43 protein-coding genes (2 of these 43 running past the window's edge) are annotated in these 57,671 nt (G+C 62.3%); 15 read left to right on the top strand and 28 right to left on the bottom strand.

What is annotated here, in order from left to right; all coding sequences use genetic code 11:
• Positions 1–755: the 3' portion of a LysR substrate-binding domain-containing protein gene (locus tag HU770_RS10850; RefSeq protein WP_186663656.1), read on the top strand. 181 nt of this gene lie to the left of the window's left edge; the window shows 755 of its 936 coding nt (coding positions 182–936); its start codon lies off the left edge, out of view; its stop codon occupies positions 753–755.
• A gap of 17 nt (positions 756–772) precedes the next feature.
• Here the strand turns inward: HU770_RS10850 and HU770_RS10845 are convergent, their stop codons facing one another.
• The 11 genes from HU770_RS10845 to HU770_RS10795 form a co-directional block, all read right to left on the bottom strand.
• Positions 773–2,188 carry an undecaprenyl-phosphate glucose phosphotransferase gene (locus HU770_RS10845; protein WP_033697665.1) on the bottom strand — a complete coding sequence of 472 codons (1,416 nt, stop codon included), beginning with the start codon at positions 2,186–2,188 and terminating at the stop codon, positions 773–775.
• 211 nt (positions 2,189–2,399) lie between these two features.
• A complete protein-coding gene (locus tag HU770_RS10840) occupies positions 2,400–3,164 on the bottom strand; it encodes a WecB/TagA/CpsF family glycosyltransferase (RefSeq protein WP_186659020.1) in 765 nt (254 codons plus the stop codon).
• On the bottom strand, positions 3,164–4,351 hold the full coding sequence (locus tag HU770_RS10835; protein ID WP_186663655.1) for a glycosyltransferase family 2 protein: 1,188 nt from the start codon (positions 4,349–4,351) through the stop codon (positions 3,164–3,166). Before HU770_RS10835 ends, HU770_RS10840 begins: the two co-directional genes overlap by 1 nt.
• On the bottom strand, positions 4,348–5,550 hold the full coding sequence (locus HU770_RS10830) for a glycosyltransferase family 4 protein (protein ID WP_186663654.1): 1,203 nt from the start codon (positions 5,548–5,550) through the stop codon (positions 4,348–4,350). The genes HU770_RS10835 and HU770_RS10830 overlap by 4 nt, the downstream gene beginning before the upstream one ends.
• 49 nt (positions 5,551–5,599) lie before the next feature.
• Entirely contained in the window at positions 5,600–6,601 is a 1,002-nt protein-coding gene (locus tag HU770_RS10825) for a VirK/YbjX family protein (RefSeq protein WP_186663653.1), read from the bottom strand.
• Between the two features lie 7 nt (positions 6,602–6,608).
• Positions 6,609–7,586 (bottom strand): glycosyltransferase, encoded by a 978-nt coding sequence (locus HU770_RS10820; RefSeq protein ID WP_033697660.1) that lies wholly within the window; start codon positions 7,584–7,586, stop codon positions 6,609–6,611.
• 5 nt (positions 7,587–7,591) lie between these two features.
• Positions 7,592–8,122, bottom strand: coding sequence for a serine acetyltransferase (locus tag HU770_RS10815; protein ID WP_186663652.1), 531 nt, complete (start codon positions 8,120–8,122; stop codon positions 7,592–7,594).
• Between the two features lie 8 nt (positions 8,123–8,130).
• Positions 8,131–9,087: a glycosyltransferase family 2 protein gene (locus HU770_RS10810; RefSeq protein WP_033697658.1), complete on the bottom strand. Its 957-nt coding sequence runs from the start codon at positions 9,085–9,087 to the stop codon at positions 8,131–8,133.
• Positions 9,080–9,697: an acyltransferase gene (locus tag HU770_RS10805; protein ID WP_186659036.1), complete on the bottom strand. Its 618-nt coding sequence runs from the start codon at positions 9,695–9,697 to the stop codon at positions 9,080–9,082. The genes HU770_RS10810 and HU770_RS10805 overlap by 8 nt, the downstream gene beginning before the upstream one ends.
• Before the next feature lie 106 nt (positions 9,698–9,803).
• Positions 9,804–11,270 (bottom strand): GMC family oxidoreductase, encoded by a 1,467-nt coding sequence (locus HU770_RS10800; protein WP_186663651.1) that lies wholly within the window; start codon positions 11,268–11,270, stop codon positions 9,804–9,806.
• Positions 11,271–11,545: 275 nt separating this feature from the next.
• Positions 11,546–12,922 (bottom strand): oligosaccharide flippase family protein, encoded by a 1,377-nt coding sequence (locus HU770_RS10795; protein WP_186659042.1) that lies wholly within the window; start codon positions 12,920–12,922, stop codon positions 11,546–11,548.
• Between the two features lie 94 nt (positions 12,923–13,016).
• Between HU770_RS10795 and HU770_RS10790 the strand changes: the two genes are divergently transcribed.
• The 3 genes from HU770_RS10790 (at position 13,017) to galE (ending at position 18,220) form a co-directional block, all read left to right on the top strand.
• Positions 13,017–14,543: an O-antigen ligase family protein gene (locus HU770_RS10790; protein ID WP_186659045.1), complete on the top strand. Its 1,527-nt coding sequence runs from the start codon at positions 13,017–13,019 to the stop codon at positions 14,541–14,543.
• A 5-nt stretch (positions 14,544–14,548) separates the two neighbouring features.
• Complete coding sequence (locus tag HU770_RS10785) at positions 14,549–17,149, top strand: cellulase family glycosylhydrolase (RefSeq protein ID WP_186663650.1); 2,601 nt, start codon at positions 14,549–14,551, stop codon at positions 17,147–17,149.
• A 108-nt stretch (positions 17,150–17,257) separates the two neighbouring features.
• Positions 17,258–18,220, top strand: coding sequence for a UDP-glucose 4-epimerase GalE (galE, locus tag HU770_RS10780; protein WP_186659050.1), 963 nt, complete (start codon positions 17,258–17,260; stop codon positions 18,218–18,220).
• A 78-nt stretch (positions 18,221–18,298) separates the two neighbouring features.
• Here galE and HU770_RS10775 read toward each other — a convergent pair whose 3' ends face one another.
• The 7 genes from HU770_RS10775 to HU770_RS10745 form a co-directional block, all read right to left on the bottom strand.
• A complete protein-coding gene (locus tag HU770_RS10775; RefSeq protein ID WP_186663649.1) occupies positions 18,299–19,105 on the bottom strand; it encodes a CpsD/CapB family tyrosine-protein kinase in 807 nt (268 codons plus the stop codon).
• Positions 19,106–19,116: 11 nt separating this feature from the next.
• Positions 19,117–20,682, bottom strand: a complete 1,566-nt coding sequence (locus HU770_RS10770) for a Wzz/FepE/Etk N-terminal domain-containing protein (protein ID WP_186659053.1) — start codon at positions 20,680–20,682, stop codon at positions 19,117–19,119.
• Positions 20,683–20,702: 20 nt separating this feature from the next.
• Complete coding sequence (locus HU770_RS10765) at positions 20,703–21,818, bottom strand: surface lipoprotein assembly modifier (protein ID WP_186659056.1); 1,116 nt, start codon at positions 21,816–21,818, stop codon at positions 20,703–20,705.
• 23 nt (positions 21,819–21,841) lie between these two features.
• A complete protein-coding gene (locus HU770_RS10760) occupies positions 21,842–22,399 on the bottom strand; it encodes a polysaccharide biosynthesis/export family protein (protein WP_033697637.1) in 558 nt (185 codons plus the stop codon).
• A 347-nt stretch (positions 22,400–22,746) separates the two neighbouring features.
• Positions 22,747–22,923 carry a hypothetical protein gene (locus tag HU770_RS10755; RefSeq protein ID WP_186659058.1) on the bottom strand — a complete coding sequence of 59 codons (177 nt, stop codon included), beginning with the start codon at positions 22,921–22,923 and terminating at the stop codon, positions 22,747–22,749.
• A gap of 400 nt (positions 22,924–23,323) precedes the next feature.
• Complete coding sequence (locus HU770_RS10750) at positions 23,324–24,442, bottom strand: glycosyltransferase family 61 protein (RefSeq protein WP_186663648.1); 1,119 nt, start codon at positions 24,440–24,442, stop codon at positions 23,324–23,326.
• A gap of 41 nt (positions 24,443–24,483) precedes the next feature.
• Positions 24,484–25,638, bottom strand: a complete 1,155-nt coding sequence (locus tag HU770_RS10745; protein ID WP_186659065.1) for a hypothetical protein — start codon at positions 25,636–25,638, stop codon at positions 24,484–24,486.
• Positions 25,639–25,970: 332 nt separating this feature from the next.
• Here HU770_RS10745 and HU770_RS10740 point away from each other — a divergent pair, with 332 nt between their 5' ends.
• The 4 genes from HU770_RS10740 (at position 25,971) to HU770_RS10725 (ending at position 33,537) form a co-directional block, all read left to right on the top strand.
• Positions 25,971–29,810, top strand: coding sequence for a leucine-rich repeat domain-containing protein (locus tag HU770_RS10740; protein ID WP_186663647.1), 3,840 nt, complete (start codon positions 25,971–25,973; stop codon positions 29,808–29,810).
• A gap of 247 nt (positions 29,811–30,057) precedes the next feature.
• A complete protein-coding gene (locus HU770_RS10735; RefSeq protein WP_186663646.1) occupies positions 30,058–31,677 on the top strand; it encodes an NADP-dependent glyceraldehyde-3-phosphate dehydrogenase in 1,620 nt (539 codons plus the stop codon).
• A gap of 130 nt (positions 31,678–31,807) precedes the next feature.
• Complete coding sequence (locus tag HU770_RS10730; RefSeq protein WP_033697631.1) at positions 31,808–32,275, top strand: VOC family protein; 468 nt, start codon at positions 31,808–31,810, stop codon at positions 32,273–32,275.
• 80 nt (positions 32,276–32,355) lie between these two features.
• Positions 32,356–33,537, top strand: coding sequence for a hypothetical protein (locus HU770_RS10725; RefSeq protein WP_186663645.1), 1,182 nt, complete (start codon positions 32,356–32,358; stop codon positions 33,535–33,537).
• 48 nt (positions 33,538–33,585) lie between these two features.
• Here HU770_RS10725 and ilvA read toward each other — a convergent pair whose 3' ends face one another.
• Both ilvA and HU770_RS10715 read right to left on the bottom strand, forming a co-directional pair.
• Complete coding sequence (gene ilvA / locus HU770_RS10720; RefSeq protein WP_186663644.1) at positions 33,586–35,148, bottom strand: threonine ammonia-lyase, biosynthetic; 1,563 nt, start codon at positions 35,146–35,148, stop codon at positions 33,586–33,588.
• A 181-nt stretch (positions 35,149–35,329) separates the two neighbouring features.
• Positions 35,330–35,761 carry a PACE efflux transporter gene (locus HU770_RS10715; protein WP_033697625.1) on the bottom strand — a complete coding sequence of 144 codons (432 nt, stop codon included), beginning with the start codon at positions 35,759–35,761 and terminating at the stop codon, positions 35,330–35,332.
• Between the two features lie 228 nt (positions 35,762–35,989).
• Between HU770_RS10715 and nrfB the strand changes: the two genes are divergently transcribed.
• From nrfB to HU770_RS10700, 3 genes are read left to right on the top strand one after another with little or no spacing between them, the layout of a single operon-like run.
• Positions 35,990–38,164 (top strand): cyclic di-3',5'-guanylate-activated glycosyltransferase NrfB, encoded by a 2,175-nt coding sequence (gene nrfB / locus HU770_RS10710; RefSeq protein WP_186663643.1) that lies wholly within the window; start codon positions 35,990–35,992, stop codon positions 38,162–38,164.
• Positions 38,161–41,163, top strand: coding sequence for a phage receptor (locus HU770_RS10705; RefSeq protein ID WP_186663642.1), 3,003 nt, complete (start codon positions 38,161–38,163; stop codon positions 41,161–41,163). Before nrfB ends, HU770_RS10705 begins: the two co-directional genes overlap by 4 nt.
• Positions 41,163–42,002, top strand: a complete 840-nt coding sequence (locus HU770_RS10700) for a DUF4434 family protein (protein WP_186659084.1) — start codon at positions 41,163–41,165, stop codon at positions 42,000–42,002. Before HU770_RS10705 ends, HU770_RS10700 begins: the two co-directional genes overlap by 1 nt.
• A gap of 164 nt (positions 42,003–42,166) precedes the next feature.
• Here the strand turns inward: HU770_RS10700 and HU770_RS10695 are convergent, their stop codons facing one another.
• Both HU770_RS10695 and HU770_RS10690 read right to left on the bottom strand, forming a co-directional pair.
• The gene (locus tag HU770_RS10695; RefSeq protein ID WP_186659089.1) at positions 42,167–43,468 is read right to left on the bottom strand and encodes an ATP-binding protein; all 1,302 of its coding nucleotides are present in this window, start codon (positions 43,466–43,468) and stop codon (positions 42,167–42,169) included.
• Positions 43,469–43,474: 6 nt separating this feature from the next.
• Positions 43,475–44,176: a response regulator transcription factor gene (locus HU770_RS10690; protein ID WP_033697621.1), complete on the bottom strand. Its 702-nt coding sequence runs from the start codon at positions 44,174–44,176 to the stop codon at positions 43,475–43,477.
• 212 nt (positions 44,177–44,388) lie between these two features.
• Between HU770_RS10690 and HU770_RS10685 the strand changes: the two genes are divergently transcribed.
• Together HU770_RS10685 and HU770_RS10680 are read left to right on the top strand one after the other, a co-directional pair.
• Positions 44,389–45,576, top strand: a complete 1,188-nt coding sequence (locus tag HU770_RS10685) for an efflux RND transporter periplasmic adaptor subunit (protein WP_186663641.1) — start codon at positions 44,389–44,391, stop codon at positions 45,574–45,576.
• A gap of 11 nt (positions 45,577–45,587) precedes the next feature.
• Positions 45,588–48,716, top strand: coding sequence for an efflux RND transporter permease subunit (locus HU770_RS10680; protein ID WP_186663640.1), 3,129 nt, complete (start codon positions 45,588–45,590; stop codon positions 48,714–48,716).
• Between the two features lie 68 nt (positions 48,717–48,784).
• Here the strand turns inward: HU770_RS10680 and HU770_RS10675 are convergent, their stop codons facing one another.
• Complete coding sequence (locus tag HU770_RS10675) at positions 48,785–49,063, bottom strand: HU family DNA-binding protein (RefSeq protein WP_186659104.1); 279 nt, start codon at positions 49,061–49,063, stop codon at positions 48,785–48,787.
• Between the two features lie 182 nt (positions 49,064–49,245).
• Between HU770_RS10675 and mobA the strand changes: the two genes are divergently transcribed.
• Complete coding sequence (gene mobA / locus HU770_RS10670; RefSeq protein WP_186663639.1) at positions 49,246–49,824, top strand: molybdenum cofactor guanylyltransferase MobA; 579 nt, start codon at positions 49,246–49,248, stop codon at positions 49,822–49,824.
• A 21-nt stretch (positions 49,825–49,845) separates the two neighbouring features.
• On the opposite strand, the gene HU770_RS10665 is transcribed toward mobA, so the two are convergent.
• From HU770_RS10665 to peaA, 5 genes are all read right to left on the bottom strand, one after another.
• Positions 49,846–51,519 (bottom strand): fatty acid CoA ligase family protein, encoded by a 1,674-nt coding sequence (locus tag HU770_RS10665; protein ID WP_186663638.1) that lies wholly within the window; start codon positions 51,517–51,519, stop codon positions 49,846–49,848.
• Between the two features lie 101 nt (positions 51,520–51,620).
• On the bottom strand, positions 51,621–52,742 hold the full coding sequence (gene peaD / locus HU770_RS10660) for a quinohemoprotein amine dehydrogenase subunit beta (protein ID WP_186663637.1): 1,122 nt from the start codon (positions 52,740–52,742) through the stop codon (positions 51,621–51,623).
• Between the two features lie 32 nt (positions 52,743–52,774).
• On the bottom strand, positions 52,775–53,098 hold the full coding sequence (gene qhpC, locus HU770_RS10655) for a quinohemoprotein amine dehydrogenase subunit gamma (RefSeq protein ID WP_008091708.1): 324 nt from the start codon (positions 53,096–53,098) through the stop codon (positions 52,775–52,777).
• A gap of 1 nt (position 53,099) precedes the next feature.
• Positions 53,100–54,530, bottom strand: a complete 1,431-nt coding sequence (gene peaB / locus HU770_RS10650; RefSeq protein WP_186663636.1) for a quinohemoprotein amine dehydrogenase maturation protein — start codon at positions 54,528–54,530, stop codon at positions 53,100–53,102.
• A gap of 47 nt (positions 54,531–54,577) precedes the next feature.
• Positions 54,578–56,143: a quinohemoprotein amine dehydrogenase subunit alpha gene (gene peaA / locus HU770_RS10645; protein WP_186659119.1), complete on the bottom strand. Its 1,566-nt coding sequence runs from the start codon at positions 56,141–56,143 to the stop codon at positions 54,578–54,580.
• 411 nt (positions 56,144–56,554) lie between these two features.
• Here peaA and HU770_RS10640 point away from each other — a divergent pair, with 411 nt between their 5' ends.
• On the top strand, positions 56,555–57,671 hold the 5' portion of the coding sequence (locus HU770_RS10640) for an aldehyde dehydrogenase family protein (RefSeq protein ID WP_186663635.1). 377 nt of this gene lie beyond the right edge of the window; the window shows 1,117 of its 1,494 coding nt (coding positions 1–1,117); its start codon is at positions 56,555–56,557; its stop codon lies off the right edge, out of view.

Genomic DNA, 57,671 nt, shown 5'->3' with positions numbered 1-57,671 from the left:
GGGTCGAGCTGAGCGCCGAAGGGCAACGCCTGGCCCAGACAGTGGCCGAGGCCTATGGCAGCATCGAGGCCGAGCTGCTGCGCCTGGACGCCGGTGAGATCCGCGGCACCTTGCGCCTGCGTTCTATTCCGTCATTTCTGGCCAAATGGCTGACGCCACGTTTGCCGCGCTTTCAGCAGCGCTACCCGGACATCGAGTTGCGGCTGGTGGCCGAAGACAGCGCACAGGCACTGCACCCGGGGGACTTCGACCTGGCCATCGACCTGAACGATGGCAGTTACCCGGGCATGCTGTCGACGCCGCTGCTGGACGAGCAGATCTTCCCGGTCTGCTCGCCCACGCTGCTGCGTGGCCGACCACCGCTGCACGGGCCGGCTGACCTTGCGCATTACCCCTTGCTGCATGACATCACCGCCTGGCGAGGGGCCTCGGAGTACGCTGAATGGGAGTTCTACCTGGAAGGTATCGGCGCGGGCGGCCTCGATGTACGGCGGGGGCATACCTTCAACCGCAACCACCTGACCATCGAGGCGGCGATTGCCGGGGTTGGCGTGGCAATCGCCCGGCGAACCCTGCTCAACGATGAACTGGAGCGGGGGGCGCTGATCGTGCCATTCGGGGTAGCGATCGCCAACCACAAACGCTATGTGGTGCATTACCCGCCCGGCGGGCTGACCCAGCCCGGCGCCCGCGCGGTGCATGATTGGCTGGTGGAAGAGGCTCGCGGGTTCAGGGAACTGCACCCGCTGGCGTGAGGGTCGACAGCGTCGGGCTAGTAGGCCTGCTTGCCGGTAAAGGCATTGAGCGTGCGGACCAAAATGACAAAGTCGAGCCACAACGACCAATTGTTGATGTACTCGATGTCCGAGTCGACCCGCTGGATCATCTGCTCAATGTCTTTGGTTTCACCCCGGAAGCCCCTGACCTGCGCCAGGCCGGTCATGCCGGGTTTGATATTGTGCCGCGCAAAGTAGTCGACAATGTCTTGCGAATACAGCGTATCGTGCTGAAGTGCATGGGGGCGCGGCCCCACCAACGACATTTCGCCGGTCAATACATTGAACAACTGCGGCAACTCGTCCAGGCTGGTCTTGCGAATAAAGGCCCCCACCCGGGTGAGCCTTGGGTCATTCTTCTGAGCCTGTTTGACAACGCCATTTTCCGGTTGATGAACATGCATGCTACGGAACTTCCAGATGCGGAAGGACTCCCCCGTCCAGCCCATCCGTTCTTGCCTGAAGAAGACCGGGCCGCGACTGTCGATCTTGATCGCGATAGCCACCGCCAGCAGCACCGGTGAGGCACACAGTAAAATCAATGCGGCCAGCACCCGGTCTTCGAGGTTTTTCAGAAACAGACTCATGCCGGTCAAGGGTGTTTCCGACAAGGTCAATACCGGAATACCGGCAATTTCCCGCACACTGTGGTTAATCAAGCGCAACGAGAAGATATCCGGCACCCAGTTGACCGCAATGCACTTGTCGAGCAACTTCAAATACACATCGTTAATCACTTCGGAGCCACCCAGCGGGGTGACCAGGTACACCGTGCGAATGGCGTGCTTGGCGACAATCTCGTCAAGGTCGGTGACATGCCCGAGTACCGGCAGGCGCTGCTTTGCGTCGGCACTGCCCTGCTCAGCCGAATCATTGATCAGCACGCAACCCAGCACCCGTTCACCGAACCAGGGGTTGTTGCTGATCTTCTGGTGCAGGAAGTTGGCAAGGTCACCCGCTCCGATAATAAGCGCGTTGTCCAGGCGGGCGTGGGCGGTAAAGCGTTTTTGCAATTCACGCACCACCACATGTAGAAACAGCTGGGCAAAATAACCAAAGACAAACAACTGCACCACCAACAACCGCGAGTAGGTCTCGCTTTGTTTGGTAAGAAATGCCATGACCACCAGAAAACAAAAGGTTGCCGACCACGCCTTGAACAACCTGAACGCCTTGATCGACAAGCCGACGTTGGTTCGATAAATTGCATAATGGTCGTAAATAACAGCCAACGCACCAATTAACAACAGCAGCATGATCACATAATCAGAGGTAATGTGACCGAATTGATCATAGATCAAGTACCAGGCAACACCGGTTACTGCAATTCCATCTAGACCTGCCTGAATGGCGTTACTTACGCTGCTTCTTCGCTGAAGTAAGGAACGACTGCTTCTGGGTTCGAGAACCATTTCAGACCTCATTAATTTGAGCGTAGCAAGTGCCGTGCAGCTTACTCAATCAATCCATAACAGCCTTTGAAGTAGAATCCTGTATTCTGAATAGTCTTCGCCGCCCCCAAGGCCGCTTGTTATCACTGTAGCAGTCGCTCGCCCACCCGGCGGGCGGAATCCGCCCAGCCATGGATTTTGGCCATTTCAGACGGCTCGCCTGGCCAAATCGTCAGATGCGCCTGGGCGTGTTACGGGCATCGAGCGTCTTCGCCTTGGTGCAGAACAGGGTTCGTATAAGGAACGCCGGATTACCCACCACGTACCGCATGAACAGGCGTTTAGGCTCCTTCACCAAACGGAAGATCCACTCCCCGCCCAACCGGCGAAGCCAGGCCGGGGCCCGGCTGACCTTGCCGCCAAGAAAGTCCAGAATCGCCCCACCGCAGACGATCAGGCACGGCCCGCCACTGGCTACCAGCCTTTGGGCAAGCGCTTCCTGCTTGGGCATCCCCATGCCCAGCACGATCAGTTCCGGCTGCGTTGCCCGGGCAAGTTCAAGGTAAGTGGCCACATCGGCAAAACCATCGTGGACCGACACCGGCACCAGGCCGAAGCGGGCCTCGCTGCACTGCACCGCTTGGCCCAGAAACGGCTCTCGGGTACCCCAGAACGCAACTCGCCGCCCCTTGAACGCCGCCATCAGCTTGGGGATGAGGTCTGTACCATTCATGTTCAGCCCAGGGTCCAGCCCCAGGCGGCGATAAAGGATGGCCATGCCGGCCCCGTCACGCAGCAGCACATCGGCAGAACACAGCGCCTTGCAGTAATCCGCATTACCCGCCACCAGGTTCATGCCATGGGCATTGACGAAACCCAGTACCGTCGGCGCCTCGGGCCGGCACAGTGCCTCAAGCAGGTGTTGCGCTTGCGCAGGGTCTCTGACTACTTGCAGTTTGCCGATAATCGTTTTCCAGCGGCTTTGCCATTCGCTCATCAGCTGTCATCCCGTTTCGAGCGCACCCATTCAACCTGGCGTTTGATCAAGAAACCCAGATACAAAGGGATCTTTCTCGCGGCGTAGAAAGGGGCGTAAAGCAACACCGAAAACGGGATCAGTTCCCGAGAGAAACGCCACCACGCCAGCAGCACCGCCACACCCAGCATTGCCAAGGCCGCCGTGGCGATCCACGCCGGTGCGGTGATACCGAACAGCAGCGCGGCCAGCCAGCACACGCCTACCACCACTATCAAGGCCAGTACCAGCAACGCCAACGGCGGGACCATCAGGTCCAGGGCCATGGCCAGCAGCGGCCAATTGCGCCGCGCGAGCGCGCCCACCAGCAAGTTAGGCACTTGGGCCACGATCACCCCCAGGTGGCCATGCTCCCAGCGGGTGCGCTGGCTGCTCAAGCCTTCCTGGCTGAGCGGGAACTGGCTGGTGACCTGCGCGAGAGGGCAAAACAGCGGTGGCTTGCCGGCCCGGCACAAATCCAGGCCCAGCTTCAAGTCTTCGACGAGATGCCCATTGGCCAAATCGACCGCTGCCAAGTCCCGCCAGGAGAATGCCATGCCCGCCCCCATCAGCTGACAAGGCCAGCCCAGGCGTGCCCACCCTCGCGGGCGCACCAGGTTCTTCACCCGCCAGGCAAATTCGGCAATCTGCACTTTCAGGCCCGCGCCGGCGGGCGCATGCATCAGGTAGAGCGCCTGCACAGGCCGCGCAGCTTCAAGGCAGCGGCGTGCCAGCAGGTCAATGGCGCCCTCACCCACCAGGCAGTCGGCGTCGACGATGATCACCACCTCTGGCGGGTCCTGCGCCAGATGCCGCACACCGAAGTCCAGTGCATAGCCCTTGCCACGCAGTTGATCGTTGTGCCGCTCCACCACTTCAGCGCCCGCCCTGCGCGCCAACTGCGCGGTGTCGTCACTGCAATTGTCCGCCACCACCAGCAAACGGTCATGGGCCAGCATTTGCGGGCCGACGCTCGCCAGCGTCGACGCGATGATCGACGCCTCGTTATGCGCAGGCACCAGCACCGCCACGCGCGGGCGCCTGGCACCGGCTGCGGGCTGGGATCGTACAGGCAGGCAAGCCAGCAGCACCTGCGCGAACAACACCAACGATGGCAGCAGGATGGCAACCGTCACCAGGCCCAATAGCCACGCCAATAGGCTGATCATGCGCAGGCCTTGAAGTAGCTGGCCAACTTGGCGGCCTCGGTATCGATATCGTGGCGTTGCAGCACCCGCTCATACGCCGCCTCGCCCATGCGCTGCAACACATCGGCGGGTTGCGCCAGGCAATCGGCCATTGCCGCAGCCAGCTCCTCCACCGTGCCCGCCGGGAACAACCAGCCATTCTCGCCCTGGCGAACCAGCTCGGGGATGCCCGCCACATAAGTCGTCAGCACCGGCCGGCGCAACGCCATGGCCTCCATGATGACCACCGGCAAGCCCTCGGCGAAGCTGGGCAACACCAAGGCACGGGCCGCCAGAATTTCGTCCCGCACCTGGGCGCCGCTGATCCAGCCGGTTATCCGCACCTGTGCCTGCAAGCCATGGCGGGCGACCAGGGCTTCGATCTGCCCGCGCATCTCGCCATCCCCTGCCAATACCAGCTCGAATGCAACGCCTTGGGCGGCCAACAGGCGGGCCGCCTCGATCAGCAACAGTTGGCCCTTCTGTTCGCACAGGCGCCCCACGCACACCAGGCGTGGCGCCGAAGGTGCTGCAACAGCGGCGACGGCATGAAACTCGCGCTCCAGGCCACAATGCACCACCTTCACTTTCCCCCAGTGCTCATGGGCCACCCAGCGGAACAACTGGCTGCGCCCGTAAGAGCTGACCGCCGCGACAAACGCTGCGCGGCGCACCTTTTCGCCCACGTGCAGAAACTGCGGTTTATCGAATTCTTCCGGGCCGTGCACGGTAAAGCTGTAGCCAGGCCCGCCGAGTGCATGGGCCAGCATCACCACCTCGGTGGAGTTGGTGCCAAAGTGCGCGTGCACGTGCTTGGCGCCAAAGGCCTGCAACCAGAGCAAGACCTTGCACGCCTCTGCCAGGTACACCAGGTGATAAGGCCAGGTCCGGTCTGCGCGCTGGCCCATGCGCAAGGCCAGCCACAGGGTGGCGAAGAAGCGCCGGGGCTCGGCGCGCAGTACCTGCAGCGTCGGTGCCAACAACCCACCGACACCGTCCTGCAGCACGTAGCGGGTCTTGTCCCGCTCGGCAATATCCTCGGCGTCCTGCAGTTCGGCGTCCCAGCCCCGCAGGGCAATGCGCTGGATCTCCATGCCCTGGCGCTCCAGCGCCAGCATTTCGCGTCGAATGAAGCTATGGCTGACCTTCGGGTACTGGTTGATGAAGTAAGCAATGCGCATAGGAATCCAATTCAATGCCTGCGTAATGAACCCTGCCAACGGCAACCCGTTACTTCAGGCTGTCGATCGCCGGCGGCGGCCCCCCTGCCGATGCACGTTCAAGCACATCCCCCTTCATCCCTTGTAGCCCATGGTTGCGCTCGCTGCCTGACAATGCAGCTTCAACGCGGGCGAAAACGTCATCCAGCAAGGCATGACGCCGACGGTACATCGCCCGCTTCTTGGGCGCGATGTCGTCTGCAGCCCGCTTGGCCGCGGCCAAAGGCAGACTGAAAAAGTCCTCGCGCTCCGACGCTGTGGCGCCGTTTTCCTGCCAGATGACGTCGTAATGGGCGGCCAGGTCTTGCGCCTTGTCGGCGCCAAAATAGGGATGACGATGGTGGCGGTACGCATCGCCGACGGCGTAGATGCGCACTACCCCCAGTGCCCTGGCCATGCACTTGAAGGCTTCCAGCAGAAAACTTCTGGGGCGCAGGCCTTCGAAGTCCTTGGTCAGGTCCCTGTAGATGTTCAACGACGTTTCGCTGTCGATGCCTTTGTGAATGCCCTGGACGGCGCCAATGAACAGGCACAACTCACCGTGCTGACGGCACAGGGTGAACGCCAGTGACGCCACGCGCAGATCGCCCTGGAACAGGTTGAGCACCAGTTCACCTTCACGCTTGAACCAGATGGGCCGGTCCAGCAGCAGCGCGCACCCCTTCGAATAGGCTGACAGGTCACACAAGGTCAGGCTGTCGTCCCGGCCCAGCAGCAACAATTTCGGAAACTGCCTGGCCACCTCTTCGAAGTGCGACGCCACCACCCCCAGGCGCTCCTGCGCCTGCCAATTCTTGCTGATGTAGGGCCACTGCACGACGCCGATGCAATCCACCCCAAGCCTTGCGAAGCGGTCATCACCCAGCGCAGCCGACATGCGCTGCATGAACGCCTTCAGTGCGGGCCACTGCCTGGCGATCTCTACCGTCAGCTTGGCTTTGTTGTTCAAGGCCCGCAGCGAGTAGCCGGGTTGCAGGGTGAGCACACTTTTCACTATCGATCTGGCAATCATAGGGCTCTCATTTGTACTCGATCAACGCGGCCTTGCCGGCAGCGAACCGGTTCAACAGGAACTTTACCTGCCCAAGCATTTCAGGGAATTTGCCAAGCACCAGGAACACCGCCTGCAACCAGTTCTCGCGCCTCGACTTGCCACCGCGACGCGCCAGGCGCGCGGCCTGCAGCGGGTAGATCAGCAACAGCAGCAGCGCCCAGCCACCCAGCAGGCCACTGGCAAGCACTGTCGCCAGCGGGATACCCAAGCCCCACAGCCAGGCGCGGCGAGACTCGCGCAACCAATGATGCTCTGGCGCGCCCCCATGCAAAAAAGCACCTTCGGCATAGGCATGGCCGGCCCGCAAACTGCGTCGCCACCACTGCCTGAAATGGGTCATGGCCGCATCGTGCAAGGTCATTTCAGCGGCCAGCCGCCAGATCTTCCAACCCTTGGCGCGCAAGCGCACGCACAACTCTGGCTCTTCGCCGGCAATCAGGTCCGGGCGGAACCCGCCCACTTGGGTGAACGCGTCGACACGCATCAATGCATCGCCACCACAGGCCTTGGCTTCACCGATGGGCGTGTCCCACTCCAGGTCGCACAGCCAGTTGTAAATCGAGCGCTGGGGGAACCGTTCGCGGCGACGCCCGCACACCACCGCCACCTCAGGGTGCGCCTGCAGAAATGCCTGGGCGCTGGCCAACCAGCCTGGGTCCACCTCGCAATCACCGTCGACAAACTGCACGTAGCGCATCGATGGCAACAGCCGTTGCAGGCAAGCGAAGCCCTCGTTACGCGCCCGGGCTGCGGTGAACGGGCGGGCCATGTCGAGCGCCAGCACGTGCACGCCCAAAGCCTGCGCCATGGCCACGGAGCCGTCGCTAGAACCTGAGTCGACGTACACCACCTGGTCCGCACCGTGCGCCAACGAGCGCAGGCAGCGCTCCAGGCGCAGCCCCTCATTGCGGCCGATCACCACCACGCCGATACCTGTCTCCATGAGCCTCACTCGACCGGGCACGCCTCAGCTTCAGTTGGTTTTCGACGCTTGACGGTCGCGGGTACACCGACCGCCAGTGAGTCGTCGGGCACATCGATCAGCACCACGGCATTGGAGCCAATGGTCACGTTGTTGCCGATGCGGATATTGCCCAGCACCTTGGCCCCTGCGCCGATATCGACGTTGTTGCCAAACACCGGCGCAATCGGCTCGTTGACGTTCTTCAGGCCCACCACCACACCGTTGCGAATACGGCAGTCATCGCCGAACCGGGCGTAGCCACTGATGACGATGCCGCCAAAATGGTCGATGACGAAGTTGCGGCCGATCACCACCTCGCAGGGCAATTCCACCCCGGTGATGATCTGCACGAACTTGAACAGGATCTTGTAGAGGATGGAGAACAGTTTGCGCAGCAGGGCCGGGCGCACACCATAGCGCCAGCGCCCAAAGCGATACACCAGCAGCACCCAGAACCCCTGGGCGCCCCAATCACCACCGTGTGCACGCAAGTCCGCGCGGATATTCTCGAACATGGCTTCACCTACCGTGTGGGTTGGGTTGCGAACCGGGTCTTGAACAACAGCGACCAGGTGGTCTGGCAATGCCGCCAGCAGGCCCGTATCGCAGCGCGGCCCCTTCCCTTCAACAGCGCCTTGAGCGCCAGCACCAGGTCCCCTATGCACACCAGCAGCATGTGCAGTGCCAGCCCGGCAACACCGTGGTGTTTGCGAAAGTACAGCAGCTCGCTCTCGATCTGGTAACTGGAGATCTGCCGGCTGGCCGCCTCCAGTTCGCTGACTGACTTGGAGCTTTCGCCGCCGATGTGCACCACCGTGGTATGGGGATAGAACACCACCTTCCAGCCCGCCTCCTTGACCCGCTTGCAGTGGTCAACTTCCTCGTAGTACAGAAAGTAGCGCGGGTCGAACAGGCCGACCTGGTCCAGCACTTCTCGACGGACCAGGTAGAAGCAACCGGGCAGCCAGTCGCACTCCCGTACCGAGCCATGGTCCCAGCTCATCTCGTCGACCATTTTCAAGCCAGGGAAAAACCGCCCCAGCCCGGTACGGCCGACAAACACGTTCAAGGGGGTTGGGAAGTAGCGGCAACTGGGTTGCAGGTCACCCTCGCGACCTTCCAGGCGCACACCCAGCACACCGCACTCAGGGTGGTTGTCCATGTACTCGATGGTTTTGGCCAGGGAGTCGGCCGCCACGAAAGCATCGGTGTTGAGCAGCAGCGCGTACTTGCCCTGCAGGTGCGCAAGCAACTGGTTGTTGGCACGGCCAAAACCGACGTTCTTCTTGTTGCTCAGCAACAGCGCCTCGGGGCACACCTTGGCCATGCGCTCTACAGAGTCATCGACCGAGGCATTGTCGACAACCAGGTAACTGGCGAGTTTTTCGCTATCGGCCTGGCGCAGCGCATCGAACATGGGCTGTAGCAAGGACGCGGTATTGAAATTGACCACCATGACATCGACGGGTTTTCTATCCATTGCTACCGTCCCCGAAGAAGTACTGCCGCCGTTGCGCAGCCAGGACCGGCTCGACCGCCGGGTCGAAGGCACCTTTGCGCTGTTTGACCATTTCGATCCAGGGGTAGCTTTCGCAGCGATCCTCGACCCTTTTGATCAGGGCCTCGGTGGTGCAGATGAACTTGGCCGGGTTGCCGCCGACCACGGTGCCGGGCAGCACGTCCTTGGTGACCACCGCACCGGCAGCCACGATCGAGTCGGGCCCGATGGTCACGCGGGGCATGACGATTGCGCCATGGCCGATGAAGCAGTTGTCCTTGATATCGATGTAGCCGACGGAATCGAGGTGTTTGCCGTAGCAGAGTTCGATCAGCGCGACCACGCCATCGTGCCCGATCAGGGTGCAATCCGAGAGCCCGACGTTATTGCCAATGCGCACCAGCGCAGGGTCAGTGACGTTGCACCCAGGGTTGATGTGAAAGTTGTTGCCTACCGAATGAAACTTGCCCCAGCGGGCCAGGTAGTTGCCCCACTCCCGTCCTGTAGGGTTACAGAACTTTTTGTATGTCGAGCCTCCACGCCCTGTGGAATTGACATAATACGTCAGTGCACTCCGTAGCCATCCATTCATTCTGCAAGCCTCGCAATCAAAGCGAATCTGGACTGTCCCTGAGGCGAATTCGGTCTCGTTCTTCTTGGTGCTGACCGCATCGCACTCAACCCATTTACAACGTGCGTTACACCGTGGCACCCGTAGCCGATTTCGATTTCTCATTGAGGTGGTCCGCCAGCCGCACGGCGAATTGCAACAACGGCATGGTCGGGTTCGAAGCACCGCCCTTGGCGAAGATACTGCTTCCCGCAACGTAGAGGTTCTGGGTGCCGAAGACTTTGCAGTCGGCATCGACCACACCGAACTCGGGTGACGCGGCCATGCGCGTGGTGCCCATATGGTGGGCATGCGGCGCCATCTTCAGCGGCACCGACGTGTCATACACGAAGTCGTTGAGCTTGACGTAGCCAAGGTCCATGTCGGCGAACTGCTTGGCCAGTTCAGTGCCAATGCACTTGATGGTGTGCCGGTCGGTGTCGCTCAACGCCCAATTGACGTTGACCTTGGCCACCCCCAGTTCATCTTTTTCATCCAGCAGCGATATGCGGCTTTGCCGGTTGGGGAACTGCTCGATCATCGTGCCGATCACGCCGTCGCCGGGGCAGCTGAACTTGGCGAAAAATTCGATTTTGCTGGCAACGCCCATGTCACAGGCGAGGTTCTCCAGAAAGTGTTTGACCTCGGCCGTGCGGCCATAGGTCTGTACATCCGAGAGCAATGCAGCAGTCACATTGCCCTTACCTGCCTGGTACTCCGCGACAAAGGCATCGGTGGTGTAGTACTGGCGCATCTCCTTGTCCTGGTCCGACTTCAGGATGAAGGTCCCCATGTCGATATTCAGGTGTTCCATGAAGCAACACCCAGTCAGCCCTTGCTTGTCGACGATACCGGCGGCCAGCAGGGTTTCACTGTTGAGCAATTGCCGGGCATTTTCGATGGCGCCGGCCGCCAGGATGAAGTGCCTGGCTTGCACGCGCTGCCGATGGCGGTCGTAGTCAGACACCACGGCGGCCATCACCTGGCCCGAGGCTTTGTCGAACTCAAGATCGACGCAGTTGCAATTGATGAACACATCCAGCCCCGCAGTCTCATTCAGCGCTGTTGCGTACTTCTGTGCAAAACGCGTCGGCGGGCTGAGCAGGAAGCGATCAGGCTCGAACTCGCCGCCACTAAGGCCGGTGTTCATCGCATGAAATGCCGCGCCTGACGGCAGGTCGACGATCTCCATGGCCGCCGCCAGATAACCCTCGATTTCCGAATACGGGATGGGCCAGCCGGGCAAGTCACCAGGCGGTGCAACGGCGAAATCCGAAGGGGTAAAAGGCCGGCAGCGCCCCGCCCAGTGATTGGACGTGCCGCCCAGATAACGCAGGCGTGTTTCCTCGGCGTACAACTCAAGGCCAGTCGACGTGCACTGGTACAGCCCTTGGGAATGCGGCGAATACTCGTGCCCGCCCCCTTCGGCCAGCATCACGTTCCACCCGGCAGCCGCCAACCGCAGCGCCAGGGTAATGCCTGCGGGGCCAGCCCCGATGATGCAAAAATCGTAGCCGTCACGCAGCGTTTTATGCTGCTGATAGTCCTTGATCATGCTTGCTCGTTCCGGAAGTACTGCGACGGCAACACCCAGCCGTTGATTACCACGTAGCCGGTTTTTTCGACGGGGTTGCGTGCAACGTCTGCGCCCCCGCCAAACACGGCGCCGCCAACGCCCAGCAAGACACAGCTCTGAAGAAAGCCCCTACGACCCAAAAGCGCAGTACACAACGTAAGCTTCCCCATGATCCCGACCTATCTCGATGAAGTGTTCAAAAGTCAGTCACTCGACCGCCCCGACGTTGAAACATCGCTCGCCAGACGGCGGCGTTACAGCCAGTTGAACAAACGGGTCGCCAGCAGGCCGCAGAGCGCGCCCACCGCCAGCATCGGCAAGACCACCAGCTCGCGCTTGATGCTGAAGATATCAAGCTTGCAGTTGACGTAGACAATCAGCAGCAGCGTCGGGAAGGTATGCAGGGCAACCCCCCAGATTGCATAGTTCACCCCACCAATGGCCAGCAGCAGTGGCAACAACGCCCATAACGAGACTAGCCGGATGATGTTGTCCATGGCCTGGTACTTGGTCAGGCCCAGGGCAATCCATATCTGGTGTGCCAAGGTATAGCGCAATGTGAAGAAGGACAGCGACAGAATGGCTAGGATCGTACCTGCCTCGGTGTAACGCGCGTCGTACATCCAGCCGATCAGCAACGGGCTGGCGGTCAGGAACACCCCGCAGGCAAACAGCATGGCCAGGTCGACCAGCAACCTGAAACGGTAGTACAGGGCCTTCAGGCGCTCTTTGTCACCTTCCCGGGCGGCTTCGCTGAAGGCCGGCAGCGCGACCGACCCCACCAGTTTCAGCAACCCGGTCTGCACAGACCCGAGGATCAGCACGGCAATGGAATACACACCCAATTGCCCCGCCGTCATGCTGGCGCCAAACCAGATGCGGTCGCCGTACATGGCCAACACCCCCACCATCGACGACAGCAGGATCCAGCGGCCAAACACGATCAGCTCGGTCAGTGCACTGCGGTCCCAGCGCAAATGGTTGTTCGGCCCTTGCAGGGCCGTGTGGCCCAGTACAGTACCCGCCAGGGCACTGACCAGGCCCGCGACCACCAGTGACCAGATCGACCGCGTGAAGTAGCCGATCACCAGCATGGCGATCAAACCGACCACTTGCGAGGCAAGGTCTACCAGCACCACGCGCTTTTGTTGGAAAGTTCGTACAGCGACATCTATCTTGGTGGATTGGAAGCCCCAGATGATTGCCGAAAGGCCAGTCACCGCCAATACCATCGGCAGCTCCGGCGCCGCATAGGTGGAGTCCGCCGGCCACAGGTTGGCAAGCTGCGCGAACCAGGACGCGGCCGCCAGCAGCAAGGTCAGGGCAAACAGCACGAAACCGCGGATGATCTGTACGGTCCAGGCGGTATTGAGAAATTCTGGGTCGTCACCCCGGTGGCTCTGGATGATGTTCTGGCGCAAGCCGACATCGGAGAGCAAGTGCAAAAGCACCGAAACCGTGGTGGCAATGACCATCACACCGAACATTTCCGGCAATAGCAAACGGGCCATGATCAGGTTGCCGCCCAAGCGCAGGACCTGTGACGCCACCAGCGATACCAGGTTCCATGACCCGGCCTTCAGTGCGCGGTTGCGCAGGCTCGCTGAGGCTGACACATCAATCGACGGCATGACTTCAATCTCTGACTGATTCGCTAAAAGTCACTATAGTTTCAATTAGCCATGATGCTAGCCGTTGCTTACCGAGGGATAGGTGCCTTAGCCAATGCCTGAACATTTTCGTGCACTTGTCGTCATTCTGTTTCTGGCAGGCGTCGTTTTCGTCATGGCGCGCCGCCCGGCGACAGATCTCATCCCCTATAGCGACTTCAAGCGCCGACGCAACCTATGGTTCGTCCTGACGCTGGTGGCCTTTGCCTCCCATAGTTTCTGGGTGTACGTGGCTGCGGCCGCGATCATCCTGTATATCGCCGGGCGGCGCGAACGCAATGCCATGGCGTTGTTTTTCATGTTGCTGTTCCTGATTCCACCTGCGTCGGTGCAGATACCCGGGTTCGGCGTGGTCAACTACCTGGTCGACCTCAACCATGTTCGCCTGCTGACACTGTGCGTGTTGCTGCCTGCGGCGCTGGCCTTGAGCAGGCAAAGCGACACCCTGCGCTTCGGCCGCACCTGGCCGGACAAGCTGCTGGCGGCAAGCCTGGTGTTGATGAGTGTGCTGTACCTGCGTGAAACCACCCTCACCGACACCTTGCGCCAGGCACTGTACCTGTACATCGATGTGTTCCTGCCGTACTACGTCGCCAGTCGTGGGCTCAAGGAAATCAGTGACTTCAAGGATGCCATGCTGGCGTTCGTACTGGCCTCCTTCGTCCTGGCATTGATCGGCGTCGCCGAGTTCGTCCGCCACTGGCTGCTGTACAACGCCCTGATCGATGCCATGGGCGTGCAGTGGAGCATGTCCGGTTACCTGAGCCGCGGTGGCTCGCTGCGCGCCAGCGCCACCACCGGCCAGGCGATTGCGCTGGGTTACGTAATGAGCGTGGCCATCGGCCTGTACCTGTTCGTCCAGGGTTACGTCCGCAGCCAGCTGCAGCGGGTACTCGGCGCACTGCTGCTGGCCGCCGGGCTTTTCGCACCCTTGTCCCGCGGCCCCTGGATCGGCGCCGTGATCATCGTGGTGGTGTTCATTGCCCTGGGCAAAGGCGCGGTCAAGCGCCTGACCGTGCTCGCCCTCGCCGGCGTACTGGCGCTGCCGCTGCTGACGGTGCTGCCCGGGGGCGACAAGGTGCTGGACCTGTTGCCCTTCATCGGCAATATCGAGAAAGAGAACATTACCTACCGGGAACGGTTGATCGACAACGCCTGGATCGTCATCCAGCGCAACCCGCTGTTCGGCTCGTTCGACTTCCGTAACACCCCGGAAATGCAATCGATGATTCAGGGTGAAGGCATCATCGACATCGTCAATACCTACGTCAGCCTGGCGCTGCGGGTCGGGCTGGTCGGGCTCGCGCTGTTCGTGGCGTTCTTCGTCACCGTGCTGCTGGGCATCCGCAAGGCCATGCGCGCATTCCCCGACAAGGATGACGAGCAACGGCAACTGGGCCGGGCCTTGCTGGCGACCCTGGTGGGCATTCTGGTGATCATTTTCACCGTCAGCAGCATCACCATCATCCCCACGGTGTACTGGTCGATCGCCGGGCTTGGGGTGGCCTACATACAAAGGGTGCGCAGGCTCCGTGCCAGCCAGGCCAGCGCCCTTGCCGATGCACGACTTCAACCCAGGTGATGCCAATGACCGCTTTTTCCATGCACCGCTTCGTGCGGGCTTCGCTGCTCGCTGGCCTGGCCGTGGTGTCGCAGGCTGGCTGGGCATCAGGCTGGCTCGTCAGCGTCGAAGAACAGAACGGCCTGCCCACCGTGACCCGCGGTGGCGGCCCCGTGATGAAAGCAAAGTTCGATTTCTGGGCGGCTGACTGGGGTTGGACCGGCTTTTATACCGCCTTCAAGGTCAATGCGCCCTACCGCTACACCCTGCAAGGCAAGAACAAGGAGCTGGACTTCGACCTGGCAGCGGATATCCGCAAGGAGCAGGCGCAAACCCTGACCTGGGCGTTCGACCTGACCGCACACAGCAGGCAGAGCGACGTGATGGGCGGCGGCATCGTGTTCCAGTTCGACCCTGCCGTGGTCGCCGGGGAAATGGGCGAGCCGGTGCTGCTACCCGGCAACCGCGGCTGGTCATGGGGCAAGGATGCGCAAGGCAGGCGCATCGAGATGCGCTTCGAGCCGGCGCTGGCGAAGGTGTACTTCGAACAGGGCAACACCTCCGAAATTCGCGCGTTTTTCTACAAAGACCCCATCAGCGCTGGCCAGCAGCAGATCAAGGCCACGTTGAACGTGACCGGCGATATCGAGCTTGGTCCCACCCCAACCGAACGCTTTGGCCTGGCCGACCCCACACAATGGCCCGACGACCAGCTCGACTGGCAAACCTCGCCGGTCGACCTGTCCTTTCTCAATGCGCCAGAGAAACCGGCAGGCAAGCGCGGTTTTGTGAAAGCCTCTGGCGAGCAACTGGTGTTCGAGGACAACACGCCCGTACGCTTCTGGGGCACCAACCTGTCCGCATACTCGCTGTTCAAGACGCCGGACGAGGAAATCACCAAACAGGCCAAGCGCCTGTCGGCACTGGGCTTCAACCTCGTGCGGCTGCACCACCATGACTCGCCGTGGGTCAGCCCGAACGTGTTTGGCGACGGCACCCTGATTCGCGATACCCAGCAGCTCAACGCCGAATCACTGCGCAAGATCGACCTGTGGGTCAAAAGCCTCAAGGACGAAGGCATCTACGTATGGCTCGACATGCACGTACAGCGCGCCCTCACTGCCAATGACAATATCTATGCCTTCGACGAACTGGCCAAGGGCGAGAGCCGGGTCGACCTCAAGGGCTATGCCTATGTGAACCTGAGCATTCAACAGGCGATGAAGCGTTTTGCCGAGCAGTACATGACCCATGTGAACCCTTACACCGGGCTTGCCTACAAGGACGACCCGGCAATTGCCGCGGTATTGATCACCAACGAGAACGACATCACCCAGCACTACGGCAACGCCCTGATGCCGGACAAGCGCGTGCCCAAGCACAGCCAGCTCTACATGGAGCAAGCCAAAGCCTTCGCCAAGCGCCATGACCTGTCTGCAGACCGCACCTGGCGTGCCTGGGAGCATGGCCCGTCGAAACTGTTCCTGAACGACCTGGAACGGCGCTTCGATGTCGACATGATCGCGCACCTGCACAGCCTGGGGGTCAAGGTACCCATTGCCACCACCAGCACCTGGGGTGGCAACGGCCTGAGCGCGCTGCCGGCGCTTACCGCTGGCGATGTGATCGACGCACACAGCTACGGCGCCATCGGCCAGCTCGAAAAGAACCCGCTGACCAGCGACGGGATGATCAACTGGATAGCCGCAGCCCAGGTGGTCGGTTTGCCCCTGACGGTCACCGAGTGGAACGCCGAACCCTTCCCCCTGCCCGACCGCCATTCACTGCCCCTGTATGTGGCAGGCACCGCCAGCCACCAGGGCTGGGACGCCATGATGCAATACGCCTACAGCCAACAGGCCTTCAACAGCGGCTGGCGCACGGCAGACAATTGGCACGCCTACAACGACCCAGCGATGCTGGCCACCCTGCCCGCCGCTGCCCTGCTCTATCGCCGCGCCGATGTACGGCAAGCCATTACCCGCTACGTTTTCGCGCCAACACCCGCCACCTTGTTCGATCAGGACATCACCCCGCGCAACGCGCTGGCCCTGCGTACCGCCATGGAAAAAGGCAGGCTGCAGATTGCCATGCCCCAGACGCCGGAGTTGCCGTGGCTGAAACCCAGCGTCATCCCTGCCGACGCACAGGTGCTGCACGACCCTGGGCAGTCGCTGCTGGACGCCGATGCCAGTGAGGCGGTGACCGATACCGGGGAGCTCAAACGCAACTGGCAACAAGGCCTCTACACCATCGACACGCCCCTCACCCAGGCCGCGACGGGCTGGCTTGGCGGGCGAACGGTCAACCTTGGGCAAATCGCGGTACAGGCAAAAACACCGTATGCCAGTGTCGTCGTGCAAAGCCTGGATGCGAAACCGCTCGGTCAGTCGCGCAGCCTGCTGATCTCGCTGGGCACCCGGGCCGTGCCCAAGTCCGATGACAAGACGCCGTTCAATGTCGAGCCCTTCGAAGGCACGTTGTCGATCAAGGCTGCAGCTGGCTTGAAACTCTTCGCGCGCGACGCCCAGGCACAGCTGAAGGAACTGCCAGCGGCCTACCAGGACGGGCGATACAGCATCACCTTCGATGGCCAGTACATGTCCAACTGGCTGTTCTTGAAATAGGGCATTTGGCCATCTACAGTCTCTGAAGACCTGTAGCTGATACTCCCGCCGGTTCGATTCAGGGACGACTCACTGCGTCGGTACAACAGCAGCGTCCAGGAGGCACGGATGAAGTTACTGGTTGTCGGTGGCGCGGGGTATATCGGCTCGCACATGGTCAAGCACTTGCTGGCCGCAGGCCATGAAGTGGTGGTGGCGGACCTGGTGTCGCCTGGCCCTGGGGTGCAATGGGCCGAACTGGACATTGCCAATGAGCCCGCGCTGGATGCCCTGTTCGCCGAGTGCCCGTTCGATGCGGTGTTCCACTTCGCTTCGTTCATTCAGGTGGGTGAGTCTGTCAGCGCCCCTGGCAAGTACTATCAGAACAACGTAGCGGCTACCCTGACATTGCTGCAGGCCATGGTGAATGCGGGTATCAAGCGCTTGGTGTTCTCCTCCAGCGCTGCCGTGTACGGCAACCCCCACTACGTGCCCATCGACGAAGCGCATGGCAAGGCACCGATCAACCCTTACGGGCTCAGCAAATGGATGGTCGAGCAGATCCTTGAGGATTTCGACCGCGCCTACGGGCTGAAGTCGGTTTGCCTGCGTTACTTCAACGCTGCGGGGGCTGACCCTGACGGCCAGTTGGGCGAACGCCATGAGCCGGAAACCCACCTGCTACCGCTGATTCTCCAGGCAGCCTCCGGCCGACGTGATGCGGTGACGGTGTTTGGTCGTGACTACGACACTGCAGATGGCACCTGCATCCGTGACTATGTCCATGTCGCCGACCTGGCATCGGCGCACGCGCTGGCGGTGGACTACCTGGTGGCAGGCGGCGCCAGCACGGCATTCAACCTAGGTAATGGGTTGGGCTTTTCAGTGCAACAGGTGATCGATACCGCCCGTGCAGTCACAGGCCGGCAGATCCCTACGCTCGATGCGCCACGCCGCGCCGGCGACCCGCCCAGGTTGGTGGCGGATGCCAGCAAGGCAATGCAGGTGCTGGGATGGCAGCCTGCGTATGCGTCGCTTGAACAGATTGTGGCGCATGCCTGGCAGTGGGAGTTGCAGTACCCCTGGCATTGAGAGCTGCCTGCTCAATTCCCTGGGGCCGCTTCGCGGCCCGTTCGCGACGCAAGGCCGCTCCTGCAGACCGCAGGGTACTCAGTAGTACGTGCGGGGTTTTTCATCCGCCTTGTTCAACACGGTGCCAATCAGATTGACCCCCGCCAGATGGTGCAGACATTCCTCGATCTCCTGCTTGCTGTTCATGCCGTTGGCCACCACCAGCAGCACGCAGTCGAACTTGGGCATCACCGTGATCGCATCGTCAGAGCTCAACAGCGGCGGCAGGTCGAAGATGCAGATCCGCGACTCATAGCGGTTGCGCAAATCACCGATCAGGTTGCTCACCCGGGGTGAGGACAGCACTTCGGTGGACAGCGGAATAGGCACCCGTGTCGGCAGTACCACAAAGCGGGGCAACGTCGGGTTGACCAACACTTCTTCCAGCCCGGCTTCGTCAGCCAACAATTCGTTGAGCGCCTTGTCCATCGGCAAGCCCAGGCTGCTGCCGACCTTGGGCCGACGCAAATCGAAGTCCACCAGCAGCGCCGTCTTGGTCGTGTGGTGGGCAATGCTCATGGCCAGGTTGATGGCCAGGACTGTCTTGCCTGCTTCAGGCGTTGGCGAGGTGATGGCCAAGGTACGCCAGCCGTTTTCCTCCATGGCCTTCAACACCTGCGTGCGCAACAGGTCAATGGGCCCACTCATGTTCGAGTTCTTGTTGTAAGCGACGATGCGATGACGCTCAAGGTGCTCCGCACGCAACGGCACCACCTTGGTCTGCACATAATCGAACTGCCCAGGCACCTCGGGTTGCTCCGCCCCGTGGGCGGTTTGCGGAGCCTGGGTGGCACCTGGAGCAACTTGATGAATATTATTGCCAACTACCGGCTTGATCCTGTCCATCACTGCTTTCCCTATTCAAACCGCGCCATAGCCTTGAACAGCAACACATCCAACGGCATGTAGAACACGTGCACCAGCACTACCAGCATAGCAATCAGCACAAGCCCCGCGATGATCAGCAGGTTGCGCCAGCGCCGGCGCTTGGCCAGTTCCGCCTGGGTAGTGATGAACGGCACCGTGACCAGCACGCGCTTGCCCAGCACGCTTTCCAGCGCACCGACGCCACGCACCCGTTGATTGAGGATTTCCAGCAGCATCACCAGCGCACCGCCACCTGCCGGTGCCAACACCAGGCCCAGGGCAGCGATCTTCTTGCGGTTGGGCTTGATTGGCTTCTCGGGCAGCAGAGGTGGTTCGAGCAGCACGAAGCGCTCTGCCTTGTTTTCCTGCTCCAAGCTTTCGGTAATTTTCGCGCCCATCTCCTTGGCGCGGATTTCCTCGTACTTCTTGCGGGCGTTGTCGTGGTCACGCATCAAGGTGACCAGGCCACGCTCGACTTGCGGGGCTTCGAGAATCTCTGCCTCGTAGCCTTCCATCTTCTTCACCAGCTCACGCTTTTGCTCGGCCAACGAAGTGATGCGCTCCTGGGCGGCGCCGATCCTTGCACGAACGCGGGCCACGTCAAGGCTCACCGAAGACGCAGCCTTGCTGTTGCCGCCACTGGCTTCGAGCGCCTGGATCTTGCGTTTTACCGCCACCACATCCGGGTGCGCTTCTTTATACCGGCTCAGCAGCCGGGTGTATTCGGCCTTGAGGCTGGGCAGGTCCTGCGGCAGGTCTGCACTGGCCGGCCGCGTACCGTCGGCCTTGGTAGTCAGCCCGGCATTGGCTGCGGACAACTCAAGCTCGAGGTAACGCAGCTCTTCCTGCGCCGTCTTGTAGTCGCGGTCGACCTCCCTGAACTCAAGCTCCGAGCGCGACAACATGCTCATGCGCAGCGATTGGTGCTCGGGCAAGGCATTGGCATGGGCTTGCTTGAAGTCTGCCAACTGGTTCTCCAGGCTGGCGAGTTCGGCACCAAGTTTGTTCGCTTCCTGGGTCAGGAACTCAGTGGTCTCGTTCGCCCGCTCGGTGCGCTGCTTCAGGTTTTCATTGAGAAACAGCGTGACCAGTTCGCTGGCCACTTCCTTGGCGACTTCCGGCTGCTTGTGTTCGAACGACACGGTGAAGGCGACCGTGGCCTCACCGCGCCCTCTGACGAAGGTACTGAGCGAGGCGACCACGATGGCATTGCGCATCTGTTCGATCTTGTCGCTCTCGCTGAGCTGCTTGCCCTTGTCGGCGAACAGGTTGTACTTGTCGATGATCCGCAGCAGGTTCTCGCGGGTCATGACCCGCTGGCGGATGACCTCGATGCGCTCATCGGCAAAGCTGTTGTTATTCGCCGAGACCAGCTCCGGCGAAATCTGCTGCGACTCCACCAGAATGGTGCCGGTGGACTGATAGATAGGCGGCACACTCAGCGCCACCACCACGGTGGCGGCAAGAATGACTACGATACTGATCCCCAATAACAGGGCCCGATCCTTGATTATGGCGATGTAATCTTTGAGGGAGAGCTCGTAGTCAGACTTCATAAAGGCCACCAGGCTGAAGTTCAGAGGTCGGGGTACCTATACGTCAACGTCAAACCAACAATCGTAGCGGTCGCATCGGGTGCATCATCCTGGCGCCGTTCCTTGTACATCAACGATAGGCGCAGATCCCAAAAAGGCGAAAATTCCCGGCTGGCCCAAACGCTGTAGGTTTGCAGGGTGTTGGGCGTTTGCCCCTTGCTGTCTTGCCATGACGCATCGGCCCCGACACGGGTCAGTTCGTTGACCGCATAACTGTAGATACCGCGCACCATGTCGAGCTGGGCAAAACCACCCTCGGCACTGGCGACCGTGCTGCGTTCGGCGCTGAAACTGGCATCGGAGCGCACCCCGGTATACAGCAGCGAAGCACCGCCCTCACCGCGCCGGCCGCCCTCGGACCCGGACACCTTGTTGACCCCCAGGTGCGCATCCGCACTCAGGCGTTCGGAAAACTGATACTTGACCCCGACCGCAGGCGTGTAGCTGTTGGAGGCCGTGGCAGTAAGGTCTTCCTCGGGCTCATAACGCCTTGCGCCAAAGCGCGTATAGAGGTCGGCCCGCTCACTCCAGGCGTAGGTCCAAGTGAATACGTTGCCCAGTTCGTTGTAGCCGGTCAGGGTGTCGATGTCATAACGGGCACGGGTGTACTTGGTTTCGTTGGACAACGTGCTGCGCTCGGTGATGGCGCTGCTCCAGTTGCCTGCCAGCGAATACAGCTTTTGCGTGCCATCGGTCGTCACCACACCGGTGTCCTGGACGGTGCCGGATAACGTGGAGCTTTCGTTGTAGAGGGCTACCAGGCCAAAACGCCCTTTCTCGGTGTCTCGCTGCCAGCCAAGGCTCACGTTGGGGTCTTCGCGGTCGTCGACGATGTCGGTGTCGGAGGAGCGCAACACCTGCATGCCAAGACCCAAACGCAACTCGTCGCGGTCGAAGGTACCGACCAGGGTGTAGTCGGGCGCGATGATCGTGCGCGTCACACCCTTTTCTTCAGACGACAGCAACAAGGGGTTGCTGTCGTATTCGACCGAGGACGGCACCACCACCGAGGACTGCCAATTTGCTGCCTGGACCGCGTCCGTAAACGGCAAGACCAAGATTGCCGTTGCAATGCTAGTTGTTCTTAGAAGAGGCATTAAGTGTTCTTATTAAGGCAAGATCAAGGAACGACCAGCGTATCGCCAGCCTGAAGTTGGATGTTGGTGGACATGTCACGCCCGGAAACCAGGTCCTTATATCGCACGGGCAGAATCTGTTGTCTGCCCTTGTCGACACGGACCACCTTGATGGCGCTTTCGTCAGCGAATTTGTCCAAACCACCCGACATGCTCAGGGCCTGCAATACGGCCGTGGGGCCCGCCATTTGCACGGGCCCCGGCTTGATCACCTTGCCCTGCACATAGACCAGGTTGCCGGCGATGCTCTTGACGACAACGCTGACGTTCGGGTCGGGGAGAAATTTTTCGAGTTTGGCAGCGACCTGTTTTTCGACTGCCGTGACATCGAGGCCGGCGACATCGATTCGCCCGGCCAAGGGGAAGGTGATACTGCCATCGGGAAGTACGGTGGCCTCCTGACGCAGGCTCTCCTCTTGCCAGACAGACACCATGACCACGTCGCCAGGGCTGAGCAGGTAACTTGCGTTATTTTCGAGGGCGTTGCCGGTACCGGACCACAGCATCAGCACGCAAAAAGCGGAACACAATGAACGTACCATGAGGGTCCCTCCGGCCTATTGGCCCGACAAAGAGCACTGAATGAGAACGGCACACAAACTCTCGCTCCACTTCGCAACCGTACCACCTGCTGCGACGGCCTCAACCATCCTGGAGGCCCTGTAACTGACGCTGCGAAGCCCTGACCCACCAGCACGCTGCGCTACCCTACGGCTATTGGCAATTACTGGCTACTGGAATATAGCAACAGTTGGAAAATTGACAAGCCGCCCGCGGCAGCGAAAAGTCGTGCATCAAAGCTCAGTCGTCAAATTACCGACGGCACTGAATACGTGTGCTATTGAACAACCGTTAACGACCTACTTCACCCGGCCGACGCGTGGCGTGTTTAAATCTTTCTTCTATTGGCAACCGCCACAAAACCAATCACCGCGAAGGCGAAGAACCAACCCGCCGTTGCGACAGGAATGATACTGTTTTGATTGACATAAGAATCAGCAGCGCGTGCTGCGCCACTTAAAAGCACCAACAAGAATATTGATTTTATAAACAGTGTCGAGCGCATAACCCCCTCCTATATAGAGGATAATAAAATTATTTATATTTGGGTTTAGCGGGAGACTTCCTCGCTGTTGATTTGAGCTTATGGGCACAATGACACTACGTCAATGATCCGACACCATAATAAATCTCAATGAACGAGGGGTGACTTCGTCAAAATGCCGTCACACAAAAAATGCAAGCGCCCAAGGCAGTTGCCTGTCACTTACCGCTTCGCTGTAAGGGACTGAAATGCCTGATTATTCTATAACCTCTTCCTTTCGGAAGACCCCAGCGATGTGCGATATCGGCAAGGGAAGGCAATAAGCGTGGAAGTGATTGCGTTTCATCGGTGAGAAGGCAAATGCCAATCGTTGAGCTTGCGAACCGAAATCTGGCGTTTTTGAACCAGGCACTGACACGGGCTATAAGGGCATCAGGTCGAGGGTGCGTTCCACTTCCTCGATGTCGATCCTGAAGCCATCGCCCTCCGGCATGCCCACCACAAAGCCGAAGTGCTGCTGGTCGCGATCCGTCAGGTACTTGTAATAGCTGACAAAACGGTTCGGAGGCTGCAACGTCAACACGCAGCCACCGGTTTGCAGCACGTTGACGCCGTGAACCAACTGGCTGCCTTCAACCCCGACCACCACTCTGGCGCCGGCACAGGCTGCAATAATGCTCGGCACGTCGGTCTTCAGCGGGTCGACAACGCGAAAGCCCCGGGTCTGGCGCAGGTGCTCTGCAATCGCCTTTTCATTGCGCAGGAAACGCAAGTCGCCGTCGCCCCCACGCAATATGAACACGCCGGGGTGCGGCTCATGGTTGACGTGCGAAAGCAGTTTTTCACCCATGGCCCGGTAGCGTAAATGCCGGCTGCGGTTATTGCTCTGATCGTCAAACAGCACCAGTTCACGGAAAAACGCACTGCGCAGACGTAGGGGCTTCATGTCTAACCAGTCTTCATAGGCAGGCGCCTGGGAAAACAACGGGTAGCGGGCTGATGGCGCCGTGGTCACCGGCACGCCCTCGTTACGGGCCAGTGCGTAAGTGACACAGTCTTCCATCAACCAGGTGCCAAACCACGAATTGCCATTTTGCGTGCAATAGATGGCCGCTCGTTCGATTTCGTTCTCGACGACAACCCGCGGAAAGGTACTGGGTTTCAACGATAACCAATGGCTGGCCTTGCCCTTGTAGAGCGCCCCGTCTATGAGCCAGACGTCCTTGATCAAGTAGCCGCGTGTAGGGCACTGCACAACGCTGAGGCCGCCTTCCATGGTGCGCGCAGGATGCACATAGGGGTAAAACCGCTTGGCCTCCCACCCCGTCACCCGCTCGAGCTGATTGGGCAAAAAGAATGCTGGCGGGGAGAGCGTTGTTTCACCCGGCGCAATCTCCCAGCTTTTTGACGCGATGCTTTTCAGGTCGACCGCCGAATTGCGGGCGAGTCGCTTACGTGCCATGTACTTGTAGGCAGCGAGGGTCCACTTATGCCGTTTGCCGGCGGACGGTGCGCTGAATTTCGACATATCGCTTCCCATGAAGCTGCTCCCCCGGGTGGCGTGGCCACTGGCGCTCTGAATCAGTTGGATGTGACCCTTTCCATCGTCGGCGGCGACTGTAAGTTGGCATAACGCGTGCGCAAGGTTTCAATAAAGGATTCCCCCGAACCGGCAGTGCCGTAGAGGTAGATCTTGTGCAGCCCGCCAAACACCATTTCGTGGTATCGGCTGGCGACCTCTTCCTCACTCGGCCCATCTGGCAAGCCCAGGTGCAGGGTCAGTTTGTCGCCTTCGACAGCGAACATCGGGGTTTCCCAAAGAAACTTCGCCGTGCCGGTCTTGGGTAGCCTGACGAACAGGTAGGCATGGTTGCCCAACGAATCGATATCGCCGCCGCGCCTTCTCTTCCATTTCAGCAAGCCGTCATCCGGCCGCGCCAGGCACAGGCCGATATCGTAATAATCAAAGCCGTGTTGCAACGCCCACTCCAACGCCATGAACGTGGTGATAGAGTTCACTTCCCGCAGTTTTTTTGCATCTGAAAACACCGCCTCGCTATAACCAAAACGCAGCGTGCTCCAATAACGTTTGCCGCCGCGCGTCACTTCACACCCCAGGTGACAACCAATGACTTCGTCGCCCAAGGTGATCAGGTCCAGACGCCCTACATGCTTGGCGATGCGAAACACATCGTCTGTGGGGAACTGCGCGGCATGAATACCTTGCCTTGCGGTGGCATAGGGGCGCAGTAGCTGGCTGTCGGCCATTGCGATTTCTTCATCCGACAGTGTCTGCCTCATCTGGTAGAGCGGTCGGTTCTTGCGAATGCTGCGGCGCAATTCGCTGTCGTAGCGTGCGGTAATGTCCTCCAGCGGGCGCCCCAGCGGTACCACGGCGCTCAGGTAGTGCGGCACCGACAAGGCCCCGGTGGTGGGCAATTCACTCACCAGCACCACATGGGTCGACGCTTCAGGCTCTGCACTGCCGGCGGCCACCGCGCCGGTGCCCGGTACCTTGCCACCAATCAGCAACTTGGCCATCTCGCGCTGATGCTTACGGCCGATGTAGAGGATCTCGTAGGGGCTTTCCTGCTGCAGCCGGAACCTCGCGACTTCCCACCGCCAAAAACAGGCTCGCCCAAGCACTTCTCGTATTTTGCTGGAGAGCAACCTGATCTCGTAGCGCGTGGAGGGAGAGATGAGTTTCCGTGCAACAGCCGCCAAGTTCTCTTTCATGCTGGTTCGACATCCTTTGATGTTGTCTAAGGGCAGATCAGCAAAAGATCACAGTTGACTGCAATAAACACACCCAACGCGCTGATATATAAAAGATTGCTTACGAAACATCACTCTCACATTCAGTAACAATTTAAGATGCAAGGCCACGCTTTGGCAAGCGGCACTTTGACAGCATGAACACCTATTTTATGGCGTCAAATTTCTTGTTTGCATTTGATGACTTTATGACGCTAACCCATGACGTATGTTCAGTTAAGCGCACTACTCGGCTACCACCTGGTTATTAGCAATTGCCGTTTGATGCTGGCTCCTCATAAAGGAGCATCAACATGCCCGCCCTCTCTACGCTCGCCCCCCATCAAGACCTGCTCAAGCAACAGCTTCCTGCCTGGGCCCATCGAATAGCGGCCTCTCAATGGCAGCGTTTGAAACAAAGCCATGCACCGGCCTATTCCACCCAGGACTGGTTCGCCAATGCCGCCCCTGCTCTTCGCGAGGCTGTACAGCGTAGCCAATCGCGCCTGTTACGCTCGCAAGCCACGCTCGCTCGCTCGCTGCGGGGGCTTGAACAAGTTGCCGAATTCGCTGAATCGCGACTCAAAGCTTGCCTCGCCGAGCGGGGCTGCACGGCACCCTTGCATGGCACTGAGCTGCTTCGGGTAGAAAGCACCTGGCATTGGATAGGGCTGCGCACGCTTTACAGTCATCGACGCGACAATCTGCTGCAAGCCGCACTGCAGAACTTCGCCGACGACGAGTCCTTCACCCCCCAAAGTGCCATCGCCCTGAGCGCCAATATTCATGTAACAGCCGCCGAGGTGCAGGGCATCGCGTTCACCGGCGCGCAAACGCCGGCATCGCACTTTGCGATGCCCACGGAGCACTACCTGGTGGATCCATTGCCACTGGCACCCGCTTCGTTCGCCGCGCTGTGTCGCACACTGGACTTAGGGGGGCAATACCAGACTCATCTGGATCAGCATTTCGCCAAGCCCCCGGTACGTGAGCAGGCAATAGCCGTGTACAAGGACCGGTTGCGCCTGGCGGCCGACCTGGCCTACCTGCGCCATGAACTGAGCGGTGCCACGCGTGACCACGTCGACCTTTTGTTGCAGGGCGATAATCTGCCGTGCTGGCAACTGGCGTTATTCGGTATCACGCTGCACGAGGTCATGCTGATCGAAGCAGGGCGCGCCGGGCTGCTGCTCTATCTGCCCGGCCACGAGGCGCTGCGGCTAGTTACCGATCTTGATGCAGTTCACGACGCATTGGCGGCCCTGTTGCTGGAGCCCGCCACCCGGCAGATGTTCATGGCTTACATTGAGCAGAGCCAGCATCAACACTTTCTCGACTTGCTGCACCAAAACCTTGATGCCTCGGGCACGTCTGCCGACGACCAGGCATGGTCGCGGGCCAGTCATGCAGACCTGCGCCCGACGCGGCTAGCCATCACCGAGGAGCCGTTCGGTTTCTATCAGGCGCTGCACGTAGACCGCCTCAAGCGCGAAGCACGCCAACTGGCGGTGCCAACGGCTGAAGCCGATGCCAAGGCGCGGGCGAGCCGTCTGCAAGCGTGGGAAGACCGTGGCCTGGATGCGCTCAACCTGGCCGGTTTCTTCATTCCTGCCGTGGGCACGCTGATGCTGGCGGTGACAGCGTGCCAACTGCTTGGCGAAGTGTACGAGGGTTATGAAGCCTGGCATCAGGGTGATCGCCATTTGGCACTGGGCCATCTGGAGGCGGCCGGGCTGAATCTGGCACTTGCCGCTGGCTTGGCGACTGCAGGCCACGTGGTACCGAAGCTGTTCAAAAGCCCGCTGCTGGAGCAGCTGCAGGAGGTGCGCAGCAGCGATGGCGGCTACAAGCTCTGGCAACCTGATCTCACACCTTACCGCAGCGACCAGCCGTTACCGGAGCACGTACAAGCCAACGCACAGGGCCAGTACCTGCTCGACGGCCGGTATTTCATTCGCATGGATGGCCATCTCTACGAGCAACGCCTGGACAATGAATCACAGCAATGGCGTATCGTCCACCCCCACGTGCAAGACGCTTGGCAACCCCCGCTGGAACACAACGAACAGGGCGCTTGGCGCGGCTGTCATGAACAGCCATCACAGTGGTCGTTCGCGGTACTGATACGTCGTTTGGGGCAAGACTACCCTGCACTGACGGCAGACCAACTTACCCTGGCAGGCCGCATCAGTGGTAGCGATGCAGCCAGCTTGCGCCGCGTACACCTCGAGGGGCAGCCGGCACCTGTGTTGCTGCTCGACACCTTGCAGCGCATGGCCGCGCAAGCCGAGGCGCAAGCACTGGGTGGCGACGCGCCAGAGGCCTTGTTCGCGCGCCTGTATAACGGCGAGGGGCCCATCGAGCCCGCAACAGATCGGTTACTGCAGGCCTACCCTCGCCTGTCGGCCGCACTGGCCAGGCGCTTGCTGGCGCCACTGGACGCTGTAGAAGCACTGGCCTGGGAACACGACGCAACGTTACCTGCCTGGCTGCGCCAACAAATTGAACATACACACAGCGAACTGCCTCTTGTACGTGCCTTGGAAGGCGTGCTGGTGCCGGCTCGGGCCAGTGCCGAAAGCGAACGCCTGCTGTTCAGCGCCCTCGCTGACTGGCCTGACTGGCCGCGCGATGTACGCCTGGAGCTGCGTGCCGGTAGCCCCGAAGGCCCGCTGCTCGACAGTGTTGGCAGTGACCAGGCCAGGCGCATCTGCCGGGTCATCAGGTCTACAGAAGGCTATGAAGCTGACCTGGGGCAGCGCCCTGCCCCCGCCACGCGGGACCAGGACCTGTGCCGCGCAATCGAACAGGCGCTGCCGCAGGCCGATCGTGGCGCACTGGCGATCACCGAGGCAGATGGGGGTTCGATTCGCCAGCGCATCCAGAGCTGGACCAACGAAAACAGGGACGCCCTTGCGCAAAGACTGTGGGGGCATGGCGCCATGCGACGCGCGCTCCCCGGCCAGCTACGTGGGGGGCGCCCGCTTGACCCCGAACCACCGCACCCGCGCCAAACGAGTTCACTGGCCGGGGCCTACCGCCGCCTGTACCCCAATGCCACCGATTCAGAGATCGAGGATGCGCTTGAAAGCGGGCAAGAAGATGATGAGACTGAGGACAATGCCCTTCGCTCCCCCACACAAAGACTGCGCGACCTGCAGCAACGCCTGGATACCCTGCGCCGCGACCTGCACGAGTGGGCCCGCCCCGACCCGCAGCGCCCACACCAGCGGCAGCGAGCGATCCGCCCGATCGTCAACGCCTGGCGGCGCCTCTCGACGGTTTCGCTCGGGGGCGGGGGGCGCATCTACAGCCTCGACCTTTCCGGCCTGGAGCTTGAAGACCAGGATTTGGCCAGCCTGGTCTTGCCGGACGACTTCACCCATGTGGAGCACTTGTCGCTGAGCAATAACCCCTCGCTCAGCCAGTTACCCGCAGTGCTCCATGAGCGCCTTCCCGGGCTGAGACGTTTGTTGCTGTCCAAATGCCGCTTCAATTCACTACCCCGTTTGGCCAACCCTGGTCGATTGACATGGCTCGACCTGGACAACAACCGCATCACTTGGGACTACCGCGCACAAGCATCCTTGAATCAATGCTCCGGGCTCGTAGTCCTCGACCTTTCGGGCAACCCACTGCTGGAGGCCCCTGACTTGAATGGGCTTGATCACCTGAAAACCCTGTTCCTGAATGATTGCGGGCTGACCGAGTTACCCGCAGGCCTGGAGCGGATCGCCGAACCTATGGTCCTGGACATGTCGAGCAACCAGTTCCTGCAATTGCCCGACGGCTTCAGCCTCCCGCAACCGTCCGCCCAGGCCCTATGCCTGGAAAGTGAATGGCTCGGCGAAAGCGTGCTTGCACAAATTGATGCTTACAACACGGCCCATCAGGTCGATCTGCTGGTAAGTGAAAGTGACTATGACGAGTTCTTCGAGCAAACCGGGCCTGAGGAAGCCGCACTTTGGCAACGCTTTCCGCTGCAGTATCGTCGCGACCTCAGGCCACTGCTCGGCGACGATTTTTTTCGAAGCCAGCCCCAGCAAGCGCGAGCGGAATTCTGGCGCCGCCTGGCAGCCATCGACGCTGACCAGGTACTGCGCGAGGAATGGTTGACGCACCCGCCCTACAACCTGTTCAACCTGCCACTGTGAATTGATCGGCAAACGCGTCTGTCACCCAGGTGACAGGCGCTGCCTGCACGGGTTGCGCGCCATCCAGCCATGCAATTCGGCAGCGGGCATCGGCCGCCCCATCAGGTAACCTTGCCCCTGAGTGCTGTATCGGCGCAGCGCAGGCAATGTTGAGCCAGACTGGTGTTTTTCCTGCGGCCGGTGCATGCTCGAGCTGAACCGTTTCACCCGGCACGCAATCCGCTCAGATATGTGAGGTGCAGTACCCATGAACCGTCTGCTCGATTCACTCTTCCCCACCGCCGACAACATCCCCGACACCTGGCGCCTGGAAGCCCCCCTGGAACAACGCGACTACTTGGTGAACGGCCAGCTCATACGCTGGGACGGCCCACTGGCCACGGTGCGCAGCCCGGTCTGGCTGAAGCAGGCCGACGGCGAGCAGCAGGTGGTGCTCGGCAGCGCCCCGCTGCTTGACGCCGACACCGCCCTTACCGCGCTGGATGCCGCCGTACAGGCCTACGACAAAGGCCGCGGCGCCTGGCCAACGATGCGCGTGGCCGAGCGCATACAGCACGTCGAAAGCTTCCTTGCACGCATGCGCGAACAGCGCCAGGCGGTGGTCAAACTGCTGATGTGGGAAATCGGCAAGAACCTCAAGGACTCGGAAAAAGAGTTCGACCGCACCTGCGACTACATCGTCGACACCATCAATGCACTCAAGGATCTCGACCGCCGCTCAAGCCGTTTCGAGCTCGAACAAGGCACCCTTGGCCAGATCCGTCGGGCGCCACTGGGCGTGGCACTGTGCATGGGGCCATACAACTATCCCCTCAATGAAACCTTCACCACGTTGATCCCCGCGCTGATCATGGGCAATACCGTGGTGTTCAAGCCGGCCAAGTTTGGCGTGCTGCTGATTCGCCCGTTGCTCGAAGCCTTCCGCGACAGCTTCCCGCCTGGGGTGATCAACGTCATCTATGGCCGGGGCCGCGAGACCGTCAGCGCGCTCATGGCCAGCGGCCTGGTCGACGTGTTCGCCTTCATCGGCACCCACAAGGCCGCCAGCGACCTGAAGAAACTGCACCCACGCCCACACCGCCTGCGCGCGGCGCTCGGCCTGGACGCCAAGAACCCCGGCATCGTGCTGCCCCAGGTCGACCTGGACAACGCCGTCGAAGAGGCCGTCACCGGCGCCCTGTCATTCAACGGCCAACGCTGCACTGCGCTGAAGATACTGTTCGTCCACGAGGATGTGGTCGAGGTCTTCCTGGATAAATTCCAGCGCAAGCTGGCCGCGCTCAAGCCGGGCATGCCGTGGGAGCCAGGCGTCGCGCTGACGCCTTTGCCGGAGCCGGGCAAAGTCGACTACCTCGACGGCCTGGTGGCCGATGCCACGGCCAAGGGCGCCCGCGTCATCAACGAAGGCGGCGGGCAGAGCCGCGGCTCGTTCTTCTACCCCGCCCTGCTCTACCCGGTGAACCCTGAAATGCGCGTGTACCACGAAGAGCAGTTCGGGCCGCTGGTGCCGGTGGTGCCCTACCGCGACCTGCAGACCGTCATCGACTACGTGCTCGATTCCGATTACGGGCAGCAGCTGAGCTTGTTCGGCAACGACCCGGCGACCATTGGTAGCCTGGTCGATACCTTTGCCAACCAGGTCGGCCGCATCAACATCAACGCCCAGTGCCAGCGCGGGCCAGACACCTACCCGTTCAACGGCCGCAAGAACAGCGCCGAAGGTACGCTGTCGGTGCATGACGCTTTGCGCGTGTTCTCGATCCGCACGCTGGTGGCGACCAAGTTCCAGGAAGCCAACAAAGCGCTGATCAGTGAGATCATCCGCAATCGCCAATCGAGCTTCCTGACCACCGACTACATCTTCTAACCCGCCAGCGCTTAATGGAGAAATGGCATTTGCATTGGTCGTCAAGCTGTATAAACATACAGCTTCGCGATCAGTGTCGGCCTTGCCCTCGCAAGCGGCCAGCACTGCCAATGCAAAAGGAGGCCATACCATGTCAGCCAAACCCATCCCCGAAGGCCAGCACAGCATCACCCCTTACCTAGGCATCAAAGACGCCGCCAAGGCCATCGACTTCTACAAGCAGGCCTTCGGCGCCATCGAAATGTTCCGCCTCGACGGCCCTGACGGCCGCGTCGGTCACGCCGAGCTGAAGATTGGCGACTCGTCACTGATGCTCGCCGACCCGTGCGACATGGAGGGCGGGCTTACCGCCAGCCAGCATGTCGATGGCGCGGCCATCGGCCTGCACCTGTACGTCGAAGACTGCGACCAGGTCTACGCCCAGGCCATAGCAGCGGGCGCCACTGCGCTGCGGCCGCTGCAGGATCAGTTCTACGGTGACCGCAGCGGCACCCTGAAAGACCCGTTCGGCAACCTGTGGTTCATCTCCACGCACAAAGAGGACCTCACCCCGGAAGAAATCCGTGCCCGCGCGGCCAAACTGTTCAGTGGCAACTAAGCCGCCGGCTGCGCGCCTCAAGTTGAAAGTGAAAGCGCTTTGCTTGAAGCTTGGGGCTCGTAGCTTGGAGCTGCCCGTCAATGCGTATCATCGATAAAACCGCCGCGCAGGTGCGCAGCCTCACACTTGCCGAAGAAGAACTGCTGGTCGGTTTCAGCACAGGTACGCTCGTCGGCCCACAGCTGCTGCAGGCCAACCAGCTGCTGATGAAGGTGCGTAACGCCAACCAGTGGCTGGCCTGCGACTGCCGCAAGGACGCCCTGCCGGTGCTCAACGTGACCCTCAATGGCAGCACCGGCACGCTGTTCTTGAAAAACAACCCCGGTACCGCCGAGCATGCACCGGGCTGCCCGTTCACCAAGGACGAGCGTGAAGCCGCAGAGCGCGAAGACGACCCTGCCCCACCCGCCGCGTGGTTGCCACCCGATACACCGTTGCGCCTGATCGGTGACTTTCGCCCGGCCCAGGACAACGGCGGCGGTGATGGCAACGACCGGCGCGAACAGCAACGGTTGCTGTCGCTGTTGCTGACCTGGGTCGAGATCAGCGGCCTGAACCTCTACGCCACCCACCTGAAAAAAGACCTCACCGGGCAGTTTGCCGAATTGCGCAGCGTTGCCAGCCGCTACCCGCTGCTGGAGCGGGTGCCGGCCAGCAACTACCTGGAAACCCGCCTGGACATGAAGCACATGATGATGCTCAAGGCCCGGCTGCGCGAGGCCACGGTGTTCGGCAACCACCGCCGGCATGGCCTGATGCTCGACTGTGTCGACCAGATCAAAGGGCGCAAGCTGTTCAATAACCGCAGCGACGAGGGGTTCGATTTCCAGGGCCATCACCTCTATTGGGGCGGCAACCGCACGACCGGCCCCCTGTTGGCATTGGCGCTGTACTCGCCCACCAGCGCCGGTAGCCATTTCTACGAACTGATCCATGTGGCCAGCGTACCGGTGCTGTCGCGTGCCCACCTGTTCCCGGTGTACCGCGATGAAGAGCGCGAGCCGCTCAAGGCGCTGGTGTCGCTGATCGACTGGATGGCCAGCAAGGGTGTGAAGGTGCAGATGCGCCGACCGGTGATCGGCGGCCAGGTGATGGATGAACTGGTCCTGACGTCGGATCAGGACCGGGTGTTGTCCGTGTCGCTGCTGGAGCAACCGATCGGCCCCGAGCCGGATGCCGAGAACTTCAAGCGCTACGCCGACTTCAAGAGCCTGGAGACCTTCCGCAAGTTTGTGGCGGGTTTCTTCATGCGGGAGCGCTGAAACCCTCAGGTGTTGGATGTGCGTCCAACACCTGAGGTTGTACTCAGATCAACCAAGAAACAGCTGGTAAGCCGGGTTCTCGGTCTCGTCCCAATAGCGATACCCCATCTCGTCCAATGCCTGGGGCAACCTCGCCTGCTCATCGGCCGGCACTTCAAGTGCAGCAAATACCCGCGCTTCTGCGGCGCCATGGTTGCGGTAATGGAACAGGCTGATGTTCCAACGTTTGCCCAACCGCTCCAGGAAGCCCAGCAGCGCACCTGGCCGCTCCGGGAACTCGAAGCGCAGCACACGCTCATCCGCCCCAGGCGCTGCATGCCCGCCCACGGTGTGGCGCACATGCAGCTTGGCCAGTTCGTTGTCGGTCAGGTCGAGTACGCTGTAACCCTGCTCGGCGAGGCTGGCCAGCAGCTTTTCACGTGGGTCGTGCAGCGGGTGGGTCTGCACCCCGACAAACAGACGCGCTTCCTTGCCCGGGTAGTAGCGGTAGTTGAACTCGGTGATCTGGCGTTTGCCCAGTGCCTGGCAGAAGGCGCGGAAGCTGCCCGGTTGCTCAGGGATGGTCACGGCGATGATCGCCTCGCGCTGCTCGCCCAGTTCTGCCCGCTCGGCCACATGCCGCAGGCGGTCGAAATTGACGTTGGCGCCGGAGTCGATGGCGACCAGGGTCTGCCCCTGCCCCCCCTCGCGGGCCACATACTTCTTGATACCGGCCACGGCCAGGGCACCGGAAGGCTCGGTGATCGAGCGGGTGTCGTCGTAGATGTCCTTGATCGCCGCGCACAGCTCATCGCTGTTGACGGTCACCACCTCATCGACGAAGTGCCGGCACAGCTCGAAGCAATGGGCACCGATCTGCGCCACCGCCACACCATCGGCAAACGTGCCGACCTGGGGCAGGATCACCCGTTCGCCTGCGGCCAGCGCAGCCTGCAGGCAGTTGGAGTCTTCCGGCTCGACGCCGATCACCTTGACCTCGGGCCGCAGGTATTTCACGTAGGCGGCAATGCCCGCCACCAACCCGCCACCGCCCACCGGGACGAAGATCGCATGCAGATCACCCGGGTGCTGGCGCAGGATCTCCATGGCCACCGTACCTTGCCCGGCGATCACATCCGGGTCATCGAAGGGTGGCACGAAGGTAGCGCCCTCTTGCTCGGCCAGCTGCAGGGCATGGGCCAGTGCGTGGGGGAAGCTCTCACCGTACTGCACCACGTGGCCACCCCGCGAACGCACACCCTCGACCTTCAGCGAAGGTGTGGTGGTTGGCATGACGATGGTGGCTTTCAGGCCCAGGTGCGAAGCTGCCAGGGCGACGCCCTGGGCGTGGTTGCCCGCCGACGCGGTGATCACCCCGCGTTCACGCTGGGCCGCTGTCAGACGCGACAGCCGCGTGTAGGCACCGCGGATCTTGAACGAGAACGTGGGTTGCAGGTCTTCACGCTTGAGCAACACCTGGTTGCGCAGGCTGGCAGACAGCGCTGGCGCTGGCTGCAGCGGTGTTTCGATGGCCAGGTCGTAGACGGGCGCTGAGAGAATGCGCCGCACCTGCTCCGAGAGTAGCTGCTGGGGCGTGGGCGGGGTACGCAGGTTGGCGCTGAAGCTGGTCATCGATGACTCCTTGGCTGTTTTCACGGTGCCCAGGAGTCAGAGAGTAAAAACCCGCCTCCAGGGCGGGTTAGGTGCACGTACGCGCTAGCCCGCCAAACTGATAATGGCGGTAATAATAATGGCGTTCACGTGCGGGAATGTGTTCATGGGGTAAGAACTTATCCCGCCGCATGGCAGCAAGTCAACACTTTGCCTGCTGCGCCGAAAGCGGCACATCGAAGACCTTGTCGAAGCCCCACTGGAACACGAAGGCATAGACGAAGAAGAACACGAACAGTGCCAGGTTGGTCAGAAACGCCGCCCACAGGCTCACATCCAGCCACCACGCCACCAGCGGCAGCAGAATCACCACCAGCCCGCCTTCAAAACCCAAGGCATGCAAGACCCGGCGCATGAAGGTGCGCTTACGCTGCTGCTGGCGGGCCTCCCAGCGCTCGAACGCCCAGTTGAAGGCCATGTTCCAGCTCATGGCAATGCCCGACATGAGCACCGACAGCGCGGCCGATTGGGCCATACCGGCAGCAAACGCCAGTTCCAGCGCTGGTGCCACGCAGGCCACGGCGATGGCTTCGTAGAGGATGGCCTGGACGATTTTGCGTGCCTTGCCTTGCATGTTCAGCTCCCTGAAAAACGACCTACCAAGCTACAAGATGTGGCCCACAAGAAAAAGGCTGAAATTCATATCTGACTAACCATTCAATAAAAGGCTCGACCGCACTGTGCGCCGCTGTGGCCTGCCCAGCACGTATTGGACAACCCTGTATTGGGCTGCTTGTATAAATGCCGTGCACGCGGCGACACGTCATGCACCTTCGTCCAGGGAGCCGTACGAGGACAACGCATGAGCCTGGCATTCATCGATTTTCTTACCTATGTGCTGTTCGGCCTGAAGATCCTGGCGATCATACTCGCCTCGCTGATGTTCCTGCTCGGGCTGGATGACCTGTTCATCGACCTGTGCTACTGGGGTCGCAAGCTGATCCGCCGCTTCCGCATTTACGACAAGTACGAAAAGGCCGACGAAAAACGCCTGTACGAAGTGCCTGAGAAGCCCCTGGCGATCATGGTCCCGGCCTGGAACGAGGTGGGTGTGGTCGGTGAAATGGCGCGCCTGGCGGCGTCGACCATCGACTATGAAAACTACCAGATCTTTGTTGGCACCTACCCCAACGACCCACAGACCCAGGCGGATGTCGACGCGGTATGCCTGCACTACCCCAACGTGCACAAGGTGGTCTGCGCCCGCCCCGGGCCCACCAGCAAAGCCGACTGCCTGAACAACATCATCGACGCGCTGCTGCGCTTCCAGAATGAAGCGCGCATCGAGTTCGCCGGCTTCATCCTGCACGATGCCGAAGATGTGATCTCGCCCATGGAACTGCGCCTGTTCAACTACCTGCTGCCGAACAAGGACATGATCCAGATCCCGGTCTACCCCTACGCACCGGACTGGAAGGGTTTCACCGCAGGCCACTACGTCGACGAGTTCGCCGAGAACCACGGCAAGGATGTCATCGTGCGCGAAGCCTTGACCGGCCAGGTGCCCAGCGCCGGGGTCGGCACCTGCTTCAGCCGCCGGGCCATCGCCGCGCTGCTCGAAGACGGCGATGGTATCGCCTTCGACGTGCAGAGCCTCACTGAAGACTACGACATCGGTTTTCGCCTGAAGCAAAAAGGCATGAAGTGCATCTTCGCCCGCTACTCGATCAGTGACCCGGCGCTGACCCTCAAGCAAGCGTGGCGCCCCGGCATGAGCCGCGACTTTTCCCAGGTGATCTGCGTGCGTGAGCATTTCCCCCGCGACTGGCAGCATGCCATCCGGCAGAAGTCGCGGTGGATCGTCGGTATTGTGTTCCAGGGCACCAGCAACCTGGGCTGGAGCCGCACGGGCGCGCTCAACTACTTTCTCTGGCGCGACCGCCGCGGACTGTTCGCCTACTTGCTGAGCTTCCTGGTCAACCTGTTGCTGCTGGTGCTGTTGGCCATGTGGCTGGTGACGGTGATCGCGCCGGAGTCCTGGCGTTTCATGTCGATACTGAGTGACAGCTGGCTGTTGTCGACACTGCTCTGGCTCAACGGCCTGATGCTGTTCAATCGCCTGTTCCAGCGCGGCTGGTTCGTCACCCGTTTCTACGGAATCGGCGAGGGCCTGTTGTCGGCGCCCAGGATGATGTGGAGCAACTTCGTCAACTTCTTCGCCAACCTTCGTGCCCTGCGCCAGGTCATGGAGATGGGCGACTCACGCCGCGTTGCCTGGGACAAGACCACCCACGAGTTCCCGGCCATTACCACACCTGCACGTACACCGCTGGGCCAGCGCCTGGTCGCCAAGGGGCTGATCAGCGACGAGCAACTGCAACAGGCAATCACCAGCCCGGTGCGCCGGCGCCTGGGCCGTGAACTGCTGCTGCGCGGCTGGCTGACCAGCGAACAACTGGTGGCCACGCTGGCCGAACAGCTGGACCTGCCCTGGGCACCACTGAACCCGTTCAAGCTCGACCCGCAACTGATCGCAAAACTGCCGCGCAAGCTGGCCACCCATTACGGCGTACTACCAGTGGCGGAGGACGGTGACACGTTGATCCTGGCCAGCGAAAGCCCGGTCAGCCAAGTGTCGCTGGGGGTGATCAGCCGGCAGTTGAAACGCCCGGTCAGTTGCCGCCTGGCACCCCAAGGGCGGGTCACCCTCGGCTTGCGCTACCACTACCCGAGCCCCTGGCAGAAGCCCGAAACCCGCGACATGCTCGCCGTCCTCGAACGCCACCAGGACAACGCGCAGTTGCTGGAGCAAGTCAGCCATCACCAGGTGATGCTCGGCGCCCTGCTGCAGGTGCGTGGCAGGGTCCCGGTTACCCTGTTCAACCAGGCCCTGATCGATTTCGACCCCGAGCAACAGACCCTCGGTGAGCACCTGATTGCCCGCGGCATCATCACTGAGCACGTCCTGCAGCAGGCCCTCGCCGAACAAGCCAGCGAACAGCAGGCCGCCTACGACCTGACCCGGGAGGTGGCATGAAGCCGCGTTTTACCCTCACCCTCACCGGCCTGTTGCTGTGTGCCACCACCCTGCCCGGCGCAGCCGCCCCCATGAGCGACTTCCAGCGCTTCACCAGCTACCCGTTCATGGAGCGCAGTTACCGCGAGGCCAAGCGCGACAACTGGGCCGAGGTCGAGCGCCTGACCCGCCATGTGCTGGGGCGGGTGCCGAACAACGACGAAGCCCGCGCACTGCTGGTCGAGGCCTTGGCCCACCAGCGACGCTACAAAGAGGCCGAAGCACTGGCCGATCAGCTTGCCGACCGCCCGGAGTATGCCAATGCTGTCCTGGCGCTGCGCCTGACCTGGATCGAACAGGACCCGCCCCCCGCCAGCCAGGTGGAGAGCTGGCTCGCCGCCAGCGATGGCAACCAGCGAGTACGCCTGTGGCAGGCCTACAGCCTGAGCCTGGCCAAGTTCGGTGGCGCAGCCAAGGCCCTGGACTGGCTCAACCACTTGCCGCCGCGCGAGGACGGCCAGGTCCTGCGCCTGGCCAGGGCTAACTTCGCCGAACAGTTGCGCAACTGGAAAGAAACCATCGAACAACTGCAACCGTTGGCCGAAACGGGCCTGTTGCCCGCCCAGGACTGGCAGCGCCTGGCCAACGCCTATATCCAGCAGGTCGACGAACAAGGCCTGAAAAAACTGTTGCTCAGCGCGCCGACGGTGGCCGTGGCCAACCAAGCTCGCCTGGCCATGGCCAACCGCGCCATCGCCGTCGGCCACAACCAGCAGGCCCAGCGCTGGTTGCAGTCACTGCCGACCGAGCAGTTGCAACAACCCGAGCAGCGCCAGCAGCTGTGGGCGCTGGCCCGCGAAGGTGATGACGCGCACCTGCTGCGCCGCCTGAGCAACGAACTGCAGCGCCCGTGCCTGGAGACGGTCGACTGGCTGTCGCGGCACGACCCCGACCTGGCCCGCGAACAGCTCAAGGGCTGCACGGCCAGCACCGACCCGCGAGCCTATGCCGTGCTCCAGCAGCGTCTGTACGGCGACCCGCCACAGCCGCCGCAACCCCGTACCGCGGCCGAGTGGGAACGCCGCTACCGGCAAAGCGGCGAGCTGGCCGCGCTTGAGCAAGCCACGTTCCTGCTATTGCAGCAGGGCCAGAGCGGGCGCGCCCGGCAGTTGCTGGAGCAAGCCTTCGACCGCCGTCAGGGCCGCCTCAGCCCTTCCCTGCTGCAACGCCTGGGCAACCTCTACGCACGCAACGACGGGCCACTGGACAGCCGCCGCATGCGTGACCTGATCCCCAGGGTCGACGCCAACACCCGCGCCCAGCTGCTCGGCCGCCTAGCCGAAGCCGGCCAGTGCGACGCGGTGCGCCTAGCGATCCCTGGCGAGCCACGCGAGGCCGGCCAATACCGTGCCCTTGGCCGCTGCGCCATGCCCGACCAGCCCGGCGAGGCCGTGGTCTATTACCAGGCTGCCGAACAGTTGGGCGACAGGGGCAATCGCTTGCCCCTGGCCTATGCGCTGGAGGCTGCTGGCGACTCCGAAACCGCGCTACCGATCTGGCGCAGCCTGCCGGCCCCTGCCTGGACCGACAACGCACGCCTGACGGCCGCCCGTGGCGCGTTGAATGCAGGCGATGCGAAAGCCGCACGTGCCTACTGGGACGCCGCCGCACACACCCGCGCCGATGACTGGGCGCTGGGCGCCGCCATCGCCCAGCGCCAAGGCGATACTCAGGCAGCCCTGGGTTTTCAGCGCCAGGCCGTGGCCCATTCGCCACGCGCCGATCACTACTACGCAGCCTCCAGTACCGCGCAACTGGCCGGTGACAGCGCCCAGAGCACAGCGTGGCTTGCCGAAGCCGTACGCCTGGCCCCGGACCAACCTCGTTACCGCGCCGATTACGGCATGCGCCTGGCCGGCTCGCAGGACAACGCCCAGCGCCGCCAATCGATACCCTACCTGGAGCGTGCCGCGCGCGACTTCCCGGAGGACTTTCGCCTGGGCGAAACCCTGGCCTTGCGCTACGACGAAGTGGAAAACAGCGCCGCCGCGCGCCGCGAGCTGCGCCGGGTCATCGACGTGGAGCAGCAACTGGTCGACGGCGACGACGAGTACGGCAGCCTGGAAGCCCGCAAGTACCGCCAGCGCCGCGCCCACGAGAGCCTGTCGCGGCGCGACACCATCACCCTGGCCAGTACCTGGTCGCCAGCCGGTACCTCGACCAACGACAAGTTCCTCGACAACGGCCTGCGCAGCGGCAGCTCACGGCGCGCACAGTCGCAGAACGTTCAGCTGGCGATGTGGGACCACGCCCTGGGCGAGGAACCTAGCCGCAACGGCAGTACCCTCTCGGTCTACGGTCGCGTGCTGTTCGGCGGCCAGAGCCGCACCGACTATGCGCAAAGCATGGGCACAGGTGTTGGCCTGCGCTACAAGCCCTTGGGCCAGGCCAACCTCAACCTGTACGCTGAGCTTTACCACCAACGGCAGATCGACACCGAGCATTACAGCGGCCTGAGCCTTGGCGAGTTGCTCAGCCCGGCCAAGGTAGGCGGCAACTGGGGCGACCTGCGCCACCACGCCGAGTCGAGCAACGACCTGTTGTTGCGCGCCACGGCCTCGTTCCTCGACCAGGGTGACTGGCGCAATGACTGGCGCATCGACCAAGACCACTGGAACGAGCGTTTCCTGTACCTGGACGCCGCCTGGTGGACCCGCGCCGGCGATCACGCCTGGTTATCGCGCTACCAGCAGGGCCATACCTGGAAGCTGCCGGGTAATTCGCCGCAAACCCTCATGCCCTATGGCTTTGTCGAGTTATCCAGCCAGGACCCGAGCAACGACTGGCGCCAGGATGCCCGTGCCGGGGTTGGCCTGCGCTGGCAGTGGTGGTTCGATGACGACCGCTACAACGCTTATCGTGGCTCGCTGAAAGTGCGTGCCGAGTACCAGCAATCGCTGGGCGGCAACCTCTACGAGCGCGCCAATGGCGTGCTGCTTGGTGCGGAGATGACCTTCTGATGCGCACGCTCCTGGCGATCTGCCTGCTAACCCTGTGCCTGCCGGCTGCGGCAGACCAACGCCTGTTCTACCAGCCACTCAACCGCGATGCGAGCGTTACCCCGGCCCAGTGGCAACAACTGTGGCGTGCCACTGCGGCGCAGGGTGGCAAGACCTTGATCGTGCAGTGGAGTGCCTACGGCGACAGCGATTTTGGCGGGGCAAAGGGTTGGCTGGCCAACAGCCTGCGCGAAGCTCGCGCCCAGGGGCTTGAGCTGGTACTTGGGCTGTACATGGACCCGTCCTATTACCAGCGCCTGGAGCAACTGGATGGCGAGGGCCTGAGCAGTTACTGGAAAGCCCAGCTGGGGCGTTCGCTGGGCCAGTACACGCAATTGCGGGATGGCTGGCAGCTGGCAGTGGACGGCTGGTACTTGCCCATGGAGTTGGACGACCTGCACTTTCGCGAGTCGAGCAGGCGCGACGCGCTGTACAGCCAATTGCAGGCATTCAACCGGCAACTGGACAAGCCCTTGCATATCAGTGCTTTCAGCGTGGGCAAGCTAGCACCGCGGGTCAACGGCGCATGGCTGGGTCAACTGGCAAGCTTGGGTTTGACTGTCTGGTGGCAGGACGGGGCCGGTACTGGAAGGCTGCCAGCGCTGGTACGTGACGGTTATGAACAGGCCCTGCCGTGCCGGGTGGGCGTGGTGCGTGAAGCGTTTCGCCAGGTGAGTGCACCGGGGCAGGTGTTCAAGGCGCAGCCTGCAGAGCCGAAACTGGGCACGGGTTGCCATGCCGAAGCCGTGTTCGACTTGCGCTACCGGCCTTGGGCCAGGGGAGTCTTGCCGCAGAATTGAATCTGTCTGTGCAGAACGTGCATGCCTCAACGGAGCTGGGCTGGCCCCAGTGGACCCTGCAGATACCTTGACCAGGGTGCTGGTCAAGGCGGATCAGGCGTTATATGAGGCCAAGCACAACGGTAAAGATCGCTTCGTGCTGTGGACTGCCCAGCAGAGCGAACCTACCCACCCGCAGGCAGGCGAATCCTGAACTGCGCCCCGCCCAGCGCAGACTGCGCCACCGTCAACGTGCCGCCCTGCCCTTCGATGGCCCGCCGGCTGATCGCCAGCCCCAGGCCGAAACCACCAGTATTGCGGTCACGGCTACGGTCCAGGCGATAGAACGGCTGGAAGATCCGCTCACGTTCTTCAACCGGAATGCCGATCCCGTCGTCCTCGACCGTCAGCAGGCAAGCGCCGTCCTCTTCAAGCCGCAACCTCAACAACAGGTTTTCGTCGCAATAACGCATCGCATTGCGCACCAGGTTCTGCACCGCCCGGGCTGTCAGCCGTGGGTCGAGCACGAACCGCGGCAGCTCACGCTCGGCACGCACTTCCCACTGGATGCCGCGGCTGTCGAGCTCTTCGGCAAAGCCGCCAAGCACACTGTCGACCAGCTCCAGCAACGACACCTCGACCCGCTCACGGGCCTGGTCGGCGTTGTACAGGCGGCTGTAGGACAGTAGCTCGAGCACCAATTCGTCCAGCTCACGCACGTGCCCAACCAGCTCCAGCAGGCGCTTGCGGCTGGTGGGCGGCACCTCGTCGAACAGCAGCACAAGGCCGAAGTCCAGGCGAGTCAGCGGTGTGCGCAGCTCATGGGATACCGCATTGAGCAGCTCGCGCTGCTGGTTGACGTGGCGCTCCAGGTCGCTGGCCATGGTGTCGAACACCCCGGCCAGTTCGCCGATGTTCGAGTGCGACGAGATGTGCGTGCGTTCCGCCATCTGCCCCTGGCCCAGGCGCCGGGCGGTTTCTTTGAGCCGCTCCAGGTCGCGCCAGTGCGGCCATACCCACAGCAGCAGGCAACCGAGCATGGCCGCGCCGATCAACACCGTGACGCCCCACGACAGCACGTTGATGTCCAGTGGGTCCGGGGGCGCATGCAGGCGCACCAGCCAGTCCTTGTCGAGCGGTGCCAGCACCGTCTCGTAATAGCCCCAGTCGGCGATGCGCACGGCGTACGACCCGTGCTCCAGGCGCGCCTGTTCATCCTCGCTCAGCTCGGCCTGGTCCCTGCGCAACAGCTTGATTTCGAGCGGTGCGAAGGCGTCTGCCAGGTCTTGCTCCACCGCAGGCCAGCGCTCGCGCGGGGCTTGCTGGAACTGGCGCACGATCAGCGACTGCACGCCTTTGGCCTGGTCCAGGTTGTAGGCCATGAAGCGATCATGGAACAGCCCGACGATGGTGTCGGGAATGAACAGCAGCGCACCGGCGTAGGCGACGATGATCACCAGGTAGAGGCGCACCAGGATCTTCAGCATACTCGGTCAGCACTCCCACTCGACGCGGCTGAACAGGTAACCTTTGCCCCACACGGTCTTGATCTTGCGGGCCTCGCCAGCGCTGTCGTCGAACTTGCGGCGCAGCTTGGAAATGGCGACATCCACCGAGCGGTCGGTGCCGTTGAACTCGATGCCGCGCAATTGCTGGAGGATGCGGTCGCGGCTGAGCACTTCACCGGCATTGCGCGCCAGCACCACCAACAGGTTGTATTCGCCGCTGGAAAGCTCCACTTCTTCACCGCGCCAGCTGACCAGGCGCTCGGCCAGGTCGATGCGCAAGCAGCCGACCAGGATCTGCTCGCTGTCCAGGCGCGGCTCGTGAACGCCGCTGCGGCGCAGCAAGGTCCGTACACGCGCCAGCAGCACACGGGGCTCGCACGGTTTGGTCACGTAGTCGTCGGCGCCCATCTCCAGGCCCAGCACCTGGTCGTGGCTGTCGTCGCGGGCCGTCAGCATCAGGATCGGCAGGCTCTGCGATTCCTGGCGCAGCAGGCGGCACACCTGCAGGCCATCGATACCTGGCAGCATCAGATCGAGGATGACCAAGTCGGGTTTGTCCTGGCGCAAGGCCTCCAGCACATGATCGCCGCGGGCGATCACCCGGACATGAAAGTCGTTGCGTTGCAGGTAGCTGGCGATCAGTTCGGACAGGGCGCTGTCGTCCTCGACCAGGAGAATATTCGGCATAGGCGTTTGGGTAGAATTCAGTGAAGACGTCGCCGGCCTCTTCGCGGGCTTGCCGGCGAAGGGTCCAGCACACAGGGTTACAGGCAGAATATAGAATCCCCTATAGCGACAGGATTTTTCTTCACACTTTTTCACACACGCCCTACAGGTATTAACAGGCACCGGAACGCCGTCTGCCTTAGCATACGCACGGTCATCATCGGAAGATCCGTATGCTTATTACCCGTATTCCTCGCCTGCGCCCCGTGGCGCTACTGGCGTTTCTGAGCATCTCCCTGGCCGGCTGTGGCGACAGCAACGAGCAGGAAGAAAAAACCCCCGCCCCCCACGTCCGCGTGGAAACCCTGCAATTGCAGCCACTGGCCATCAGCAGCGAACTCAGCGGCCGGATCCTCGCCCCGCGCACTGCCGAAGTGCGCGCACGGGTGGCCGGCGTGGTGCTCAAGCGGGTGTACCGTGAAGGCAGCGACGTCAAGCAAGGCGACGTACTGTTTCTGATCGACCCGGCGCCGTTCAAGGCCGACCACGACAGCGCCCGCGCCACCCTGGCCAAGGCCCAGGCCAACCTGTATCAAGCGCGCCTGCAAGAGCAACGCTACGGCGAGCTGGTCGACGAAAAGGCCGTGAGCCGCCAGGAATACGACAATGCCCGGGCCAGCTTCCTGCAGGCCGACGCCGAAGTGTCCGAAGCCAAGGCCGCCCTGGAACGCGCCCGCCTGAACCTGGGTTATGCCACGGTCACCGCGCCGATCTCCGGGCGCATCGGCCGTGCGCTGGTGACCGAAGGCGCACTGGTTGGGCAAAACGAGAGCACGCCGCTGGCCACCATCCAGCAACTGGACCCGATTCACGCCGACGTCACCCAGTCGACCCGCGAGCTCAACGCCCTGCGCCGTGCCCTGCGTGCCGGCGAGCTGCAGCAGGTCGGCGACGGCCAGGCCCGCGCCACACTGATCCAGGACGATGGCAGCGCCTACCCGTTGCCCGGCAAGTTGCTGTTCTCCGACATCAGCGTCGACCCGAGCACCAACCAGATCACCCTGCGCAGCGAGTTCCCCAACCCGGACCTCGACCTGCTGCCAGGCAGCTACGTGCGCGTGCGCCTGGAGCAGGCGGTGCAGCCCAAAGGCCTCAGCGTGCCGCAGCGCGCCATCCTGCGCGACAGCGCCGGCGTGCCGAAAGTGCTGGTGGTCGACCCGCAGGCCCGCATCAGCGACCGTCAGGTGGTGCTGGGCAATGCCCAGGGCGACCGCTGGGTCGTCAGCGAAGGCTTGGCGCCCGGTGAACAAGTGGTTATCGAAGGCCTGCAGCACGTCAAGGCCGGCGACCAGGTGCAGGTCGAAGCGAGCCAGGGCACAACGCCCGGCGCGCCGCCCATCGCACAGCACAACAGCCAGTGAGGGGCTGACCCATGCCGCAATTCTTCATTGACCGCCCGGTATTCGCCTGGGTTGTCGCATTGTTCATCCTGCTGGCCGGTGCCTTGGCCATCCCGCAGTTGCCGGTGGCCCAGTACCCCAACGTGGCCCCGCCACAGGTGGAAATCTATGCCGTGTACCCTGGCGCCTCGGCGGCGACCATGGACGAAAGCGTGGTCAGCCTGATCGAGCAGGAGCTCAACGGTGCCGACAACCTGTTGTATTTCGAGTCGCAAAGCAGCCTGGGCAGCGCCACCATCACCGCCACCTTCGAGCCTGGCACCCACCCTGACCTGGCCCAGGTCGATGTGCAGAACCGCCTGAAGGTGGTCGAGTCGCGCCTGCCCCGCCCCGTGACCCAGCAGGGCCTGCAAGTGGAAAAGGTATCCACCGGCTTCCTGCTGCTGGCCACCCTGACCTCGGAAGACGGCAAGCTCGACGAAACCGCCCTGTCGGATATCCTCGCACGCAACGTGATGAACGAAATCCGTCGCCTCAAAGGCGTCGGCAAGGCCCAGCTGTATGGCTCCGAGCGCGCCATGCGGATCTGGATCGACCCGAGCAAGCTGATCGGCTTCAACCTCACGCCTAACGACGTAGCCGACGCCATCAGCGCACAGAACGCCCAGGTCGCCCCCGGCAGCATTGGTGACCTGCCCGCCCGTGGCACCCAGGAAATCACCGCCAACGTGCTGGTCAAGGGCCAGTTGAGCACCCCCGAGGAATTCGCGGCCATCGTGTTGCGCGCCAACGCGGACGGCTCCAGCGTGACCATCGGCGATGTCGCCCGAGTCGAGATCGGCGCCCAGGAATACCAGTACGGCACGCGCCTGAACGGCAAGCCAGCCACCGCCTTCAGCGTGCAGTTGGCCCCCGGCGCAAACGCCATGGAAACCGCCGACCTGGTGCGGGCGAAAATGCAGGAGTTGTCGCGCTACTTCCCGGAGGGGGTGAAATACGACATCCCTTATGACACCTCGCCCTTCGTCAAGGTGTCCATCCAGCAGGTGATCAACACCCTGTTCGAGGCCATGTTGCTGGTGTTCGCGGTGATGTTCCTGTTCCTGCAGAACCTTCGCTACACGCTGATCCCGACGCTGGTGGTGCCGGTGGCACTGATGGGCACCTTCGCCGTGATGATGGCCATGGGCTTCTCGGTCAACGTGCTGACCCTGTTCGGCATGGTGCTGGCCATCGGCATCCTGGTCGACGATGCCATCGTGGTGGTGGAAAACGTCGAGCGGATCATGGCCGAAGAAGGCCTGCCGCCCAAGCAAGCCACGCGCAAGGCCATGGGCCAGATCAGCGGGGCGATCGTCGGCATCACCCTGGTGCTAGTGGCGGTGTTCCTGCCAATGGCCTTCATGAAAGGTTCGGTGGGGGTGATCTACCAGCAGTTCTCGGTGTCCATGGCGGTGTCGATTCTGTTCTCGGCGTTTCTTGCCCTGAGCCTGACCCCTGCCCTGTGCGCCACCCTGCTCAAGCCGCTGGCCAAAGGTGAGCACCACGAACGCAAGGGCTTCTTCGGCTGGTTCAACCGACGCTTCGATAGCATGAGCAACGGCTACCAGCGCTGGGTCGTGCACGCGCTCAAACGCAGCGGCCGTTACTTGCTGGTGTATGGCGTGCTGCTGGCCGTGCTGGGCTATGGCTTCAGCCAGCTGCCCACAGCGTTCCTGCCGACCGAAGACCAGGGCTACACCATCACCGACATCCAGCTGCCGCCCGGTGCCAGCCGCATGCGCACCGAGCAGGTGGCCGCCCAGATCGAGGCGCATAACGCCGAAGAACCGGGTGTAGGCAACACCACGCTGATCCTCGGCTTCAGCTTCTCCGGCAGCGGGCAGAACGCGGCGCTGGCCTTCACCACGCTCAAGGACTGGTCCGAGCGCGGTGCCGACGACAGCGCCCAGTCGATCGCCGACCGCGCCACTATGGCTTTCACCCAGCTCAAGGATGCCGTGGCCTACGCTGTACTGCCGCCCCCTATCGATGGCCTGGGTGAGTCGACCGGTTTCGAGTTCCGCCTGCAGGACCGGGGTGGCATGGGCCACACTGAACTGATGGCCGCGCGCGATGCATTGCTGGCCAATGCCGGCAAGAGCAAGGTGCTGACCAACGTGCGCGAGGCTTCGCTGGCCGAAAGCCCACAGGTACAACTGGAAATCGACCGTCGCCAAGCCAATGCCCTGGGTGTGTCGTTCGCCGACATCGGCGCGGTGCTGGATACCGCCGTAGGCTCCAGCTACGTCAACGACTTCCCCAACCAGGGCCGTATGCAGCGGGTGGTGGTGCAGGCCGAGGGCGACCAGCGCAGCCAGGTCGAAGACCTGCTGAAAATCCACGTGCGCAACAGCAGCGGCAAGATGGTACCGCTGGGGGCCTTCGTTCAGGCGAAATGGGTCAGCGGCCCGGTACAACTGACGCGCTACAACGGTTACCCGGCGGTTTCGATCTCCGGTGAACCGGCCGCGGGCTACAGCTCGGGCGAAGCCATGGCCGAAGTCGAGCGCCTGGTCGCGCAACTGCCCGCCGGTGCGGGCCTGGAGTGGACCGGCTTGTCCCTGCAAGAGCGGCTGTCCGGCAGCCAAGCACCGATGCTGATGGCGCTGTCGCTGCTGGTGGTGTTCCTGTGCCTGGCAGCGCTGTACGAAAGCTGGTCGATCCCGACCGCCGTGCTGTTGGTAGTTCCGCTCGGTGTGCTCGGTGCGGTGCTGGCCGTAACCCTGTGCGGCATGCCCAATGACGTGTTCTTCAAGGTCGGCGTGATCACCCTGATCGGCCTTTCGGCAAAGAACGCGATCCTCATCATCGAGTTCGCCAAGAGCCTGATGGACCAGGGCGTCGATGCCGTGGACGCTGCGGTACAGGCAGCCCGCCTGCGCCTGCGGCCGATCGTCATGACCTCGCTGGCCTTCATCCTCGGCGTGGTCCCCCTGGCCGTCGCCACCGGCGCCAGCTCGGCGAGCCAGCAGGCGATTGGTATCGGGGTGATCGGCGGCATGCTCAGCGCAACCCTGGCGGTGGTGTTCGTGCCCGTGTTCTTCGTGGTGGTGATGCGCCTGGCCGGGCGGGGTAAGGCCAAGCCTGAGGCGCGAGCCAGCCACGCCACTGAAGGCTGACAGGTCGGGGTAAGCCGATGAACAGGAGCGTTGGCATTGCGCTCAACGCTCCTGTTCTGGTTAACCCGCTACTTTTTGTTAACCGCCGCCTTTAGCTTCGTGCCCGCTGTGAAAGCAGCCTTGTTTGCTGCAGGGATATTCAGCGGCGCCTTGGTCCGAGGATTTCGGCCAACCCGAGCAGGCCTGTGCTTCAACTTGAACGTACCGAAGCCAACCAGGGCAACCTGGTCTCCCGTCTTCAACGCTTGGGTAACTTCTTCAATGAAAGCATCGAGGGCTTTTGCAGCCTTCAACTTTGAGACTTCTGCCTTTTCCGCGATGGACTTGGTCAGTTCGCCTTTGTTCATAGACTCGCTCCTTGGTTTGCAGGCTTGTCCCCAGGACAGCGCCGTCGGCGTATTTAGGGGCCCATTGGGGTAAGCCCACAACTGGTAAAAATGTCAGGTCGCGCACCCTGTTGTTCTGCCAATCTGGACATTCACTTCCAGGCATGGGAGGTTGCCAAGCCTTGAACCTTGGAAACTGCCCGATGACCTGCCCCCCCTTGCCCTGCTGTTCTGTTCTCATCCTCGCCGGCGGCCGTGGCCAGCGCATGGGCGGCCGCGACAAGGGGTTGCTGGCCTGGAAGGGCGAGCCGCTGGTGGCGCATGTACAGCGCGTGGTGCGGCCGTTGAGCGATGACCTGGTGATATCCTGCAACCGCAACCAGGCGGCCTATCGGGCCTATGCCGACCAGTTGGTCGGGGACGCCGACCCGGACTTCCCCGGGCCGTTGGCCGGGGTGATCGCCGGCCTTGCCGCGGCGCGGCACGAATGGGTGGTGGTGCTGGGCTGCGATGCGCCGCTGATCGACCTAGTGTTGATCGAGGAATTGCTGCAGTTGGCCGTGACTGGCAACAGTGCGGCGATGGTGCGCCAGGGCGGTTACTGGCAACCGATGTTCAGTGTATTGCCGCGCAGGCTGTTACCGATGCTGCAGCAGGCCTGGGCGGCCGGTGAGCGGAGTTTGCAGAAGGCCCTGCTGCTTGAGCCGGTGCAGGGGCTGGAGTGTGCCGAGGATGACCGCAGGTTGAGCAATTTCAATAGCCCTGACCTGCTGCAGGGCTGAAAGGTCGATTTCCTTCACGCATTAACCAGCCGACAGCTCCCCGACGCTGATCTCGCGCATTCTGAACTTCTGCACCTTGCCGGTCACCGTCATCGGGAACTCATCGACAAAACGGAAGTAGCGCGGCACCTTGAAATGGGCAATCCGCGCCCTTGCCCATTCGCGCAGCTCGTCTTCAGTGGCCGTATGCCCCGGATGCAACCGCACCCAGGCAACGATCTCCTCGCCATACTTGCTGCACGGCACGCCAATCACCTGCACGTCGGCGACCGCCGGGTGAGTGAAGAAAAACTCCTCCAGCTCACGCGGGTAGATGTTCTCGCCGCCCCGAATGATCATGTCCTTGCTGCGCCCGACGATGCGCACATAGCCCTGCTCGTCCATCACCGCCAGGTCACCGGTATGCATCCAGCCTTCGGCATCGATGCTTTCGGCCGTGGCCTTGGGGTTGTTCCAGTAGCCCAGCATCACGCTGTAACCACGGGTACAGAGCTCGCCGATCTCACCGCGCGGCACGCTGTGGCCATCGCCATCGACGACCTTGTTCTCCAGCCGCGGCTGGGTCCGCCCGACACTGCTCACCCGCCGTTCCAGGTCATCATTGGCGCCGGTCTGCAATGACACCGGGCTGGTTTCGGTCATGCCGTAGGCAATCTGCACCTCGGCCATGTGCATCTCGTCGATGACCCGGCGCATGACTTCGATCGGGCAGGTGGCGCCGGCCATGATGCCGGTGCGCAGGCTCGAGAGGTCGAACGCGTGACGTTGCGGGTGATCCAGTTCGGCGATGAACATGGTCGGTACGCCGTACAGTGCCGTGGCCTTCTCTTCGGCGACCGCGCGTAACGTGGCCAACGGGTCGAACGCATCGTTGGGGTAGATCAGCGTACTGCCATGGGTCATGCAGCCCAGGTTGGCCATGACCATGCCAAAGCAGTGGTACAGCGGTACCGGCACCACCAAGCGATCATGCTCGGTCAGGCCGAGGCTTTCGCCGACCATGTAGCCATTGTTGAGGATGTTGCTGTGGCTCAGCGTGGCGCCCTTGGGGAAGCCGGTAGTGCCGGAGGTGTACTGGATGTTGATCGGGTCGTCACAGTGCAGTTGCGCCTGGCGCGCCGCAAGGGCCTCGGCGCTGACCGCATCGGCGCGAGCCTGCAAGGCGTCCCAGGCCATAAAGCCCGGCGGCGGTGCCGCAGCCAGGCTCACCACCCCGCGCAGTTCGGGGAAGCGCTCGCAGGCCAGTGCGCCCGGCGTGCCATGGGCAAGGCCCGGGACCAGGCCGAGCAGCATGGCGTGGTAATCGGAAGTCTTGAAGGCGTCGGCGCAGATCACCCAACGGCAACCCGACTGGACCAGGGCGTAGTCCAGTTCGCTTGTGCGGTAGGCCGGGTTGATGTTGACCAGGATTGCCCCGACCTTGGCGCTGGCGAATTGGGTAATGCACCACTGGGCACAGTTGGGGGCCCAGATGCCCAGGCGGTCGCCCGGTTGCACGCCCAGGGCCATGAGCGCGCGGGCGTGCCGGTCGACGGCTGCGGCCAGTTGCCGCCAGGTGTAGCGCAATGATTGGTGGTGAACGACCAGGGCTTCGCGGTCGGGGAAGCGGGCCACGGTGGTGTCGAAGGCGTCGCCGATGCATTGGGTAAGCAAGGCCTTGCCCTGGTCGCCCTGGGAGTAGCTTGGCTGGGTCATGGGTGCGCTCTTGTTGTTCTTGTGTTGATTGGCCGGCCCTTGCGCAGGCCAACACCGCCCCCACAGGTACTGCACGCCCTGTGGGAGCGGGTTTATCCGCCCTACCTGACAAACACCTGCGGCGTAGTGGTCGACATGTCCCCACCCGGCAGCTTGATGTTCTTCACTTTCTCCAGCGTCTGCGGGTCGAACACCGCCAGGTCGTTGAAGGTACCGCCCAGGTACAGCTTGTCGCCCTTCTTGTCGAAGGCCACGCAGTAATAGGTGTGTTCAAGGTTAGCTGCCTTGATCAGTTTGCGTTCCTTGATGTCATACCGCGCCAGGCGGTTGAGCACACCGTAGATCTGGTTCGGATCCTTCGGCGAACGCAACCCGGTGAAGTACAGCTCGGTCAGGTCGGCAAACTCCTGGGTGTGGGTCTTGCCGGTCTTCAGGTCCACACTCAGGTAACCATAGAGCAGCTCGGCGGTGGCCGGGTCCTGCTTGTCGTCCTTGAACTTGGCGATGGTGTAGAGCATCGAAAACTCGTGCCGGGCGCTCTGGTGCGGCCAGAAATACAGCACGTCCGGGGCGCTGTAGCCGGGCCGGTTCCAGTTGCGCAACGGCAATGCCACCTCGTACTTGCCGGTTTGCACGTCCATCTTGTAGATGTCCGGGCCGGCCACGAACAGGCTGCCATCGTCGGCGGCGCGCATCAGGTACACCTGGCGCGGCATCGGGAAGGTACGTGCAGGTTTGGCATCGAGGCCATCGGCGGTGCGGAACACCTCCAGGCGCGGCGGCTTGACCACATAGTGATCGTTCAGCCGCTGGGTCGGGTTGACCGTGGCATACACCTCTTTACCGTCCGGGCTGATGGCAAAGGAATACATCGATTTGCCGACCTCCCCGGGCACACTGGACAAACTGGCGTGGAAGGTGGTCTTGCAGGTGTCCAGGTCGATGCCGTAGAGGTCGCCGTAATGGTTGTTGAGCACATAGGCGGTGCGGTTGTCGGGCGCCATCATCGCGGTGCCGGGGCCGAACGCGTCAGGCATGCGGCAGCTCTTGTACACCACATCCGTGGCCACATCGACCACGTGCAGGTTGTTCGGGTAGTTGGTCACGATCAAGTATTCATGGCCAGCCTTCAAGGCCGGCCCGGTGTCGTCAGCCTGTACCGCCCAGGCGCTGGCCGTGGTGGCGACGGTGAGCGCGAGCTGCGCGCAGAGTCCAGGTTTCATGCGGTTTCCCCTTGTCATTCTTGTTGGGCCGGTCACTTGTCTTTCGGGAACACGGTGCCAAGGTTGCGCCAGTCGTCCTGGGAGTTGGTCGCCTGGGCGTTCCAGTCCTGGTAGGTGCTCATCATGTCCGGCACCTGAGCCGGCCACCAGCAGGGGTCAGAACAGCCATAGAGGTCGGCCTCCATGGGTTGGCACAGTGAGCTCACGCCGCCGAAGGCGTCCACCTCCCAACCCGGGTCGGTGGTGGCGGTACAGCCGGCCACCGCGCTCATCGCCATGACCTCTTCAACACGGTCTTCGGCAGCGGCCTGTTCGAGGATGCGCGCCTTGTTGTTCAGGGGCTTCAAGTGCTTCATGTCAGTGCGCCTTCCGCGGGGTGATATAGCGGTCGATGAAGGCCGGGTTGGCGGCCATGATGCGGCTGTAGACTTCGATGCCGAAGTCGACCCAGTCGCGCATCAGTTCGCAGTAGTGGTAGGTGGGGTGCTGCGGGTCGCCGTAGCGTGCGTAGCTTTCGTGGTAGCAGCCGCCGGAGCACAGGTTGCGGATACGGCAGCTTTCGCACCCCGTGTTGCTGCGGTCCAGGCGTTGCGACAGGAAGTCATTGAGCTGCGCTTGTTTGACGCCTTGGTGCACATTGCCAAAGGTCGGCAGGCTGGAGCCGGTGAAGCGGTGGCACAGGTTCAGCTCGCCTTCGTGGTCTACCGCCAGCATCTTCAACCCGGCGCCGCATGGCAGGGCTTTCTTGTGGCCTTCGTGGATGTCGGTGATCAGCTGGTGCAAGTTGGAGAAGCCGATGTTGCGGTGCTCCAGCGCTGCTTCCAGGTAGCGTCGGCCCAGGGTTTTCATATTGGCGAACACCTGCACCAGCTCGTCGCCGGTGAGGTTGAACGCCGACAGGTCGCCGGAGGTCACCGGAGCGAAACCGACCTCTGCAAAGCCCAACTCGTTGAACAGGTGATGCCAGATGGTCTCGACATCGGTGATGCCACGGGTCAGGGTCACCCGCGCCCCCACTGGGCGGCTGTTGTAGCGCGACAGCAGCATCTCCGCCTTGCGCCGCACCACGTCGTAGGTGCCCTGCCCGCCCACGGTGATGCGGTTGCGGTCATGCACGGTCTTGGGCCCGTCGATACTGATCGACAAGCCGAAGCGATGGGCGTTGAGCCAGTCGATGATCTCTTCGGTCAGCAAGGTGGCGTTGGTGGTCATGATGAACTCCACCTGCTTGCCAGCCTCGGCAAAACGCCGCTCGCAGTAGGCCACCATGTGCTCGATCAAAGGCCGGTTGGACAACGGCTCACCGCCGAAGAACACCACGCTGTAGCGTTGCTCGTCGGGCGATTCCTTGAGCAGCATCTCCACCGATGCCTCGGCGGTGGCGGTACTCATCTTCTTGCCGGCCGAAGGTTTGTCCAGGTCCTCCTTGTAGCAGTAGGTGCAACTGAGGTTGCAGCCGGTGTTGACGTTGAGCACCACCGTGTTCAACGCCGTGCGCTCGACCTGCTTGAGGGCGATTTCCGGCGTCAGTGGCGAGCCGTCGCTGACCACTTCCAGGGCGATCAGCTCGCGCAGGGTCTCTTGGATATCGACGCCGGCAAACTGCTGGCCGAGGCGCTGCATCAGCTCTTCGGCAGAGCAGCCTTGCTGGCGCAGGGTGTCGATGATGCCGCCGGTTACCGCGTCAGTGGCAAACAGCGAGCTGCTGGGGATATGAAACAACATGCGGTCGGCATCGACCTGCACTTCGTGCAGGTTGCGTTCGACCAGGTTCAATTGTGCGCCCATGGCGACCTCCGATAATCGATCCGTTGGAAAACGCGTTCACACCTGCCTTATGGCAAGGGCGGGTTGTTCCAGCGTTGGACGGTGACGATCATGTGGCCCTCGCCGGTCTGGCCGCCGTCAGCCAGGGTGGCAATGACCTTCAGGTTGCCCGCGTTGTTGGTCATCATCTTGCGTGCCGGGTTAGGCCCTGCGCCGCCGGGCACGAAGACCCCGTCGGCCTGCATCTGGCCGGCGAACTTGACGTCCTCGTCCTCGACTGCACGCTCGTTGAACGGCTCGACCTTCCATTTGGCCGGCAGGTAACCGATGCGCAGCGGCTGGCCGCTGGCGTCCCTGCCCCAGGCTTCGGCTTCGAAACGCCCTTGCACCTTCGGTACCGAAGCGCCGTTCTCGCCGATGCGGGCGATGGAGAACGCCGGCACCACCTTGACCTCGTCGACCTTGTCGTACACCGCCAGGTTGACGCCCTTGAGCGCGCCCACCGCCACTTCTCGCTGGCCTGGCTTGGCGTCTGCCGCCGCGCGCGCCTTGACCCGCATCAGGGTCGGCGTGGCCTCAAGTACTTCGGTCACTTCAACACCTGCGCCCAGTTCCGGCTTGCCCGACAGGCCGCTGCCGACCAGGGTGATCTCGCTTTCGGCACCCACTTTGATGTACGCCGGCTGCACTGCCAGCAGGCGTGCCTTGTCCGCTTTCACGGCGCTGAAATCCAGGCCGCGCTCATCGTGATCGGCCTCGAACATGCGGCCTTTCATCTCGCCATCCAGCGCCGCGAATACCTGGCGCAGGTTGCTGTCGCCGACTTTCACGTTGCCGCGCCATTCATAGCCGTTGTAGAGAATCGCCGAGCCGCTGCCCGTGAACGGCGTACCGTCGGCGTAGCTGCCGTTGACCTCGACCTTGAAGGTGTCGCCCTCCCCCGCACTGACAGTCATCACCCCGCGGACATCGCCTTTGGCCAACATGTGGCCGCTGAACGCCCACTGCCCTGGCAACGCATCGGCCTTGGGCCGGGCCTGCTGCCATTGGGCCCAAGCCGGGCTGTCGAGCGGGAAGCGCTTGGCCAGGTCCGGCACCATTTGCTTGAGGGCGATTTCCAGCCAGTCGCGATCGCGGGCCTGGGCCTGGTATTCGAGGGACGGCCATTGGCCGAGGTGGAAGTTGACCAGGTGTTCCCATTCCTGGGCCGGGCGGCGTTGCAAGGCGACCCGGGCACCGGAGTGGCAACGGCCACAGGTTTCACTGAGCTGTTGGTCGAAGTGCTCGACCGTGTTCAGCCGGCGCTCCATGGCGTAGCGCACGCCGTCGGTTTCACTGGGCGCCAGGCCCTGCTTGTCGGCCAGGTACTTGACCAGGGTGCGCCGATCATCGTCGCTGATCTGCAGGCCGTGCATGACCTGCATGCGGGCGATGCTCATCAGCCAGCCTTCGGGCGTCTTGCGCTGATGGCTGATGCGGCTGTAGTTGTCGTTGCCCTCGGGGATATGGCAACCCATGCACTTGGTTTGCAACAGGCTCGGGCCCTGCTCGGCCGCCATGGCCTGGGTGCTCAGCAGCGCGGCGGCGACCAGCGCCAGTTTGCCCGCATGCCGCCGGAGTCGAGTCGTCTTCAAGGTCAGACCTCCACGGTTGTTGTTCTTATCGTTTTTGCACGCTTTGGTACAGCAGATGTGCATGTGACTCTGGCGATACAGGAACTGTGCCACCTGCTTCAAATGTGTTGAATTTCAGCCTCTTAGTAGGTTTTTAACGGTCGTGAAGGCGAACCTGAGCCTTGTCGGAGCGTGCCATTTCGCGACAGTGTGTTTCATGTTGAGACAGGGCCCTGCCCCGCAAAGAGGCCAGTGCAGGCAGTGTTTCACCACCGTCTCACAGCGTCTCAATGTGCAACAGCGCAACCCTGCAATCGCAACCTTGCACGGCGGCAAACCCCAAGCGCCTCAAGCCCTTGCAGCCAATCGGCGACCTTGGCACGGCCATTGCGCAACCGCCTCTCACATTCCAATGACAAGAGGCACTGCCCCATGCTTTCCGAACTGCCCATCCTGCCCGCCACCCGCGCCTTCCTCGAACGCAAGCTGAAGATGCGCATCGGCGCCAACTGGCAGGACGCCGCCAGCGGGCGCACCCTGTCGTTTCGCAACCCGGCCACTGGCGAGGTGCTCGGTGAGGTGCCCGCCGCCGACGCCGAAGATGTCGACCGCGCCGTACGTGCCGCGCGCCAGGCCTTCGACGATTCGCCGTGGAGCCGCCTGCGCCCGCGAGAGCGCCAGAACATGCTGTGGCGTCTGGCCGACCTCATGGAGCGCGATGCGCAACAACTGGCTGAGCTTGAGTGCCTGAACAACGGTAAGAGCGCCGCCGTGGCCAAGGTCATGGACGTGCAGTTGGCCATCGATTTCTTGCGCTACATGGCCGGCTGGGCCACCAAGATCGAGGGTAGCACCGTCGAACCTTCGATGCCGTTGATGCCCAACGACCAGTTCCACGGCTTTGTCCGCCGCGAGGCGGTTGGCGTGGTGGGCGCCATCGTCGCCTGGAACTTCCCGCTGCTGCTGGCCTGCTGGAAGCTGGGCCCGGCCTTGGCCACCGGCTGCACGGTGGTGCTCAAGCCCGCCGACGAAACCCCACTGACCGCGCTCAAACTGGCCGAACTGGTGGACGAAGCCGGCTACCCGGCCGGCGTGCTCAACGTGATTACCGGCACCGGCCTGAATGCCGGTGCGGCGCTCAGCCGTCACCCGGGCGTCGACAAGCTGACCTTCACCGGCTCGACCGAAGTCGGCAAGCTGATCGGCAAGGCGGCCATGGACAACATGACCCGCGTCACCCTGGAACTCGGCGGCAAGTCGCCGACCATCGTCATGCCCGACGCCAACCTGCAAGAAGCCGCCGCCGGCGCCGCCACGGCAATCTTCTTCAACCAGGGCCAAGTGTGCTGCGCAGGCTCGCGGCTGTACGTGCACCGCAAGCACTTCGACAACGTGGTGGCCGACATCGCCGGCATTGCCAACGGCATGAAGCTCGGCAGCGGGTTGGACCCAGCGGTGCAAATGGGCCCGCTGATCTCGGCCAAGCAGCAGGACCGCGTCACCGGCTACATCGAGCTCGGCCGCGAGCTGGGCGCAACCATTGCCTGCG

The sequence above is a fragment of the Pseudomonas sp. SWRI68 genome (assembly GCF_014269165.1).
GTDB classification, from domain to species: domain Bacteria; phylum Pseudomonadota; class Gammaproteobacteria; order Pseudomonadales; family Pseudomonadaceae; genus Aquipseudomonas; species Aquipseudomonas capeferrum.
The sequence above is the reverse complement of the archived record's forward strand: the minus strand, read 5'-3'. Positions and strand labels throughout refer to the sequence as shown.

Bases quoted from the DNA above. Each gene is read 5' to 3' on its own strand.
- nrfB (WP_186663643.1), top strand. From the start codon at position 35,990: ATGAGCCTGGCATTCATCGATTTTCTTACCTATGTGCTGTTCGGCCTG.
- HU770_RS10810 (WP_033697658.1), bottom strand. From the start codon at position 9,087: ATGGATAGAAAACCCGTCGATGTCATGGTGGTCAATTTCAATACCGCG.
- HU770_RS10820 (WP_033697660.1), bottom strand. From the start codon at position 7,586: ATGGAGACAGGTATCGGCGTGGTGGTGATCGGCCGCAATGAGGGGCTG.
- HU770_RS10690 (WP_033697621.1), bottom strand. From the start codon at position 44,176: ATGCCGAATATTCTCCTGGTCGAGGACGACAGCGCCCTGTCCGAACTG.
- HU770_RS10800 (WP_186663651.1), bottom strand. From the start codon at position 11,270: ATGATCAAGGACTATCAGCAGCATAAAACGCTGCGTGACGGCTACGAT.
- HU770_RS10680 (WP_186663640.1), top strand. From the start codon at position 45,588: ATGCCGCAATTCTTCATTGACCGCCCGGTATTCGCCTGGGTTGTCGCA.
- HU770_RS10795 (WP_186659042.1), bottom strand. From the start codon at position 12,922: ATGCCGTCGATTGATGTGTCAGCCTCAGCGAGCCTGCGCAACCGCGCA.
- HU770_RS10745 (WP_186659065.1), bottom strand. From the start codon at position 25,638: ATGAAAGAGAACTTGGCGGCTGTTGCACGGAAACTCATCTCTCCCTCC.
- HU770_RS10750 (WP_186663648.1), bottom strand. From the start codon at position 24,442: ATGGGAAGCGATATGTCGAAATTCAGCGCACCGTCCGCCGGCAAACGG.
- HU770_RS10825 (WP_186663653.1), bottom strand. From the start codon at position 6,601: ATGATTGCCAGATCGATAGTGAAAAGTGTGCTCACCCTGCAACCCGGC.
- HU770_RS10765 (WP_186659056.1), bottom strand. From the start codon at position 21,818: ATGCCTCTTCTAAGAACAACTAGCATTGCAACGGCAATCTTGGTCTTG.
- HU770_RS10790 (WP_186659045.1), top strand. From the start codon at position 13,017: ATGCCTGAACATTTTCGTGCACTTGTCGTCATTCTGTTTCTGGCAGGC.
- HU770_RS10760 (WP_033697637.1), bottom strand. From the start codon at position 22,399: ATGGTACGTTCATTGTGTTCCGCTTTTTGCGTGCTGATGCTGTGGTCC.
- HU770_RS10845 (WP_033697665.1), bottom strand. From the start codon at position 2,188: ATGGTTCTCGAACCCAGAAGCAGTCGTTCCTTACTTCAGCGAAGAAGC.
- HU770_RS10740 (WP_186663647.1), top strand. From the start codon at position 25,971: ATGCCCGCCCTCTCTACGCTCGCCCCCCATCAAGACCTGCTCAAGCAA.
- ilvA (WP_186663644.1), bottom strand. From the start codon at position 35,148: ATGACCAGCTTCAGCGCCAACCTGCGTACCCCGCCCACGCCCCAGCAG.
- HU770_RS10665 (WP_186663638.1), bottom strand. From the start codon at position 51,519: ATGACCCAGCCAAGCTACTCCCAGGGCGACCAGGGCAAGGCCTTGCTT.
- HU770_RS10700 (WP_186659084.1), top strand. From the start codon at position 41,163: ATGCGCACGCTCCTGGCGATCTGCCTGCTAACCCTGTGCCTGCCGGCT.
- HU770_RS10785 (WP_186663650.1), top strand. From the start codon at position 14,549: ATGACCGCTTTTTCCATGCACCGCTTCGTGCGGGCTTCGCTGCTCGCT.
- galE (WP_186659050.1), top strand. From the start codon at position 17,258: ATGAAGTTACTGGTTGTCGGTGGCGCGGGGTATATCGGCTCGCACATG.
- HU770_RS10725 (WP_186663645.1), top strand. From the start codon at position 32,356: ATGCGTATCATCGATAAAACCGCCGCGCAGGTGCGCAGCCTCACACTT.
- HU770_RS10755 (WP_186659058.1), bottom strand. From the start codon at position 22,923: ATGCGCTCGACACTGTTTATAAAATCAATATTCTTGTTGGTGCTTTTA.
- HU770_RS10705 (WP_186663642.1), top strand. From the start codon at position 38,161: ATGAAGCCGCGTTTTACCCTCACCCTCACCGGCCTGTTGCTGTGTGCC.
- HU770_RS10695 (WP_186659089.1), bottom strand. From the start codon at position 43,468: ATGCTGAAGATCCTGGTGCGCCTCTACCTGGTGATCATCGTCGCCTAC.
- HU770_RS10770 (WP_186659053.1), bottom strand. From the start codon at position 20,682: ATGAAGTCTGACTACGAGCTCTCCCTCAAAGATTACATCGCCATAATC.
- HU770_RS10730 (WP_033697631.1), top strand. From the start codon at position 31,808: ATGTCAGCCAAACCCATCCCCGAAGGCCAGCACAGCATCACCCCTTAC.
- qhpC (WP_008091708.1), bottom strand. From the start codon at position 53,098: ATGAAGCACTTGAAGCCCCTGAACAACAAGGCGCGCATCCTCGAACAG.
- HU770_RS10830 (WP_186663654.1), bottom strand. From the start codon at position 5,550: ATGCGCATTGCTTACTTCATCAACCAGTACCCGAAGGTCAGCCATAGC.
- HU770_RS10735 (WP_186663646.1), top strand. From the start codon at position 30,058: ATGAACCGTCTGCTCGATTCACTCTTCCCCACCGCCGACAACATCCCC.
- HU770_RS10815 (WP_186663652.1), bottom strand. From the start codon at position 8,122: ATGTTCGAGAATATCCGCGCGGACTTGCGTGCACACGGTGGTGATTGG.
- peaB (WP_186663636.1), bottom strand. From the start codon at position 54,530: ATGGGCGCACAATTGAACCTGGTCGAACGCAACCTGCACGAAGTGCAG.
- HU770_RS10835 (WP_186663655.1), bottom strand. From the start codon at position 4,351: ATGATCAGCCTATTGGCGTGGCTATTGGGCCTGGTGACGGTTGCCATC.
- HU770_RS10685 (WP_186663641.1), top strand. From the start codon at position 44,389: ATGCTTATTACCCGTATTCCTCGCCTGCGCCCCGTGGCGCTACTGGCG.
- HU770_RS10805 (WP_186659036.1), bottom strand. From the start codon at position 9,697: ATGAATGGATGGCTACGGAGTGCACTGACGTATTATGTCAATTCCACA.
- HU770_RS10675 (WP_186659104.1), bottom strand. From the start codon at position 49,063: ATGAACAAAGGCGAACTGACCAAGTCCATCGCGGAAAAGGCAGAAGTC.
- HU770_RS10840 (WP_186659020.1), bottom strand. From the start codon at position 3,164: ATGAGCGAATGGCAAAGCCGCTGGAAAACGATTATCGGCAAACTGCAA.
- HU770_RS10715 (WP_033697625.1), bottom strand. From the start codon at position 35,761: ATGCAAGGCAAGGCACGCAAAATCGTCCAGGCCATCCTCTACGAAGCC.
- mobA (WP_186663639.1), top strand. From the start codon at position 49,246: ATGACCTGCCCCCCCTTGCCCTGCTGTTCTGTTCTCATCCTCGCCGGC.
- HU770_RS10775 (WP_186663649.1), bottom strand. From the start codon at position 19,105: ATGGACAGGATCAAGCCGGTAGTTGGCAATAATATTCATCAAGTTGCT.
- peaD (WP_186663637.1), bottom strand. From the start codon at position 52,742: ATGAAACCTGGACTCTGCGCGCAGCTCGCGCTCACCGTCGCCACCACG.